Source organism: Kineococcus sp. G2 (genome assembly GCF_037154035.1).
Lineage (GTDB): Bacteria > Actinomycetota > Actinomycetes > Actinomycetales > Kineococcaceae > Kineococcus.
On record NZ_JBBBEM010000003.1, the window covers coordinates 1 to 55981 of the forward strand.

Genomic DNA, 55981 nt, shown 5'->3' on the forward strand with positions numbered 1-55981 from the left:
CTGCGCAGGACGGGCCGGCAGTTCCGGAACCGGCTCGTCCGCCGCTGACGGACCGCCCCGGCGCGAGCCCCTCCCCGGTGCGGGGAGCGGGCTCGCGCCGTCACCAGCGGTCGCCGGTGACCTCCTCGCCGGTCCACCCCAGGACGTTGCCCACCAGGGTGATGTCCTTGCCGTCCGGCAGGATCATCGCCCCGTAGCGGCTGTTGTCCTCGAACGTGTTGCCCCGGATCACCAGGCCGGTGATGTTCGCGTCGCCGCGCACGTTCACCGTGTACGAGCCGCCGCCGAGGCGGTTGCCCTCGACCAGCACGTTCAACAGCTTCCTCGTGCCCAGCTCAGTGCCGACCATGAGCGCCGCGTTCAGCGGGTCGCGGCCGTCGGACGGGTCCAGCACGTTGCCGCGGATGACGACGTTCGAACCCGAGGTGGTCTGCACGGCGTCGCTGTGCAGCCCGTCCTGACGGGTCATGTCGTGGATCCAGCTGTCCTCGATGACGACGTCGTGCCCGAAGCGGGCACCGTCGGCGGAACCGTGCAGGTTCACGCGGCGCAGCGTGTAGCGGCCCCAGCCGATGCCCACGTCGGCCCCGGTGGCGTCGATCTCGCTGTCCTCGATCAGCAGGTTCCGCCTGCCCTCGGCGACCTTCACCGCCACCTGGCGGCCCTTCTTCCGGCACACGACCTCGCTGTTGCGGATCACGACGTCGTCCGCGTCGACGACGACGCACCCCACGATGCGCACCCCGTCCAGCACGGTGCCGTCCCGGGTGATGGTCTGGTCGCCGGTGAGGGTGCGCTGCGTGCCCCGCCCGCGCAGGCCCGTGGTGAGGGGGCCGGGGCGGCCGTCGGTGACCTGCGCGCGCACCGCGCGGGTGGGGCGCTGCACGCTCACCGCGCCGCCGGACGCCGTGCCACCGGACGCCGTGCCGCCGGAGCCGAGGGACCCGGCCGGGTCCACCACGCGCAGCGTCTTCGCGACGCTGCTGCTGGTGGTGCCCCTGACCATCCGCGCGGTGAGGCTGATGCGCCCGGAGAAGGACGACAGGTCCACGTCCGCGGTGGCGGTCCAGTCGCCGTTCGCGGTGGCGGGAGGGGTGGCGGCCACGGTGGTGCTGACGGCCCTGCCCGCCACGACGTAGGTCAGGGTGTCGAACGCCTTCGGCGAGCGCGTGGTCAGGGCCACGGTGGTGGCGGGCACGCGGGCGTTGTTGACGCTGGTCCCCGAGTAGGCGATCCACGGCGCGTTGCTGGCCGCGTGAGCGGGGACGGCGCCGCCGGTGGCCAGCACGAGGGACGTGCCCACGGCGGCCAGGACGGCCTTCCAGGTGCGCTTCGTGCTGGGCACGGGGGGAGCCTCCGCTTTCCGGTGTCTGTCGGGACGAGGTGTCCCTCCAGACATCGGGTCGGCGCGGGTGTCAGCGCCATCCCCTCATCGTGTGAGGCGAACGGGGTCGTTCCCCGGCCGAACGGTCACGGTGCGTGTCCGCGGGGGAGGGGGTGGGCCGCGGCCACCCCCGGACGGGTGCCGTGCCGGGGCGGCCGGGTCAGACCTGCGGCGCCACGGAGGGGTGCTCGGTGCGCACGAGCCTGCCGTAGGGCCCCACGACGACGTCGCTGCGGATCACGCGGGCCGGGGAACCGGCCACGATCGAACCCGGCGGTACGTCCTTGGTGACCACTGCCCCGGCCGCCACGATCGAGCCGTCGCCGATCGTGACTCCAGGCAGCACGATGCTGCCGGCGCCGATGAAGCAGTGCCGGCCGATGCGGGTGTGGGTCTTCTTCGCCCGCGTCATGTCGTGCGCGAGGACGATCGCCTCCAGCGCCACGTAGCTGCGCTCGCCGATGTGGATGCCCTGCGGGTGGGTGCGGTCGAAGCGGGCGGACAGGCTGAACGTGGCCGTGGGGTGGATGTCCATGCCCCACACGCGCACGTTGACCGCCCGCTTGACCCCCACGATCCCCTTGCGCAGCCAGCGCAGCCGGTTGAGCGACCTCGGCATCGGGGGATCTCTCCTCGGGTGGTCGGCCGTCAGGCGGCGGGGGCGGTGCGGGAGGTGGTGTCGCGGTCCCAGGCGACCGGGGCGCCCGCGCTCAGGCGCCGCCGGGCCCGCAGCCGCGTCAGCAGCCCCACCGCGGCGTAGACGGGCAGCGACGGCCACAGCCCCGGCCGCCGGGCCAGCCGGCGCGCCGCGGAGGCCGGGCGCGGTCCGCCCCCGGCGACCGCGGGGGCCGCGGAGGCGACGTGCTCGGCGACGCTGAAGCGGGCGCGGGTCTTGATCGCCACCAGCGCCCCCAGGGTGCGCGGGGGGTGCACCGTGAAGGTGGTGCCGGGCACCGACACCCGCTCGCCCGGGGCGAACAGGGCGCGCACGAAGGTGTCGTCGCCCGTGGCGTCGGGGAAGCGGCCGAAGCGGTCCCGGCCCTCGCGGGACAGGGCGTACAGCCCCGAGCCGATCAGGTCGTCGGTGACGTACGGCAGCGCCGTCCACACCCGGTAGTAGGCGCGCACCGGCCAGGAGGAGCGGGAGACGTCCACCCGCAACCGCGGGGCGGCGGCCAGCGCCGGCCCCTCCCGCAGCACGTCGAGCACGCGCCGCAGGTCGTCGCCGTCCACGGACACGTCGGCGTCCAGGTAGGCGCGCGGGAACGCGGTGCACGCCTCGTCGCCCAGGTCCAGCGCGTTCGCCTTGCCCGGCACGGCGGTCTCGACCACCCGCGCGCCGTGCGCGCGGGCCCGCTCCGCGGTGTCGTCGGTGCAGGCGTTGGCGACCACCACGACCTCCAGGTCGCCCTCACCGGGGCGCAGCGCGCGCAGGCACCGGTCGATGACGGCGCCCTCGTCGTGCGCGGGGACGACCACGCTCCCCCTCAGCGTGTTCACGCAGCGCACCGTAGCAGTCACCCCTCGGCGTCCCGCCCGATCCTGCTCAGGGCTCCACGACGCGCACGGTCTCCCCGGAGCGCTTGGCCGTGTTGCTGTCCGCCACCCGCACCTTCCCGTCCGGGGCCAGCACCGGGCCGTAGCGGGCGCCGCCGCCGAAGACGTTGTCCCGCAGGACGACACCGGAGACGCCCTCGTCGCCGCGGACGTTCACGCTGTAGTTGCCGCCGTCGAGGTAGTTGCCCTCGATCAGCACGTCCGACAGCTCGCCGGAATCGTTCTCGGCGCCCAGCTGCACCGCGGCGTTCAGGACGTCGCCGGTGGAGGTGTCCGTCGGCACCAGGGTGTTCCCCCGCACGACGATGCCGCTGCCGCCGTTGGACTGCAGCGCGTCGCTGTGGGAGTCGCCGACGCGCACCATGTCGTGCACCCAGCTGTCCTCCACCGTCACGTCGCTGCCCAGCCGGGGCCCGTCGACCACGTCGTGCACCTCCACGCGGCGCAGCGTGTAGTCGCTCCAGCCGACCGCGACCAGCGTGCTCCCCAGGCCGTCGATCTCGGAGTCCTCCACGAGCAGGTTCCGGTCCGAGCCCTCGATCACGATCGCGCGCTGCTGCTGCCCGCAGCGGATGCGCACGTTGCGCAGGACCACGTCGTCGGCCTTGATCGACACGCACCCGTCGATGTCGAGGTTCTCGACGACCCGGCCGTCCTCGGTGATCGTGAGCGAGCCGGAGGGCTCCAGCTCCTCGCCGAGCGGGACGCCGGTGTCGTGGGGGCCGGGGAACCCGGTCGGGATGCCCAGGACCCGGGCCTGCTGCTCCAGGCGCTCGCGCTGCGCGGCGAAGCGGTCCGGGCGCTCCTCCTCGCCGCCGGCGCACGCACCGGTGAGCAGGAGCGCGGTGGTCAGGGCGGCGAGCGCGGCGGGGCGTGGCAGCCGGGGCACGGGTACCTCTCGGGGATCGTCCGGCGTGCTCGTCGTCGAGGACACCGCGGCCGGGCGGGGGGCGAGCGGACGTGTCGGCGCCAGCATACGGGCGCGGTCGGGGCCCCCGGGTGCGCGAGCGTCGCGGATGTGATCACCGAGGCGTTTTCTTGCTACCAGTGGTCACTGTGCAATGCTCTGCGTCGTCAGCCGAGGGCCGGACGGGTGTCGCCCGGCCTGACGAACCCCGAGGACGCGCCACCACCCCCCGGTGCGCGCGAGGGACGACGAGGCCGAGGAGAGGTCCATGACCGTCGGATCGCTGATGCGGGTGCTCGTGCACCGCTGGTACCTCACCGTCGTGGTCGTCGCCCTCGTGGCGTGGTTCACGCGCGCCGCCTGGAACCAGGCGGAGCCGCAGTACGAGACCACCGCGACGTTCCTGGTGACCCCCAGCGTGGCCCTGTCCACCCCGCAGGGCGAGACGCCCCCGGGGACCCAGCCGGGCCCGCGCAACCCCTTCTCGCTGTCCGGTGGCGCCAGCACGCTGGCCGCCACCGTGGCCACCGCCCTGAACACCGCCCCCGTGCAGGCGGCCGTGCTCGGCGCCTTCCCCGAGGCGTCCTTCGCCGCCGGGGACGCCACGAGCAACACCGGCAGCCGCACCTACTTCGACGTGGGGGTCACCACCTCCACCCCCGAGGCCGGCCCCGCCGTCATCGACGCCGCCCTGCAGGCGGCGAGCCAGCAGCTGCTGGAGGTGCAGCAGCGCGTGCAGGCACCGCCGGACGGGCTGTTCATCGTGGTCCAGTCCACCCCCACCGACGGCCCGCGCGAGCTGTACCCGGACCGGGCGCGCGCCGCCGGCGCCGTCGCGCTGGGCGGGCTGGCCGCCGGGACCGTCCTGATCGTGCTCGCCGACCTGGCGCTGTCCGCGCTGGGTGCGCGCCGCCGTCGTCGCCGGGTCACCCGCACCGGGACCGCCGAGCCGGTCGAGCCGACCGCACCCGCCGCCGGCGAGGTGCGGCCCGGTGGGGCGGAGCGGGGTGCGAGCGCCACCGGGCTCGACCTGCGCGACGGCGAGCCCGGCCGGCGGGAGGCCCGGGAGCGGGCGGGCAGCTCCGCCCGGTCCTCCTGAGCGCCTCGGCGGCGGCCGCGTCGATCGGGCGCGCGGTCGCCGACCCGCTGCACCGCGTCCCGTCCCGCCCGCGCCCGCTGCGGACCTCCTGGCTGCCCATCGCGGTCGTCGTGTGCGCGTTCACGCTGCCCGGGAACTTCGTGGTGCCCGGGCCGCTGCGCTCCAACGGCGCCCCCGCCCGGCTGTTCTCCCTGGCCTGCCTCGTGCTGGCCGTGCTCACCGTCCTCGCCGCGCACCGCCGCCGCGCCGACCGGCAGGAACCGCGGTGGTCCCTCGTCGGCGCCGTCCTCGTCCTGTCCCTGGCCGAGGCGCTGTGGAGCTACGGCGTGGCCCTGACGAACCCGCTGGACGCCGCGCAGTCCGCCGGTGCGCTGCGCTCCCTCCTGGGCGCCTTCGGCACCAGCGGTGTCGCGATCTACCTGTGGCTCGTGCTGCGCCGCCGCGACGACCGCGACCGGATCCTGGGCTGGATCGTCGGCCTCGCGGCCGTGTCCGCCGTCGTGGCCGCCGCCACCTGGGCGGGCCTGCCCGGCTGGGCCTCGCTCGTGCGCGCCACCGGGCTGGTGGAGAACACCCCCACCCTCGGCAGCGTCAGCCGCCTGGACTTCCTGCGCGCCCGCGGCACCGGCGAGCACCCCATCGAGTACTCCCTGGGCCTGACGGCCGCGCTGCCGATCGCCCTGCACCTGGCCCGCCACGCCGCCACCGTCCGCGCCCGCCGCTGGTCGGGCCTGGCCACGGCCCTGATCCTCGTGGGCGTGCCGCTGGCCGTCTCCCGCACCGCCGTCCTGGGCCTGGCCATCGCCGTCGTCGTCTCCGTCTCGGTGTGGCCGGCCGGGCAGAAGCTCGCCGCCCTGGTCGCCGGGACCGCCGGCGCGGTGCTGATGTTCGTGCTCGTGCCCGAGCTGACGCGCTCGCTGACGGAGATCTTCCTGCGGGCCGAGGAGGACGACAGCATCACCGGCCGGCTCAACGACTACGCGCTGGTCGAGGAGATGTTCCGGGAGAGGCCCTGGCTGGGCATGGGCGCCGGCGTGTACCGGCCCGAGACCGGTGGCGTGTACCTGGACAACACGTTCCTGGGGGCCCTCATCGGTGGCGGCGCCGTCGGCGTCCTCCTCTTCGCGGCGCTGTTCGTCGTCGGTGGCGCCGTCGCGTGGGACCGCAGCGTCCTGGCCGCCGACGCCGCCGAGCGCAGCCTGAACCGCGCCCTGCTGGGAGCCCTGGCGGTCGTGGCGATGGGCGGGGCGACCAGCGACGTGACGTCGTTCCAGCAGCCGACCGTGGTGCTCATGGTGGCGCTGGGCGTGCTGGCCTCCAGGGCCGGCGAGGTGCGCGGCGATCGACGAGACAGGCCCCCCGCCGTCGCGGGGGCGGAAGGAGCGGGGACGTGACGGACCGTTCGGTGGACCAGGAGCGCGAGAGCACCGGTGAGGGCACCGCCGCGCTCGGGGAGACCGTGCCCGCGCTGCGGCGGCGGTTGCTCTCCGACCTGCGCGAGGCGCTGCCCGAGCACCCGTCCTGGACCGCCCTCGACTTCCCCATGCACCTGAACTGCGGCGACTCCGCCCTGCACCTGGGGCTCGAGGCCGCCGCCGCCGAACGCGGCGTGCGGGTGCGCCGGGTCCTGGACCGCAGGTCCTACCGCCCGGAGCTGCTCGACCCCGACTCCCTGCCGGTGTCCATGGCGGGCGGCACGTGGGGCGGGCTGTACCCCACCCACCACGAGCTGCGGCTGCGGTTCCTGCGCGACACCCGGGGCCGCGACGCGGTGCAGCTGCCGCAGTCCATCGAGCACGTCGACGAGGAGCACCGCGAGCAGCTGCGCCGGGCCGTCGGCGAGCACGGCCGCTTCACCTTCCTCGTGCGCGACCGGCGCAGCTACGAGATCGCGGTGCGCGACTACGACTGCGAGGTCCGCCTCGTGCCCGACCTGGCGTTCGCGCTCGGCCCCCTGCCGCGCCGGCCCGCCACCCGCCCCCTGGCCGTGCAGGCGCGCACCGACCGCGAGGCCGGGAGGGTCGAGGGGTTCGAGGAGACCTTCGACTGGATCACCGCACCACCGCGCTCGCGCTCCGCGCTGCTGCTGCGCCTCGCCACCCGGCTGAACGCCCAGCAGCGGCGCAGCGCGGCACCCCCGGTCGCCCTGGCCGCGCGGACGGCGATGCGTGCGCTGGCGCGCGCGAACCTGGACCGGGCGTGCTCGATGCTGTCGGCGGGGGAGCGGGTCGTCACCGACCGCCTGCACGGCCACGTCATCAGCACCCTGCTGGGGATCCCCCACGTCGTCGTCAACGACAGGTTCGGCAAGGTCCGCGCCCTGTACGAGACGTGGACCGCGCCCGACCCCGTCAGCCGGTTCGCCGCCTCCTGGGCGCAGGTCCCCGCAGCGCTCGCCCAGCTCGAGCACCCCGCACCCGGCCCCGTCCCCCCCGGAGGGCCTCGGTGACGTCCTCGCTGCGCGCCCGGGCCGCCTCCGGCGTCCTCTGGAGCGCCGCGCAGATGTGGTTCGTGCGCGCCACCACGACCGGCGCGTTCATCGTCATCAGCCGCCAGCTGACGCCCACCGAGTTCGGCCTGGTCGCCCTGGCCATGTCGGTCATCGCCGTGCTGCAGCTGCTCAGCGACAGCGGCATGGCGACGTACCTGATCCGCGTCCCCGACATCCGCGAGCGCCACCGCAGCACCGCGTTCTGGACGAGCCTGCTGCTCGCCTGCGTCCTCGCCGGTGCGCTGGCGGCGCTCGCCGGGCCCGTGTCCGCCCTGTTCGGCGAACCGGGCCTGGCGCCGGTGCTGCGGTGGCTGAGCCTGGGCCTGGTCCTCACCGGCCTCGGCAGCGTCCCCACCGCGCTGATGCGCCGCGACATGCGGTTCAAGTCCCTCGCGGTGCGCGGAACCGTCGCCACCGTCATCGGTTCCGTCGTGGCCATCACCCTGGCGCTGCTCGGCGCCGGCGTGTGGGCGCTCGTCGCGCAGAACCTCGTGCGCGGCGTCGTCAACGTCGCCATCACCTGGTCGGTGGTGCGCTGGTGGCCGCGGTTCCTCCTCGACCGGGGCGAGGCGCGCACGATGCTGGCCTTCGGCGGCAAGCTCCTCAGCGTCGACCTGCTGGGGCAGGCCCGCGCGCGCGGTGAGGAGTTCGCCATCGCGGCGATCGCTTCCGCCACCACCCTGGGTTTCTGGTCGCTGGCGAACCGCCTCGTGCGGATCATCCGGGAGACCGGCAGCTCCGTGGTGAGCACCGTCGCCACCCCCGCGTTCGCCCAGCTCCAGGGCGACCGCCCGCGCCTGTTCCGCGCCTACGGCACCGCGATGTCCACCGCGGGGCTCGTCATGTTCCCCGCCCTGCTGTTCCTCGCCGTCACCAGCCCCGACCTGGTGCCGCTGCTGCTGGGCGAGCAGTGGGCCGTCACCGCGCAGGTCGCCCAGCTCGTCGCCCTCTCCGGGGTGCTCGGGGTGTTCAGCCAGTTCGACCGGGCCGTCTTCGTGGCCGTCGGCAAGCTGCGCCCCGAGATCGTCATGGTCTCCGTCATCGTCGCCGTCCACCTCGCGGTCGTCGTCGTGCTCCTGCCGCACGGGCTGCTGTGGGTGGCGGTGGGCCAGCTGGTGCGGCAGGTCCTGGTCGTCCCCGTGCGCCAGGTCGTGCTGCACCGCAGCGTGGGGCTGCCCCTGCGCAGCTCCGCCACGGCGTTCCGGGTGCTCGCCGCCGCCGTCGTCATGGCGGTGCTCATCGAGGTCTGCGTCCTCGCGCTGGACGACGCCGACGCGTGGGTCCGGGTGCTCGCGTCCCTCGCCGTGGCCGCCGCGACCTACCCCCTGGCGCTGTGGCTGCTGGCCCGCCCCGTCGTGCGCAGCGCGCTCGCCGACGTGCGCGGCCTGCGCCGCCGTCGTGGCCCCGTCCCGCCCGTCCAGGCGCCGTCCGAGGACGCCGTCGCCGTCGGCGCCGCCCCGGGCGCCGTCCCCGGTGCCGGCCCCGGTGCCGACGTCACCGCGACCCCCGGAGGTGGCACGACCCGTGAGCGCTGAGCCGACCACCGCCCCCGCGCCCGCCCCCCACCCGGGGCGGCCCGTGGACGTGTCCGTCGTCGTGCCCTGCTTCAACGTCGTCGGCGTCGTCGAGGAGCAGCTCGCCGCGCTGGCGGCGCAGGACCACGACGGCGCGTTCGAGGTGGTCCTCGCCGACAACGGCAGCACCGACGGCCTCGCCGACCGCGTGCCCGCCTGGGCCGAGCGGTACGGGCTGGACCTGCGGTGCGTGGACGCCTCCGCGGTGCGCGGCGTCAGCCACGCCCGCAACGCCGGGCTGCGCGCCGCGCGCGGCGAGCTCGTCGCCGTGTGCGACGCCGACGACGTCGTCGTCCCCGGCTGGCTGCGCGCCCTGGTCGAGGCCGCCCGCGACGCCGACCTCGTCGGCGGCACGATGGACGTGGTCACGCCCAACGACGCCGTGCGCCGGCAGTGGCGGCCCGGGCCCACCCCGGGGCGGCTGCAGACCCGCTTCGGGTTCCTGCCGTTCGCGATGGGCTGCAACCTGGCCGTGCGCCGCGACGTGGCGCTGGCGGTGGGCGGCTGGGACGAGTCGTACGTCGCCGGCGGCGACGACGTCGACTTCAGCTGGCGGGTGCAGCTCGCCGGGTACCGGATCGCCCTCGCGGAGGGCGCCGTGGTGCGCTACCGCTACCGCACGGACCTGAGGGGCACCGCGCGGCAGTTCCGCGACTACGCCCGCAACGAGGCGCGCCTGCTCGCGCAGTACCGCGAGCACGGTGCGGCGGCCCCCGAGGGGGTCTTCCGCGAGGACCTGACCTGGCTGCTGCGGCACTGCTACCACGTGCTGCAGGGCCCCGGCCGCCGCGGGCGCTGGGTGTGCCGGGCCGCGCGCCTGTACGGCCGCGAGCAGGGCCGGCGCCGCTACCTGCGCGGGGCCTGAACCGCCTCGCGCACGTCCGCCAGGTACCCCTCCCGGGCGGAAACCAGTGTTTCCGCCCCTGCGAGCAGCGCAGACGAGGCGGAAACACTGGTTTCCGCCCGGGGAGGGGCGACGCGGGCGCGCAGGGCGCGGACCAGCTCCCGCGCGCTGGCGGCGGTGCCGTCGGCGGCGCTGGTGTAGAGCACGGCGCCGTTGCGGCGGGCCTCGGTCAGCGCGTGCGGGGGGCGCACCGCGGTGGCGGTAGCGCCCAGCACCGCCCACGGCGAGCGCCCCGCCAGCGCGCGCAGCACCGCACCGGGCACGGGGGCTCCCAGGACGTCGCGCGCGCGGCCCAGCGCCATCGCCACGGCCAGCCCGGTGCCCGCCCGCGCGCAGCGCTCCACCAGCACGTCCCAGTCGCGCACCGCCGCCGCGCCCAGGCGCAGGTCGTAGGACCACAGCAGCCGCCAGGCGCCGCTGAGGCAGGCGTGCAGCGCCAGGTGGTGCAGCTGGTCGTCGGCGTCGAGCACCGGTGCCGGTGTCCCCAGCAGGCCGGCGGGCCGGGTGCGCCCCAGCAGCCCGGGCACGTCGACGCGGAAGCGGGCCCGGCGCCCGGGCCGGTTGACCAGGTGCCAGTGCAGGTCCAGGAACGTGCCGTGCGGCAGCGCCACGGCGATCTCCCCGGCGCGGGCGGCGCGCACACCCGCCCAGTCGGGGTCCATGGCGCGGGCCCCGCGGGCCTCCAGGGCGCGCAGCGCGTCGCCGAACGCGGCCGGGTGCACGAGCACGTCGAGGTCGTGGAACTCGCGCGGTGCGCCGCCGTGCAGGGTGGCGGCGACGGCGGGGCCCTTCAGGACCGCCCACGGCAGCCCGTCCAGGGCGTCGGCGACCACGCGCAGGTCCAGCTGCACGGTCAGCTGCCGGGCGCCCTGCACGAGCGCGGCGCGGCGGGTGGCGGCGCGCAGCGCGCGCTGCGCCGGGTCCGGTGCACCGGCCAGCAGGTGGTCCAGGGATGGGCCGACGCGGTGGTGCCGGGCCACGAGGGTGAGAGCGTCCGCGTCGACGCCCGACGGGTCCGCGGCCCCGCCGGCCAGCACCGCACGCGCGAAGGCTCCCGCCGCGCGCGCTGCGCGGCGGGAGCCCACGGGGACAACCGCGTCCGGGGCGTTCGGGGCCGGGACGCTCAGAGGGTGCCGGCGGAGCAGTCGCAGGAGACGGTGTAGAGCGGCTTGCCGGCGAGGAAGTCGCCGTCGCTGGTGACGCCGAAGTCCTTCGGGGTCTCCAGGGTCAGGTCCGCGAGGGACCCGAGGGTCGTCAGGGCGGGTGCTTCGTACGGTCGGGCCACGTCGTCCTCCTGGTACCGGGGTCGGGTCGGTGCGGGTCGTCGCCGGGGGCTCGCGCCCGTCAGGAGACGGTGTAGAGGTCCTGGCCGTCGGCGCACAGGAAGTCGCCGTCGCTCTTGAACCCGAAGTCCTTGTCGCGCAGCGTCAGCTCGGCGAGGGAGCCGAGGGTGGTCAAGCGCGGGGCGACGTAGTGCTCGGCCATCGGGGGTCCTCCTGAGCGTGCCGACGAGAAGTGAACAACTGTCAGTGAGTGCGAGGCTACTGCAAGTCCCCCCCCGGTGGCGGTTGCTTCCGCGACCGGTGCACCACGCGGCGTAGGGGCGGTGGTGCGTCCGGACCAGGGGGCTGGTTCGCTTCCCCCGTGCACCGGGACCCGGACGCCCCCGCCACCGCGGACCCCGCCACCGCGGCCGCGGCGCCCACCGCCTACGGCCTGGCCCTGCCCGACCTCGCCGGCGCCGCGCACCTGCTGCGGCCCGCCCGCGGCGGGGAGACCACCTGGCGGGTGCACCGCCGCGTCGCGGGCCCCGGCGAGCAGGACGGCGCACCGCCCACCGGGGGCCCGCCCCCCGACGGGCACGACGAGGCCGCCGGCCACACCGCCCACCTCGACGCCGAGCGCGCCCGCCTCGGCGTGCCCGGCGGCGGGAGCGTCCTCGTCGACCGCGCGAGCCGCACCACGACGTTCACCACCCCGCACCCGCTGAGCGACGCCGAGGTCGTCCACCCCCACCTGGCCTCCACCGCCGTCACCGTCGCCCACTGGCGGGGGCGCCTGGCCCTGCACGCCGCCGCGGTCGTGGCCGGGGGGCGGGCGTGGGCGCTGCTGGGGGAGCGCGGCGCCGGCAAGAGCACCGCCCTCTACTCGCTGGTGCGCGCCGGCCTGGTGCCCGTCACCGACGACGTCCTCGTCCTCGACGGCGCCCGGGTGCTGCCCGGCCCGCGCTGCGTGGACCTGCGCCTGCCCTCCGCCGAGCACTTCGGCGCCGGCGACGACCTCGGCGTCGTGGGCCGCCGGCGCCGCTGGCGGGTCGCGCTGGAGCAGGACGCCGGCGACCTGCCGGACGACGTCGAGCTCGGCGGGTTCGTGCACCTGGCGTGGGGGCAGAGCACCGCCGTGGACACCGTGCCCGCCCAGCACCGCCTGCCCGCCCTGCTCGACGCGCTCGCGCTGCGGCTGCCGCCGGCCGACCAGGTCGGGCTGCTGCGGCTGCTGGCGCTGCCGACGGTGCGGCTGACGCGGCCGCGCCGCCTGGAGGACGCCGAGCGCGTCGCCGACGCGCTCGCCGCCCACCTGACCCGGCTCAGCGCGTCGGCGCCCCCTCCTCGGCCAACCACGCCTGCTGCAGCAGGGTGAGCGAGTGCAGGTCCGGCAGCGGTGAGAGCCACTCGGCGCGCAGCGCGTCCGGGTCGACCAGGCCGGTGTCCACGCCGCCGCCGCGCCAGCGCCGCGCGAACCGCGCCCCCGGCCCCGCCCAGAACGCCCCGTCGAAACCCGCCTTGGTCTCGCGGGCGAACAGCTGCGCGGGCAGCAGGTCGCCGAAGTGCCGGGCCAGCTCCGGCCCGCGCCCGCGCGGTCCCGCCCACCCCCACGTCGCCGCGGCCGCCGTCAGCACCGGCGCCGCGGAGAACGGCGAGACCACGCGCACGTCGTGGGCCGTCGCCATCCGCTCCTTCGCCCGCGCGGCGACCTGCAGGATCCGCCCCGGCCACACCCAGGTGCGCGCCGAGGCGTCCCAGCGCAGCGGCTCGGACGCCCGGTCCCGGGCCAGCTCCGCGCGCAGGCGGCGCTCGGCGTCGGGGCGCAGCCAGCCGAACGCCACCGGCAGGTGCCGGCGGGTGCGCAGCGCCCGCACCCGCCCGGGGGCGGCCGCGGTGAACAGCAGCGACGGCACCCGCCGCGCGCGCAGCGGAGCGCGCCGGGCGGCCACCCGCACCACGGGGTAGCGGCGCACCGGCGCGAACAGCTCGTCGCCGCCGATGCCGGTGAGCACCGAGCCGCCGCGCGCGGCGGCCAGCACCGGCTCGTGCAGGTGCCCGTTGAAGGGCGGCAGCACGCCGTCGCGCAGCAGCACCGCCCGGGCCACCGGCCCCAGCACGTCCATCTCGTCCGACCACTGCGGCCGCTGCCACTCGCGCAGGCCCAGGGCGCCGACGACGAGCTCCTGCCAGGAGGTCTCGTCCGCGTCCGGCACGGCGGGGAAGCGGTGCGTGAACGGCACCGGGTCCGCCAGGCCCGCGCGGCGGGCCAGCGAGGTCGCCACGGCCAGCACCACGGAGGAGTCGCGGCCGCCGGAGAAGCTCACCAGGCACGGCGGGCGCCGCAGCGCCGGCAGCACCGCCGCCTCGAACGCCGCCCGCAGCGGCGAGCGCGTCCCGTCCCCGGCCGGCGGGGGCGTGCGCGGCAGCGGGGCGACGCCGAGCTGGCGGCCGTAGGGCATGCCCCACGCGGTCTCCAGCGGCGTCAGCCGGTCCACCGGTGCCGCGCTCGGCCTCACCGCCCGGCGGGTGCGGTCGCCGGCACCCGCGTCAGCTCCCGGTAGCGCTCGCTCTCGTCGGCGTCGTGCCCGTCCAGCCAGGCGTGGGCGGCGAAGCCGTCGGCGACCGAGGCCGCCACCACCACCTCGCGCGGCTCGCCGTGCGCGAGCAGCCACGCCTGCACCACCAGGCACCGCTGCAGGCAGGTGGCGCCGCGGCGCCGCAGCACCGCCTCCACCGCCGCCAGCGCCGGTGCGGGCAGGTCCGGCGGGGGAGCCACCCGGGTGCGCAGGCCGTCGCGGGGCAGGTCCGTCCGCACCCGGTGCAGCGACCGCTGCGCCCACCAGGCGGCGCGCAGCCCGCCCGCGGTGAGCAGGCGCGCGCGGCGGGCGGTGCGCCGCCGCGCACGCAGCACCCGCACGCGCAGCGGCGCCCCGGCCCGCGCGGGGCTGCCGGCGCTCACGTCAGCCCGCCCGCAGCAGCGGGGCGCAGGAGGTCAGGAAGGCGTCCAGGTCCGCCTCGGCGCGCTCGCGGGGCACCTCGAAACCGGTGGTGAGCCGCTCCAGCAGGTCCGCGCGGGTCGTGCCCTCCACCAGCAGCGGCCACAGCGCCACCCCGGCGCCGGAGACGGCGTGGTACGTGGAGGTGGTGGTGTCCAGGACGACGATCTGGTCGTCCACCTCGTTCCAGGCGAGCTCATCGGCCCGGACGGCGACGCGGTCCACGGTTCCTCCTCGGGGTACGGTGGGCACCCAGCGTAGGGCCGTGCTCACGCTCGCACCCGGGGGAGCGCCAGTCGTAAGATGGATGTATGACGGCGCAGATGTGGTCCTTCCGGCTCCCCGCCGAGGAGGCCGAGCAGACCACGGCCGACGCGGAGTACCTCGGGCTCGACCGGACCGAGACGGTGCGCCGGGCGCTGCGGCTGCTGCACCGCGAGGTGGAGGCCCAGCGGGCCGCCCAGGAGATCAGCGACTTCTACGGCGGGGACGAGGCTCCCCTGCCGGACGGCCTGCGCCGGTGAACCAGGCGTTCCGCGGAGAGGTCTGGGACGTCGCCTTCGACGAGGCCGGCGACCACCCCGCCGTCGTCGTCAGCAACCACGTCCTGCACGAGCGCCTGGGGCACCTGGCCGTCCTGCTGACGACGGGGACGGCGGGCCCCCGTGCCACGCACGTGCCGCTCGACGCGGACGCCGGGCTGACGGGGCACGACGTGTCGTTCGTCAACGTCACCGACATCCACAGCGTCCGCAAGCGTCAGCTCCTGCGCCTGCGCGGTCGGCTGTCCCCGCAGGAGGTGCGCACGGTCGAGTCCCGCCTGGGGCTGTACCTGTCGCTGGGCTGAACTCTCGCCCACCACCGGTGGTGAGCGGGGGCTCACCCCTCCCGGTACGCCTGCGCCTGCAGCGCGTACAGCTCCGCGTACAGCCCGCCGCGCGCCACCAGCTCCGCGTGGGTGCCGACGTCGTCGACGCCGCCCTCGCGCAGCACGACGATGCGGTCCGCCTCGCGCACGCTGGAGAAGCGGTGCGAGATCAGCAGCACCGTGCGCCCGGCCGCCAGCTCGCGCACCTGCGCGAACAGCTCCGCCTCGGCGCGCGCGTCCAGCGCCGCCGTCGGCTCGTCCAGCACCACCAGGTCGGCGCCGCGGTAGAACGCCCGCGCCAGCGCCACCCGCTGCCACTGCCCCAGCGACAGGTCCACCCCGCCGGCCAGCTCCGTGCTCAGCGGCGTGGCGTACCCCTGCGGCAGCCGGCGCAGCAGGGCGTCGGCGCCGGCCTGCCGCGCCGCCGCCGGCACCGCCTCCGACTCGTCCGGGCGGCCGGTGCGGCCCACGGCGATGTTGTCGTGCCCGCTCATGCGCCACTGCACGAAGTCCTGGAAGACGACGGCCACCTGCTCGCGCACCGCCGCGGCGCCCGGGCCGGTGACCACCTCGCCGTTCCAGCGCACGACGCCCGCGCTGGGGGAGTGCAGCCCGGCGACGATCTTCGCCAGCGTCGTCTTGCCCGAGCCGTTCTCCCCGACCAGCGCCACGACCTCCCCGCGCCGCACCTCCAGCGAGACGTCCCGCACCGCCGGGTGCGCCGCGCGCGGGTAGCTGAAGGAGACGCCCTCCAGGCGCAGGTGCTCGAACGTCCCGGCCGCCCGCACCGGGCCGGTCGCGGCGGCCGGGCCGCCCAGGGCCAGGAAGGCGCGCAGGTCGTCCAGGAACAGCCCCGACTCCAGCACGCTGCCCACCCCGGAGGTCAGCGCCTGCAGCCGCGAGGCCAGCAGCGGCGCCGCGGCCCCGGCGGCACCGGCGTCGGCCAGGGAGAGCCGGCCGCGGCCCACCAGCCACAGCAGCAGCACGGCGGTGACGACGAGGCTCACCCCCGTCAGGGCCTGCGCCGCCACCGCCAGCCGCACCCGCCGCGCCACCTGCCGGCGCAGGTCGCGCTCGTACGCACCGGCCAGCGCCTCGTAGCGCCCGCGCAGCGCACCGGCCAGCCCGTAGGCGCGCACCTCCTTCGCCTCGCGCCGGCCGGTGAGCGTCTCGCGCAGGTAGGCGCGGTGCCGGTACGCGGGCGTCTGCGCCACGGCGAAGTCGAACTCCAGGCGCCCACCGCGCCGCGACAGCAGGAACAGCGGCACCCCGGCCAGCAGCAGCACCGGCAGCAGCACCGGCTCGATGGACCACAGCGCCGCGAACAGCCCGACGCTGCCGACCAGGCCGCCGAGGATGCCGACCAGGCCCTGCGCCACCCCCACGGGCCGCGACACCGCGTTCGTCGTCACCCGCTGCAGCCGGTCGTAGAAGGCGGGGTCGTCGAAGCGCTCCAGCTCCACGCTCGAGGTGACGTCCAGCACCCGCCCCCACACGGCGCGCTGCACCGCCTCCGACAGCAGGCGCAGCCGCTGCCCGCGCACCGCCCCGGAGAACCCGGCGACCAGGCTGACGGCCGCCAGCGCCAGCAGCGGCCCGGTCAGGTCCGCCACAGCCGCGGCACCGGTGCCGGCGCCGCCCAGGGCGCGGGCCAGGGCCTCGCGCCCGACGAGGACCTGCACGCCCAGCAGCGCCGAGGCCAGCAGCTGCACGCCGAACACCAGCAGCAGGTCGCGGCGGCGCGCGTGCCAGCACAGCCGCAGCGCCTCCGCCACCAGCGCGGGCAGCGCCCGCACCTCGCGCCGGCGCTCGCGGCCCTCCTGCGCCAGGGCGACGTCGTCGACCCGGCCCGGCGGTGGCGCGGGCTGCTCGGGCTGCGCGGGCTGCTCGTGCTCGGGCTGCTCGTGCGCCGGCGGCTGCCGGTGGGGCCCGCGCGCAGCCCGGTGCCGGCCCGGCCCGGTCCCGGGGCCGCTCAGCGGTACTTCACCGCCGCGGCCGCCCGCCCGTAGCGCATGTAGAAGGCGCCCACGACGTACGCGGCCCGGCTGCGCGGGCCGTTCAGCTCCCGGGCGCGCACCGCGCGGGCCAGCGCACCGACCGGCGGCGCGAACGCCCGCACCGACAGCGCCCCGGGAGGCTGCTCGCCGTCGCGCACGCGCCGCTGCCGGCCCTCCTGCACGCGGCACAGCTTCTTCCACGCCTCGGCGTAGGACTCGCGCGCGGGGTGGCGGACCACGGCGTCGGGCACGTACGTCAGCGGGTACCCGGCGGCCACGGCGCGGGCGCACCACTGGGCGTCCCCGCCGGAGAGCAGGCGGTCGTCGAAGGGCCCCACCGCGTCGAACACCTCGCGCGGCACCACGAGGTTCGCGGTGACGGCGAAACCCCGCGGCACGGTGCGGTCCTGCCGGAACGCGTTGACCACCTCGAACGCCTCCACCGGGTGCGGGCGGCGGGGGTCGCGCGGGTACACCCGCACCCGGCCGGCGACGACGCGCGCCCCGGCGTCCAGGGCCCGCACGGCCGCCGACACCCACGAGGGGTCCGGCAGGGTGTCGGAGTCGGTGAACGCCAGCACGTCCCCGCTCGCGCGCGCGACGGCGGCGTTGCGGGCCGCGTAGGAACCCGGACGCGGCTCGCTGAGGAACTCGACGCGCGGGTCCAGGTCGGCGAGGTCGGTGCGCGGGTGCCGCGAGCCGTTGTCCGCGACGATGATCCGCAGCTTGTCCGCCGGGTGGTCCTGCGCCAGCAGGGCGCGCACGCAGGCCTCCAGGCGCGGGTCGTCCTTGACGGGGACGACGACGTCGACGGCGGGGGCGCTGGTCGGCTCAGGGGCCGGCTCGGGGATCGGCGCGGCGCTCGGCATGGGGCGGGCGTCCCTCCGGGGGCGGGGTGGTCGGGGCGCATCGTCGCACACCCGTCGTTGCACCCCGGCGACCCGGCGTAGCAGGATGCCGCCACGTGACCGCCCTGAGGGAGACCGCCGAGCGGGAGGCCGCGACGCCCGCCGCACCCCCCACCGCGACCGTCGTCGTGCCCGTGCACGACGGCGTCGACGACCTGCGCCGGTGCCTGGCGGCGCTGCGGGCGCAGGACTACCCGGCCGGGCGGTTCCGCGTCCTCGTCGTGGACAACGCCTCCCGCGAGGACGTCTCCACCGCCCTGCCGGACGACGAGCGGTTCGTGCTGCTGTCCGAGCCGGTGCCCGGTTCCTACCGGGCGCGCAACCGCGCGCTGGAGGTCGCCGACGGCGAGGTGCTGGCGTTCACCGACGCGGACTGCACCCCCGAACCGGACTGGCTGCGCCGCGGCGTGGAGGCGCTGCGGCGCACCGGGGAGCACCTGGCGATGGTCGGCGGCGCCGTGGAGCTGACGTTCCCCGCCGGTCGCCCGCGCACCGCGTGGGAGCTGTACGAGGCGGCGCACGCCTTCCCGCAGAGCGAGTACCTGGCCAAGCAGCGCTTCGCGGTCACCGCGAACCTGTTCACCTGGCGCTCGGCGGTGGCGGAGATCGGCCCGTTCGACGCCTCGCTGGCCTCGCGCGGGGACGCGGAGTGGGGGCAGCGCCTGGCCTCGCGCGGCGGCGCGCAGGGGTACGCCCCCGACGCCGTCGTGCACCACCCGGCCCGCTCCACGTGGTCGCAGATGTGCGCGAAGACGCTGCGGGTGGCGCGCGGGCGCCGCGACGTGGACCTCGCGCGCGGGCGGGGCCGGCGGCACTTCGCCGGTGTCGCCGCCTCGCACGCGCGGCTGGCCCTGGCGGCCCTGGCGCACCCGCCGGTGCGCCCCGGCGTGCTGAACACGCCCGCGGACCGGGCCCGCTACCTCGCCGCGCACACGACCGCCCGTGCGCTGTTCGTCGCCGTCTACGCGCCCTGCGCGCTGCGCAGCGGGTCGGTGACGCCCGGTACCCGCACCCCTACACTCCCCGCATGACCGACCCCCGGCCCGACCTGGACCTCATCCACGGACTGGCGGACCGCTGGTGGAACGCCGTGCGGACGGCCGTCGGCGGACCGCGGGCCGCCCTGCTCGACTTCCCCGGGTACCGCAACGTCGGTGACTCGCTGATCTGGGCGGGGACGCGGCGCCTCCTGCCGCGCGCCGGCGTGGAGGTCACCTACGTCTGCGAGAAGCACGGGCTGCGCGGCTCGGCCCTGCGCCGGTGCAACGGCGACGCCCCCATCATGCTGAGCGGAGGGGGGAACTTCGGCGACGTCTGGCCCGACTTCCAGAGGTTCCGGGAGGAGGTGGCCGCGCAGTTCCCGCGGCAGCGGATCGTCCAGCTGCCGCAGTCGTTGTGGTACGACCACCCCGAGCGCGCCGTCCCCGGTGCGCTGGCCGCCCACCCGGACCTCGAACTGATGGTGCGCGACCGCCGCAGCCGGGAACTGGCCTCCTCGATGTTCCCCGCGGCCCGGGTGTCCCTCGTCCCCGACGCGGCGTTCGGCCTGGGGCCCCTGCGGCGCACCGCCCCGGTCGACACCGACATCCTCTGCCTGGTGCGCGCCGACCGGGAGAGCCGCGGGTACGCGGACGAGTTCCGGCGCGCGGGCCTGCCCGTGACCGACTGGGGGACCCACCGGTTCTCGCGCCGCGCGTGGAAGGCCAAGCGCCGCGGCGTCGGGGCGGTGCGCCGCGCCGAGTCGGGGGCGACCGCCCCGCTCACGCAACCCGTCCTGAGGTCCCTGTACTCCTCGATGGCGCGCCAGAACCTCGACGCGGGGGTCCGCACGTTCAGCGCTGCGCGGGTGGTCGTCACCGACCGCCTGCACGGGCACGTCCTGTGCCTGCTGCTCGGCATCCCGCACGTCGTGCTCGACAACTCCTACGGGAAGATCCGCGACTTCCGCGAGGCGTGGACCTCCGGCAGCGAGCTCACCCGCACCGCCGCCACCGCCGACGAGGCCGTGGACCTGGCGCGCGAACTGCTCGGCTCGCCCCTGGCGGCCGCGCCGTGAGCACGCCCGGACCCGGAGCGGCCGGGGTCGCGACCACCACGCCCGGGGGCACCCCGGTGCAGGTGGCGGTCGCCTCCGCGCACACCGCGGGCTGGCCGCAGCGGCACGCCGCCGGCCTGGTCCCCGACCGCTTCCCCTACGGCCTGGACCGCCTGGCCGAGCACGGCCTCGCTCCGGAGCTGCTCGGCGTGGGCCCCGCGAACCCCGTGGAGCGCGTCAGCGGCAGGCTGCTGGACGGGATGCGCTTCGGCGGCCGCTCCTGGGCCGGCGCCTGCCCGCTGCTGACCTGGGAGGAGCGCATCGGGGTTCCCGCCCTCGCCTCCGCCGGCCGCCGGCGCCCCGTGGTCTCCGGCGTCGTCTGGTGCACCGACGACGGCCCGCGCGCCGCGCGCGCCCTCGCCCGCCGGTTCCTGCCGCGCGCCGCCGGCCTGTTCGTGCTCTCGCGCGCGCAACTGCCCGTGCTGGGCTCCTGGGGGCTGGACGGACCGCACGTGCGGTACGTGCCGCAGGGCGTGGACACGGGGTTCTGGGCCCCGCGCACCGCCGACCCCCTCCCGGGGGCCGTGGTCTCCGTCGGCAACGACCGCCACCGCGACTACGCCACCCTCGCCGCGGCGTGGGCCCCGGTGCGCGCCGCCCACCCGGGCGCCACCCTCACCGTCGCCACCCACCGGCCCGTGGATGCCGGGGAGGGCTCCCGCACCGTCCAGCTCGACCACGTCGCGCTGCGCGACGAGCTGTACGCCACCGCCTCGGTCGCGGTGGTCCCGCTGGTGCCGAACCTGCACTGCTCCGGGCTGACCGCCACCCTGGAGGCGATGGCGGTCGGCCTGCCCGTGGTGACCACCCGCACGCCCGGCATGGACGACTACGTCGCCGACGGCGAGACCGGGCTGCTGGTGCCGCCGGGCGACGCCGCGGCGCTGGCCGCGGCCGTGCGCGGGCTGCTGGAGGACCCGCAGCGCGCGGCGGAGATGGGCCGTCGCGGCAGCGCGCGGGTCCGGGAGCGGTTCTCCACCGCCCGGATGGCCGCGGACCTGGCCGGCCTGCTGCGGGAGGTCGCGTGAACCCCGGACCCGGCACCGGGCGCCGGCCGCTGGTGGCCGTGGTCTCCAGCACGGCGTTCGAGGGCCACCGGCTGTACGAGCAGCGCCTGGCCGCCGAGCTCGCCCGCGAGAACGACGTGCTGTTCGTGCAGCCGCCCACCGCCGTGTGGACGAAGCGCGACGGGCTGCGCCTGGGGCGCGGGCCGGTGCCCGCCCCCGCCGGCACGCGCGTCGTCACCCCGTGGGTGCCGCCGGCCAGCCGCCGCCGCGGCCTGCACCACCTCAACGGCCCGGCCATCGCGCTGACCCTGCTGGCGGCGTGCCTGCGGGACGGGCGCCGCCCCCGCGCGGTGGTCTCGGCGCAGCACGTCACCCGCCCGCTCGCGCGCGTCGCCCGTGCGCTGGGCGCGCGCACCGCGTTCCTCGTCAAGGACGACTACGTCGCCGGCGCGGAGCTCGTGGGCGTCCCCGCCGGGCGGCTGCGCGCCGGGCGCGGGCGCAGCATCGACCTGGCCGACGAGGTGGTCGTGGTCTCCCCGCGCTTGCAGCGGCTGGCCGCCGAGCGCGGCCGCACCGCGCACCTGGTGCCCGCCGGCGCCCCGGAGCCCGTCGCGGCCCCGGCCCCGGCGCAGGCGCCGGAACTGCCCGCAGGCCCGTTCGCGGTGTTCCTGGGCATGGTCTCGGACCGCATCGACCTCGACTGGCTGGAGGAGCTGGTCGCCGCCGGCACCGAGCTGGTCGTCGTCGGCCCTCGCCAGCCCACGTTCACCCAGGACGCCACCTGGCAGCGCCTGGTGGCGCACGAGCGGGTGCACTGGCTCGGCCCGCGCGACGCCGCGCAGGTCGCCGCGGTGCTGGCCCGCGCCGCGGTCGGCGTCATGCCGTACACCCTCTCGGAGTTCAACCGGGCCAGCTTCCCGCTGAAGGTCCTGGAGTACCTGGCGGCGGGCCTGCCGGTCGTCTCCAGCCGGCTGGACGCCGTGGAGTGGCTCGGTGCGCCGGGCGTGCGGATCGCCGACGACGCGGCGGGTTTCGCCCGCGCCGTCGCCGAGCTCGCCGGGGACCCGGCGGCCGGTGCGGACGAGCGCCGCGCGTTCGCCGCCCGGCACACCTGGCGCGAGCGGGGGCGCCGCTGGCGTCAGCTGCTGGGCCTGCTGCCGGCACCCGGGCCCGCGTCCGGCGAGGAGGACCCGCGCCCGGCGCCCGAGGCGGCCCCGGCCCGCTGACGGCGGTGCGGCAGCGGCCGGCGGCGGGCGGTGCCCGCGGCCGCGCTCCTCAGGGGAGGCGGAACACCTGGGAAGGAGCTCAGGTCGCGGCCGAGGCCCGCAACCCGGCGGTGAACCGCTGGACCTCCTCGAACACCGGCAGCGCCCCCGCCTCGCGCGCCCGCGCCAGCGTCGGGGCCTGCTCGTCCTTGCCGGACAGCGTGAACTCCAGCTCCCGCCCGTCGCGCCCGGTGCGCGGCCAGTCGATGGCCAGGTCCGCGTCCAGCGGGTGCACGCCGTGCTCGCGCTCGGGGGCGTACCCGGCCGAGCACAGGTAGACGACGGTGGAACCGTCGGCCAGGGAGAGGAACGCGTGCCCCAGCCCCTCCGACAGGTACACGGCGCGGCGGTCCACGTCGTCGAGGAGCACGGAGTCCCAGCGGCCGAACGTCGGCGAGCCCACCCGCAGGTCCACCACCACGTCCAGGACGGCGCCCGCGGCGCAGAACACGTACTTCGCCTGCCCCGGCGGCACGTCGGCGTAGTGCACCCCGCGCAGCACGCCGGCCGCCGAGACCGAGCAGTTCGCCTGCGCCAGCGCCAGGCCGTGCCCGGCGGTGCCGGTGAAGTCCGGCTCCCTGAACCACTCCAGGAACGTGCCGCGGTCGTCGCCGAACTGCCGGGGGGTGAACTCCCAGGCTCCGGGCACGCTCAACTCGCGCGTCTGCACGGTGCTGTTCCTCTCCGCCGGCGGTGGCCCCGGTCGGGGCCCTGCGGGCGCGACCCTACCGAGCGAACCCGCCGGCGGTGCAGGCTGTCGGTGAGGAACCGGTCACCGTAGGCTGCGGCGCGTCGTGCCGGAGGAGGACGAGGGGGACGTGTGCGCTGGGTCGTGACCGGGGCCGCCGGGATGCTGGGGACGGACGTCGTGGCGGCGCTGCGCGAGCGCGGGGAGGACGTCACGCCCCTCGGGCGCGCGGACCTCGACGTCACCGACCTCGCCGCCTGCCGGCGCGCGGCGACCGGTGCGGACGTCGTCGTGAACTGCGCCGCGCACACCGCGGTGGACGCCGCCGAGACCGAGGAGGCCGCCGCGTTCGCCGTGAACGCCGTCGGTGCCCGCAACCTCGCGCTCGCCGCCGCGGCCGCCGGGGCGCGACTGGTGCACGTGTCCACCGACTACGTGTTCGACGGCGAGGCCACCGAGCCCTACGCGCCGCAGGCCCCGCAGGCGCCGCGCGGGGCCTACGGGCGCACCAAGGCCGCGGGGGAGTGGGCGGTCGCGGCCAGCGGCGCCGACGCGCTCGTGCTGCGCACCGCCTGGCTGTACGGCGAGCACGGTGCGTGCTTCCCGAAGACGATGGCCCGCGTCGGCGCCGAGCGCGGAGCGCTGTCCGTCGTCGACGACCAGGTCGGCCAGCCCACCTGGACGCGGGACGTGGCGCGCCTCGCGCTGGACCTCGTGGCCGCCGGCGCCCCGGCGGGCACCTACCACGCGGTCTCCGCGGGCCGCTGCTCCTGGTTCGAGTTCGCCGCCGCGGTGCTGGCCTCGGCCGGGCTGGAGCGGGTGTCGCTGGAACCCGTCACCAGCGCGGAGTTCGTGCGTCCCGCGCCGCGGCCGGCGTTCTCCGTGCTGGACACCTCGAACCTGGCGCCGGTGGGCGTGGAACCCGTGGGCGACTGGCGCGAGCGCTGGGAGGTGGCGGCCGCCGCCGTCCTGGGCTGACGGCTGCGCTCAGCGGACCCCGCGCGCGAGCAGTTCCAGCAGGTAGGCCCCGTAGCCGCTCTTGGCCAGGCGCTGCCCGCGCTCGCGCAGGGCGTCGTCGTCCAGCCAGCCGTTGCGCCAGGCGATCTCCTCCGGGCAGCCGATCTTCAGGCCCTGCCGCGCTTCCAGGGTGCTGACGTAGTTGCCGGCGGCGAGCATCTGGTCGAACGTGCCGGTGTCCAGCCACGCCGTGCCGCGCGGCAGCACCTCCACCCGCAGCGCGCCGCGTTCCAGGTAGGTGCGGTTCACGTCGGTGATCTCGAGTTCCCCGCGGGCGGAGGGGCGCAGCGCCTTGGCGATGCCCACGACGTCGTTGTCGTAGAAGTACAGGCCGGGCACGGCGTAGTTGCTGGCCGGGTTCGCGGGCTTCTCCTCCAGCGACAGGGCGTTGCCCCGCTCGTCGAAGGAGACCACGCCGTAGGCGCCGGGGTCGCCGACCCAGTACGCGAAGACGGCCCCGCCGCTCAGCCCGTCGAAGCGGCGCAGCTGGGTGCCCAGGCCGGGGCCGTAGAAGATGTTGTCCCCCAGCACCAGGGCGACGGACTCGCCGCCGATGAACTCCTCGCCGATGACGAACGCCTGCGCCAGGCCGTCGGGGGAGGGCTGCACCGCCCAGCTGATCGAGATGCCGAACTGCGAGCCGTCGCCGAGCAGGCGGCGGAAACCGTCGGCGTCGTGCGGGGTGGTGATGACCAGGACGTCGCGGATGCCGGCCAGCATGAGCGTGGACAGCGGGTAGTAGACCATCGGCTTGTCGTAGACGGGCACGAGCTGCTTGCTGATCCCCTGGGTGATGGGGTGCAGCCGGGTGCCGGATCCGCCGGCGAGGATGATTCCGCGCATGGCACCGTAGTATGACGCTCATGAGACTCCTGGTCACCGGCGGTGCAGGTTTCATCGGGAGCCACTACGTGCGCTCTGCCCTGACCGGGGTGCACGGCGCGCAGGACGTGGAGTCCCTGGTGGTGCTGGACAAGCTCACCTACGCGGGCAACCTCGCGAACCTCGACCCGGTGGCGGACGACCGTCGCCTGGAGGTCGTCGAGGGCGACATCACCGACGCCGCCACCGTGGACGCGCTCATCGCCCGCGCCGACGCCGTGGTGCACTTCGCCGCCGAGAGCCACGTGGACCGCTCCATCACGGGTGCGGCGGGTTTCGTGCACACCAACGTGGTGGGCACCCAGACGCTGCTGGACGCGGCGCTGCGCCACGGCGTGGAGAAGTTCGTGCACGTGTCCACCGACGAGGTCTACGGCAGCATCGAGTCCGGTTCCTGGTCCGAGGACCACGCGCTGGAGCCGAACAGCCCGTACTCGGCCTCGAAGGCGTCCAGCGACCTGCTGGCGCGCGCCTACCACCGCACGCACGGCGTTCCCGCGGTGGTCACCCGCTGCTCGAACAACTACGGGCCGTACCAGTTCCCGGAGAAGGTGATCCCGCTGTTCATCACCTCGCTGATGCGCGGCGGCACGGTGCCGCTGTACGGCGACGGGCTGAACGTGCGCGACTGGCTGCACGTGGACGACCACTGCCGCGGCATCCAGCTCGTCCTGGACGCCGGGCGCCCGGGCGAGGTGTACAACATCGGCGGCGGCACGGAGCTGACCAACCGGGAGCTGACCGAGCGGATCCTGGCCGCCTTCGGCGCCGGCTGGGACCGGGTGCGCGAGGTCGACGACCGCAAGGGGCACGACCGGCGCTACTCGGTGGACATCTCCAAGATCCGCACCGAGCTGGGGTACGAGCCCCGCCACGGCTTCGACGAGGGCCTGGCCGCGACGATCGCCTGGTACCGCGAGAACGAGCAGTGGTGGCAGCCGCTGCTGAAGCACCTGTCCGTGGTGCGCTGACCCCGGGTGCGCTGACCCCGGGCCCACCGGCCCGGCCGGGTGCGCGCCGCTGCGGGGGCACGCACCCGGGGCGGGCGGGACGACCGCCCGCGCCGCCTCAGAGCGCCAGGGGCTGGGCGTCGCCGCGCAGGTCCACGGCGCTGGAGGCGGCGGTGAGGAAGTCGTCGTGGCCGAGGGCGTCGGCCTCGCGGACCACGGCCAGGCCGCGCGCGCGGAGCATCCCGGCGATCTGCTCCTGGTGGTCGTCGACGTGCTCGCCGAACTCCGCGCGCCGCGGCACGAGGATCGGCAGCTTGCCGGCCTGCAGCGCCTCCAGCGCCACACCCGTGCCGGCGTGCGCGATCACCAGGTCGGCCTCGCGCATGGCCGCGCCGAGCTCGGCGGCGGGCACGGCGGGACGGGCGTCGACCACGGGCAGCCCGCTGGTGTCGGTCGTGCCGGTCTGCCACAGCACCTCCGCTCCCGCCTCCTGCAGCATGGGCGCCAGGTGCTCCAGGAGCCGGCGGAAGCCGTAGGTGCGGGAGGTGCCCAGGGACACCACCACCCTGGAGACCTTCTGGGCCTGCTCGACCGGCCGCACCTGCCACCCGTCGAAGACGGAGCCGGCGTACTTCCAGCGCCGCGAGGCCCAGGAGGAGTTCTGGGTGTACAGCTCAACGCCGGGCACCCGGGACAGGAGCCGGCCGCTCAGGGACGGCCCGTCCGTGCGGGTGGCGCTCTCGATGTAGTAGGCGGGCGCGCCGTGCAGGCGCGCCTGCGGCAGGACGGAGACGGCGAGGCTGGAGCCGGTGCTCACCACGGCGGAGACCTTCCGCCGCTTGAACAGCGGCGAGGCGAGCAGCGCGTTGTGCACGGCGGCCCTGACGTCACGGGTGGGCCCGGGCTTGACCCAGGTGACCTCCTCGCCCTCCAGCAGCGACAGCGACTGGGGGGTCGGGACCGTCACCCAGTGGAAGGTGTCGTGGAGGGGGAGCCTCCTCGCGAGGGTCTTCAGTTGCATGAGGTGTCCGCCGTCGTTGGCGACGAGCAGTGCTGTCATGAGCGAGACCTCGTCCGGATCGCGGCCACCCGGTCGGAGCAGCCTGTGACAGCGCGCACTGTAACCATCTCCCAATGTGACTGTCACATGATGATCACCACACGCGCACCTCCCGGTGCCGGGCGCTCACACCCAACTCGGCAGCCACATGCGGTCCTGCCACGCCCCGTAGGGGACGACCTCGGCCGTGTGGACGGGCCAGAAGTAGGCGAAGCACGCCACGCACGCCACCACCACGGTCCCCGCGGCCACCGCTCCCAGGCGCCGGCGCCGCAGCGCGGCCTCCACGCCCACACCGCCGCGCAGCACCGCCGCGCCCGGGTCCGGCCCGAGCAGCAGGCCCAGCGCGAAGACCACGCCGAGCACCACGAACGGCACGAGGGCCACCGCGTAGAAGGTGAAGATCGTGCGCTGCTGGTACTGGAACCACGGCAGGTACGTCGCGGCGTAGCCGGCCAGCACGGCCCCGGCGCGCCAGTCGCGGCGCAGCGCCCACCACCACAGCAGCACCAGCAGGGCCACCACCCCGGCCCACCACAGCACCGGCGTGCCCAGCGAGGTGATCGCCTTCGAGCACTCCGCCACCTCGCAGCCCTGCTGGCCCAGCTTCGGCGCCTCGTAGAAGAAGGACGTGGGACGGCCCTGGACGAGCCAGGACCACGGGTTCGCCGAGTACGGGTGCGGGCTGTCCAGGCCGACGTGGAACTCGTACGCCTGCTGGTGGTAGTGCCACAGCGAGCGCAGCGCGTCCGGCACCAGGTCGCCGATCCCCGCGGAGGGGTGCTGCGCCCCCCACCGTCGGTCCCAGCCCGCCTCGGAGGCGAACCAGCCCGCCCAGGTGGCCACGTAGACGACCACCGCCACCGGCACCATCGCCAGGAAGGCGGGCACGCCGTCGCGCCAGGCGGCCGCCGGCAGCCACGCGCGCACCCCCACCGCCCGCCGCGCGCCGGCGTCCCACAGCACCGTCATCAGGCCGAAGACGGCCAGCACGTAGATCCCGGACCACTTCACCCCGCACGCCAGGCCCAGGCTCACCCCGGCCGCCAGCCGCCACGGCCGCCACCCCAGCCGCGGGCCCGGCCCGCCCGCGCCGCGCTCGGCGACCGCCCGGGCCAGGCGCTCCCGGGCGCGGTCGCGGTCCACCAGCAGGCAGGCGAACGCCACCAGCACCCACCAGGACAGGAAGACGTCCAGCAGGCTGGTGCGGCTCTGGACGAAGTGCAGGCCGTCGGTGGCCAGCAGCACCGCCGCGGTCACCCCCAGCAGGGTGGAGCGGAACAGGCGCCGCGCCACCCGGCCGATCAGCAGGATCGACAGCGTGCCGACCAGGGCCGCCGAGAAGCGCCAGCCGAAGGAGGAGTCCACCCCGAACAGCCACTGCCCGAGGCCGATCATCCACTTGCCCACCGGGGGGTGGACGACGAAGTCGCCCTCGGTGCCGAACACGTCCGGCGTGCCGGCGGTGAACAGGGCGTCGGGGGTGGGGATCGACTCGTCGTTGCGCAGCTCCACGCCGTGCTGCAGCAGCGACCAGCCCTGCTTGACGTAGTACGTCTCGTCGAAGACCAGCTGGTGCGGCTCGCCCAGGCGCCAGAAGCGCAGGAACCCGCCGATCGCCGTCACCAGCAGCAGCGGCAGCGGCAGCCAGGCGCGCCGCCACGACTCGCCGGTGATCTCCGAGGGGCCGCCGAGCAGGCGCTCGCGGGCCGCCTCCACGCTCCACCGGGCGGTGCGCTCCGTCGTCACCGCGCTCACCGCCCCCTCCTCGGCAGCGGCCTCACGCGTGGTCCTCGCAGCGCTCGATCACGCGGTTCATCGTAGGTGCGGGCCGTGCTGCGCCGGGGGCGGTGCCGCGCCCGGCGGGGCGTGCGCGACCATCGGGGGGTGGAGGACCAGGTGACCCCGGCCGGGCCCGGCGAGGGCCGCCTCGTGCTGGCCGCGACGCCCATCGGTGACCCCGGCGACGCCTCGCTGCGCCTGCGCGAGCACCTCGCCGGCGCCGACGTCGTCGCGGCGGAGGACACCCGCCGGCTGCACCGGCTGTGCGCCGCGCTGGGTGTGAGCACCGGCGGCCGGGTCCTCAGCTACCACGAGCACAACGAGGCGGCCCGCACCCCGCAGCTGGTGCAGGAGGTCGCCGCCGGCTCCACCGTCCTGCTCGTCACCGACGCCGGGATGCCCTCGGTCTCCGACCCCGGCTACCGCCTGGTGCGCGCCTGCGCCGACGCCGGCCTGCTCGTCACCGCGCTGCCGGGCCCCTCGGCGGCGCTCACCGCCCTGGCCCTGTCCGGCCTGCCCAGCGACCGGTTCGCCTTCGAGGGTTTCCCGCCCCGCCGGCCCGGGCAGCGCGAGCGAGCCCTGCGGGAGCTGGCCGCCGAGGAGCGGACGCTGATCTTCTTCGAGTCCCCGCACCGCACCGCCGCCACGTTGTCCGCCATGGCCGCCGCCTTCGGCGCCGGGCGCCCCGCCGCCGTGTGCCGGGAGCTGACCAAGACCTACGAGGAGGTCGTGCGCGCACCGCTGGGGGAGCTGGCCGACTGGGCGGGCGCGCGCGAGGTGCGCGGTGAGGTGTGCCTGGTCGTCGCCGGCGCCGAGCCCGGTGCCGGTGCCCTCGGCGAGGCCGAGCTGGTGGAGCGGGTGCTGGAGCGCGTCGGCGCGGGCGAGCGGCTCAAGGACGCGGTGCGCGAGGTGGCGAAGGCCCACGGCGCCACCTCGCGGGAGCTCTACGACGCCGCCGCGGCCGCGCAGCGGGCCGCTCGAGGGTGATTCCCTACCCCTCGGCGAGGCGGGTGTAACCGGGACTCACCCGTTCGCCAGCACCCCGAGGGCGGAGAGAGTAGGCGCGCGGGACCCCCGATGCAGAGAGGGCAGCAGAAACCCTCGAACCACCGGAGCCAACGATGCGCACCAGCACCGCCCCCCGCCCCGCCCGCCGTCGCGCCCGCGCCCTGCTGGCCGCCGCCGCGATCGTCGCGGCGCTCGGCGCCGGGACCGGCGTCGCGCCGGTGGCGCAGGCCGCGATCTCACCCGTGATGTCCTACGACGGCGCCAGCGTGAACAACGCCCGCATCCCCGCCGAGGCCATCGGCATCGAGACCGCCACCGCGGTGGAGTTCGACCGCGGCACCTACTGGATCGGTTCCGCGCAGGTCGGCACCATCGACTCGGTGACCGGCGACGGCACCGTGTTCCGCGGCACCGGCACCGTGGACCTGGCCGGGCGCAGCGGATCGGTCACCCTGGTCGCCAAGCTCTACAAGGGCAAGTACATGGTGCAGAAGGTGTACAAGGTGCTGCGCCTGGTCCCGCCGGTCCCGCTGGGCATCCCGGCCGGCTGGCCGAACGCCGACACCACCGGGGTTCCCGCGGGGAAGGTCCTGCAGCCGGTCGGCGACCTCGAGGTCACCACCCCCGGCACGGTCCTCGACGGCCTGGACATCGGCTGCCTGACCGTGCGCGCGACCGGTGTCGTGGTGCGCAACTCCCGTGTGACCTGCGCCGACGGGCGCATGCTGGCCGTGTCCCTGCAGGGCGCCAAGGGGTTCGTCATGGAGGACTCCGAGATCGACGGCGGGAACGGTGCCGCCGAGGTCGCCATCGGCTGGGGCGGGTACACCCTGCGCCGGGTGGAGGTGCGCGGCACCCAGGACGGTCCCCGCCTGGGTTACGACGTGACCATCGTCGACAGCTGGGTGCACGGCCTGGTCCGCGACCCCGACGTGCACACCGACGCGATGCAGTCCACCACCGGCGCCCGCATCACCGTCCGGCACAACACCCTGGACCCGCGCACCCCGGGCGTCGGCGACTTCCTCAACGCGGCCGTCCAGCTCGGCACCGAGACCGGCAACCACGAGCTGCGCAGCGTGCTGTTCGAGAACAACTACTTCAACGGCGGCACCTACTCGGTCAACGTCAGCTGCACCGCGCGGCTGACCGGCAGCGTGGTGTTCCGCGGCAACAGGTTCGGCCACGGGGGCAAGTACGGTCCGGTCATCGCGCCCGCCGGTGTGACGTTCACCGGCAACACCTGGATCGACACCGGCGCCGTGGTCCCGGTCGAGTCGGCCTGCTGACCTCCCGGTCCCTCGAAAGGGGGGTGGGAGAATCCGGGGTGGGCACGCTGCGCAACCGCTCGATCGCTCTAGAGTGCCCACCGTGCCGACTCCCACCGCACGAGCCGACGCCCCGACCAGAGCCGTCCGCCTGGTCTTCGCGCTCGCCGTGCTGGCCCTGCCCGCCCAGGTGGCGATCCGGCACGTCGCCTCCGAGCCGTACCCGGGGCTCTACCAGCCCTCCTTCGGCGGTGTTCCGCTGGCCGGGCGCGAGGCGGTGACCACCGAGGCGTCGGTGACCGTCGAGTTCGCCGGCGGCGCGACGCGCGCCGTCGGCGTGGAGGAGGTCCTGCCGCCCACGAAGGTCCTGCCGCGCTTCGTGTTCACCCGCGGCTTCGGCACCCAGGAGCGCGCCGACGACCCGCGCACGGTGGCGTGGCTGCGGGAGCGGGTCGCCACCCTCGACGAGCGCACCGCCACCGCGGTGGACGTGCGCTGGCAGCGCGTGGGGTACTCGCTCGACGACGGTTCCCGGCGCGTGGTGGAGGAGACCTCGCACGTGCGCGTGGACCTGGGGGCGGCGCCGTGAGCGGCGCGTGGGGCGCGTTCGACCGCTGGGTGGCGCGCGGGCCGTTCACCGCCACTGACCTGGGGCGCTACCGGGTGCTGTTCGCCGTGCTGCTGCTCCTGACGCCCTCCCGCTTCACCTGGGTCGCGCCGTTCCCCGACTCCTTCGTCAAGGGCCCGCCGGGGCCGTTCATGCTGCTGCGGGCCGTCCCGCCGCGCGAGGTGCTGGTGGCGCTCGACCTGCTCGTCCTCCTCGCCGCCGGCTTCCTGCTGCTGGGCCTCTTCACCCGGACGGCGTCCGTGGTCGTGGGCCTCACCCTGCTGACGGGCAACGGGATCTCCTACAGCTTCGGGAAGATCGACCACAGCATCTTCCTCGTGCTCGTACCGCTGGTGCTGGTCTTCGCCCGGTGGGGCGACGCCGTATCGGTGGACGCCCTGCGCCGGCGGTACCGGCAGGACGCTCCCGCGACCGGACCGGCGCCGGCACCCCCCCAGTGGCCCCTGCGGCTCCTCGCCCTGCTGGTGGGGCTGGGCTTCCTCACCGCCGCGGCGCCCAAGCTGCTCAGCGGCTGGCTGTCGCCGGCCACGCAGGCCGTGCAGGGCGTCATGCACACCCAGTACCACGTCAACGGACGCACCGAGTTCCTGGCAGGGACCTTCCTCGACGTGCGCAGCGTCCTCTTCTGGGAGTCCGTCGACGTCGCCACCGTCCTGCTCGAGGGGTTGCTCGTCCTGGCGGTCCTGAACTGGCGGGCGTGGCGGATCGGCATCGCCGTCGCCACGCTCTTCCACTTCGGCGTGCTGCTCATGATGAACATCGGTTTCGCGGCGAACGTCTTCACCGACGCCGCGTTCGTGGCGTGGGGATCGCTGCGGTTGCCCGCGGTGCGGGCGCTGCCGCGCCGCTGGCTCGCCCGGTACGGCTGGGCCGTCGCCGTCGCCGTCGGGGCGTTCGCGGCGTTCCGCCCCGAGGAGTGGGTCGTTCCGCGGCAGGGGCAGCTGATCGTCCTCCTCGGTGCGCTCGTGAGCGCCTGGTACCTGCTGCGGCAGGCGCGGGCGCTGCTGCGGCGCGGCCGTCCCGGCAGCCGGGCCCCGCAGCCGGTGCACGACGAGGCGGCGGCCGCCCGGTGAGACGGGCGGCGGTGCGGTGATCGGCCGCGCCACGGTGGTGGGGGCCGGGCCCAACGGGCTGTCGGCCGCGGTCGTGCTCGCCCGCGCCGGTCTGGAGGTGACCGTCCTCGAGGCCCGCGACGGGATCGGCGGGGGCGCCGCCAGCAGCGACCTGCTCGGGACCGGCGTGATCACCGACGTGGGTTCCGCGGTCCACCCCTTCGGCGTGGCCAGCCCGCTGTTCACCGCGCTGCCGCTGGAGCGCCACGGCCTGCGCTGGCGCCACGGGCCGGTGGCGCTCGGGCACCCCCTCGACGACGGCCCGGCCGCGCTGCTCACCACCGACCTGGCGGAGACCGCCGCCGGGCTGGGACGCGACGAGGCGGCCTGGCGGGCGGTCTTCGCAGGACCGGTACGCCGCTGGGAGGCCCTCGTGCCGGACCTGCTCGGCCCCCTGCTGCGCGTACCGGCCTCGCCGCTGGCGCTGGCGTCGTTCGGCCTGCGCGCGGCGTGGCCCGCGAGCGCCCTCTCCCGCGCCGCCTTCCGCGGGGAACCGGCCCGGGCCCTGTTCGCCGGGCTCGCCGCGCACGCGCTGCAGCCGCAGCACCACCCCCTCACCGCGGCGTTCGGGGTGCTGTTCGGGGCCGCGGCCCACGCCACCGGCTGGCCCGTCCCGGCCGGCGGCGCCGGCGCCGTGACCCGCGCCCTCGCCGCGGAGCTGGAGCAGCACGGCGGGCGGGTGCTGACCGGGCACACCGTCCGGGACCTTCGCGACCTCGCGGTGGCGGGGGAGGCGGACGTGACCCTGCTGGACCTCACGCCGCGGCAGCTGCTGGCCGTCGCCGGTGACGCGCTGCCCCCGAAGTACGCGAGCGCCCTGCGGCGCTGGCGCTACGGCCCCGCCGCCCACAAGGTCGACTACCTCCTGGACGGTCCCGTCCCCTGGCGGGACGAGCGCCTCGCCGGGGCGGTGACGGTCCACCTGGGCGGAACGGCGGCCGAGATCGCCGCGGCGGAGGACGCCGTGGTGCGCGGGCGGCACCCCGAGCGCCCCTTCGTGCTGCTCGCCCAGCAGGACGTCGCCGACCCCGGTCGTGCACCGGGCGGGCAGCGCGTCGTGTGGGCCTACGCGCACACCCCGAACTCCTCGGACGACACCTCGACCGCCGACCGGGTCGACGCGCAGGTCGAGCGGTTCGCGCCGGGTTTCCGCGACCGCGTCCTGCGCCGCGTCACCACGCCGCCGGCCGCCCTGGAGGCCGGCAACGCCAACCTCGTGGGCGGGGACGTCGGCGGCGGGGCGCTCACGGTCCGCCAGCAGGTGTTCCGGCCCGTCGTCTCCACGAACCCCTACGCCACTCCGCTGGAGGGCGTGTTCCTGTGCTCGGCCGCGACACCCCCGGGGGGCGGGGTGCACGGGATGTGCGGTTACCACGCAGCTCGAGCCGCACTGGTCGACCTGTCCCGGCGGCGCCGGCAACGTCCCTCCGGCTGACGCCGACCCCGACGGTGCCCGGAACCACCACTGCCCGGAACCAGCGCCACCCGTGACCGGGGCTCACCCGTTCGCGGTGACCGCTCGGTCGAAGCAGTAGGCGCCGCGGGCCGCCGAAACCCTCAGCAGACGTCCCACGCTGCTGGAGGATCACCGTGTCCACACCCCGTCCAGGGCGACGCACCGCCGCCGCCCGCCCGCACCGCCCGGCGCTCACCGCGGTCCTCGCCGTGCTGGTGACCGCGCTCTCGCTGCCGGCCCTCGCCGTGGCCCCCGCCCGCGCGGCCACCGGTCCCGTGATGACGTACCGGGGTGCCAGCGTGAACATGGCGAACATCCCCGCCACCACCGTGCCCATCACGACCACCACCCCGGTGGTGTTCGACCGCGGCACCTACTTCCTCGACTCCGTGGCCGTCGGGTCCGTCGGACCGGTGGTCCTCGCCGGTGGTTCGCGCAGCGGCACCGGGACGGTGGACCTCACCGGCCGCTCCGGGGCCGTCGCCCTCGTCGCCAAGCTCTACAGCGGCAAGTACCAGGTCCAGACGGTCACCAAGTGGCTGCGGGTCGTCCCGCTGGATGTCTGGAGCGTTCCCACCGGGTACCCGGACGCCTCCAGCACCGGTGTTCCCGACGGCGTGCGGCTCACCCCCTCGACCGACCTGGACGTCTGGGAGGCCGGTGCCGTCCTCGACGGCCTGGACGTGCAGGGGTGCCTCACCGTCCACGCCCCGGACGTCACGGTCCGGAACTCGCGCATCACCTGCGACAGCGAGGTGCTGCGCGCGGTCAGCCTCGTCGGCGCCCCCGGCTTCGTCATGGAGGACTCCGAGATCGACGGCGGCGGCAAGGCCGAGGTGGCCATCGGCTGGAGCGGGTACACGCTGCGCCGAGTCGACGTGCACGGCACCGCCGACGGCCCGCGCCTGGGCAGCGCAGTCACCGTCGAGGACAGCTGGGTGCACGACCTGGTCCGCCGCGACGGCGTCCACACCGACGCGGTGCAGTCCACCTCCGGCACCGGGATCGTCCTGCGGCACAACACGCTCGACCCGCGGCAGGCGGGTTCGGGCGACTTCCTCAACGCCGCCGTCCAGCTCGGCTCGGAGACCGGCCCCCAGGAGCTGCGCGACGTGCTCGTCGAGGACAACTTCCTCAACGGGGGCACCTTCTCGGTCAACGTCAGCTGCGTGGCGACCTTCTCGGACGTCGTGTTCTCCCGGAACCGCTACGGGCACGGCAACCGCTACGGCGCCGTCATCGCTCCCCGCGGCACCGGCTTCCCCACGGACACGTGGGCCGACACCGGCCTGCCCGTCCCCGTGCAGCCGGCCTGCACCTGACGGCGCCGCGCACGCGAACGCAGGGGCCGCGACCCCGGGGTGACCCGGGATCCGCGGCCCCTGCGCGCGGGAGGTGTGCGGGTCAGTGCTGCACGGCCTTCTCCGCACCCGCGCCCGTCAGGGAACGCACCTCCATCTCGGCGGCGCGCTTCTCGTTGCCGCTCTCGCGGCCGGTGACCGAGCCCAGCCAGCCCAGGAAGAACGCCAGCGGGATCGTCACCAGGCCGGGGTTCTCCAGCGGGAACCAGGAGAAGTCCACGCCCGTGTCGCGGATCATCGACAGGCTCGCCCCGGTCGCCGGGTCCACCTTGCCCGAGACGACGGGGGAGAACGCGATGAGCACCAGGCAGGAGATCAGGCCGCCGTAGGTGCTCCACAGCGCACCGCGGGTGGTGAAGCGGCGCCAGAACAGCGAGTACAGGATCGTCGGCAGGTTCGCGCTGGCCGCCACGGCGAACGCCAGCGCCACCAGGAACGCGACGTTCTGCCCGTTGGCGAAGATGCCGCCGACGATCGCGACGGCGCCGATGACGACGACCGTGGTGCGGGCCACGCGGACCTCGCCCTCGGGCGTGACGTCGCCCTTCTTGATGACGCTGGCGTAGATGTCGTGGGCGAAGGACGCGCTGGCGGTGATGGCCAGGCCCGCGACGACCGCGAGGATCGTGGCGAACGCGACGGCCGCGATGATGCCCAGCAGGATCGTCCCGCCCAGCTCGTACGCCAGCAGCGGGGCCGCGGAGTTCGCCCGCCCGGGGGCCGCCCTGATGACGTCCGGACCGACGAGCGCGCCGGCGCCGTAGCCGATGACGAGCGTGAACAGGTAGAAGATCCCGATGATCCAGATCGCCCACACGACGCTCTTGCGGGCCTCCTTCGAACTGGGGACCGTGTAGAAGCGCATCAGCACGTGCGGCAGGCCGGCGGTGCCCAGCACCAGGGCCAGCGACAGCGAGATGAAGTTCAGCGTCGTGGTGCCGCTGACGCCGTACTGCGCGCCCGGCCCCAGCAGCGGCTCACCCAGCGAACCCGGTGCGGACACCGCGGCACCGAGCAGGTCGGAGAGGTTGAACCCGTAGCGGGCCAGCACCCACACCGTCATCACGGCGGCGCCGACCACGAGCAGGCACGCCTTGATGATCTGCACCCAGGTGGTGCCCTTCATGCCGCCGACGAGCACGTACAGGATCATCAGCGCACCGACGACGGCGATGACGAGGTTCTGCCCGGCGCGCGAGTCGATGCCCAGCAGCAGCGCCACCAGGCCGCCCGCCCCGGCCATCTGGGCGAGCAGGTAGAAGAACGACACGGCCAGCGTCGAGATGGCCGCGGCCGTGCGCACCGGCCGCTCGCGCAGCCGGAAGCTGAGGACGTCCGCCATCGTGAACCGGCCGGTGTTGCGCAGCAGTTCCGCCACCAGCAGCAGCGCCACCAGCCAGGCGACGAGGAAGCCGATAGAGTACAGGAACCCGTCGTAGCCGTACAGGGCGATGGCCCCGGCGATGCCGAGGAAGCTGGCCGCCGAGAGGTAGTCACCGGCGATCGCGACGCCGTTCTGGCCGCCGGTGAAGGACCGGCCGCCGGCGTAGAAGTCGGCCGCGGTGCGGTTGTTGCGGCTGGCCCTCAGGACCACCGCCAGGGTCACCACCACGAACGCGACGAAGATCGCGATGTTGACGACGGGGTTGCCGATCTCGGTGCCGGCCGCCGCCGCGGCGGGCAGCAGGGTGGGCAGGGCGGCGTTCACCGGCCGCTCCTCTCGACGCGGTGGCGCAGCTCCTCCGCCGCGGGGTCGAAGTGCCGGTTCGCCCAGCGCACGTACGCCGTGGTGATGGCGAACGTGGAGACGAACTGACCCAGCCCGAACAGCAGGCCGACGGTGATGTTGCTGTCCCCGATGCGGGTGCTCATGAACTCCGGTGCGTAGGCCGCCAGCAGCACGTACGTGGCGTACCACACCAGGAAGAAGGCGGACAGGGGCAGGACGAAGCGGCGGAACCTCCGTCGCAGCGCCTGGAACTCGGGGGAGTCGCGCACGTCCTCGTAGGGCGTGCGGCTCGGCCCCGCACCGGCCGGCGGGCCGCTCGATCCGTGGTCCGTCGTGCTCACCAGAACCTCCTCGTCCTCCCGGGGACCGTTCCCCGGATCGTGAGGACGGTCACGCTAGCCGTCCGGGGTGGCGCAGCGCTCGCGCAACGCCGGACTCGTTACCGGAAGGACCGGACCCCTTTCCGGAAGCCGTCCGGTGCCGGGGAGGGGCCGGGGCTGGCCCTTCGCTGGTTGAACGGTCACCATGGCGCCGTGCGAACGGGGAACACCGGGTGGCCCTACCTCCTGAAGCGGGTGGCCGGCCACCACGTGCGGGACCGGGTGCGCGAGCGGTGGGAGCGGGCCGGCGGTCGGCGCGTCGAGCACCCGTCGACGACCACCGCCGAGCTCGCCGCCGAGGGCGCCGCCCGGCGGCTCGTCCTGCACCGGGCCACCGTGGCGCCCCTGCACCGCCCCGCGGACGTCCCGGGCGCCGTCTGGCGGCAGTGGCGGGCGACGCACACCGGGCACGTCGCCGAGCAGGTCGTCCTCGACCTCGCCGGCGCCACCGTCGTCAGCGGCTTCGGCTGGGTCTTCGCCTCCGGCCGCCTCGTCGCGGACCTGTGGCAGGAGCGGGAGCACTCCGCCGCGCGCATGGCGGCGCACGTGCGCCCGACCGGTCCCGCGGTGCACCTGACGGGGACCACCGCCTCCCTCCTGGCGCCGTGGGTGCGCAACTACTACCACTGGACGGTGCAGGGGGTGCCGCGCGTGAGCATGCTCGCCGCCGCGGTCGACCTGTCGCTGGTGGACCACTGGCTCGTCCCGCGGCTCGACCGCGGCTACCTCGGCGAGTGGCTCGACCACCTGGGCGTCCCGCGCGAGGCCCGCGTCGAGGTCTCCGGCGCCGAGAGCCGCGTCACCACCGAGCGGCTGCTCGTCAGCTCCGTGCCGTCGGCGGGCTACGACGTCCCGCGCTGGGTCGTGCGCGACGTGCGCGAGCGGGCGCGGTCGCTGCGGCGCGCGGACGGCCCCGAGCTGCTGTTCGTCGACCGGCCCGACACCGGCCGGCGACGGCTGCTCAACCGCGAGGAGGTGCTGCACGCGGTGCGCCGCCGCGGGTTCACCGTCGTCGACCTCGACGAGGCGCACCTGGCCGACGAGGTCGCCCTGTTCTCCTGCGCCCGCGTCGTCGTCGGCGTCCACGGCGCCGGCCTCACCAACGCCGTCCACTGCCCGCCCGGCTCCCACCTGGTGGAGATCGCACCGGGGGGCCTGACGTACCCCACGTTCCACAAGCTGGCGGCGGTCGCCGGCCTGCACCACCACGTCCTGCGCGGCACCGAGCCGGCCCTGCCGCCCCCGCTGGCCTTCCTCGACAACGAGGCCGACGTGATCGCCGACCTCCCCGCGCTCGAGCGGCTGCTGGACCGGCTGGTCCCCGCGCGCACCCGGGTCGACCGGGCGGGGGGAGCCGTGCTGTGAGGTTCCCCCGAGCGGGGGGGCACGGGGCACGCCGGGCGCCCGCCCCGCGTTGCACCGGCCGTGGGAGAGCAGCAGCTGGAGCAGCCCGGCGGGGTCCTCGCCGTCGTCAACGCCGCCGCGGGGACCGCGTGCGCACCCGCGGTCGAGGCCGCCGTCGGGGAGATGGGCCGTGCCGCCGACGTCGAGCTGCGCCACACGCGCGACCTCGACGACCTGCGGGCGGCGCTGCTGAGCGCGCAGGGCCGCCGCCTCGTGCTGCTCGGCGGGGACGGCAGCCTGCACGCCGCCCTGCAGCTGCTGTGGGACGCCGGCGCCACCCGCGAGGTCGGCCCCCTCGGCGTGGTGCCCCTCGGCACCGGCAACGACCTCGCCCGCTCCCTGCACCTGCCGCTGGACCCGGTGGCCGCCGCCCACGTGGCCGTGCACGGCCGCCCGCGCGACCTGGAGCTGCTCGTCGACAGCGGCGGGCGCATCACCGTCAACACCGTGCACGCCGGCATCGGCGCCTCGGCCACCGAGAAGGCCCACCGGCTCAAGCGGCGCCTGGGAGCCGGCGCCTACCCGGTCGGGGCCGTGTGGGCGGGCATCAGCGCCGGCCGGGGCTTCCGGCTGCGCGTGGAGGTGGACGGCGAGGTCGTCACCGCCGGGGACCGGCCGGTGCTCGTCGTCGGCATCGGCATCGGCGGCACCATCGGCGGCGGCGCCCCGCTGGTACCGGGTGCCGACCCCCACGACGGCGTCGCCGACGTCGTCGTCTCCACCTCCACCGGCCCGCTGGCCCGCATCGGCTTCGCCGCCGGGCTGCGCCGCGGCGTGCACGTGCAGCGCCAGGACGTCGTCACCACCACCGGCAAGGTCGTCGAGATCGCGGCCCTGGAGGGCACCTTCCGGCTCAACTCGGACGGGGAGGTCAGCGACCCGCAGCGCTACGAGCGCTTCGAGATGCTGCCGGACGTGTGGCGGGTCGTCTGCCCCTGAGCGCCGCGCCCCTCGCTCACCCGCCCACCGCGCCCGCGCGCGCGTCCAGCAGCTCCAGGTGGCCGCGCACCGCGTCGGCCAGCGCGTCGGCGCGCGCCACCGGTGAGCCCGGGGACCAGCGGTGGGCGTCGTGGTCGGCGCTGGTGCGGCGCACCGCGGCCAGGCTCGCGGCCAGCTCCCGCTCCAGCCGCTGCGCCAGCTCGCCCGGCGCGGGGGGCGGCGGGCGCAGGGCCTCGCCCTGCCCGGCGCGCACGGCCGCCAGCACGGCCTCGTCCGGCCCGTCGTCCACGCTCCAGAACCGCACCGGCCGCACGACGGCGTGGTTCCACACCGGCTGCCCCGCGGGGCGGAAGACCAGCCGCACCGGCCGCCTGGCCAGGCCCGAGGCGGCCAGCCACTGCCCGGCGCCGGGCGGTGCGGTGCCCCAGGCGCAGTCCTCGGCCGCCGCGTCGCACACCAGCGCCGCGCCCACCCCGCCGACGTCGGGCACCTCGTCCGCGCCCGGGCCCAGCAGCGGCCCCCACAGCCACGCCTCCGACACCCGCAGCCGCACGATGCCCGGCGGCTGGGCCGCCACGTGCGCGCAGCGCTCCGCCACCTGCTCCGCGGTCCGCACCGCCGTCGCCCACCTCACCGGGTCAGTCTCGCGGGCCCGTCGGCGCCCGCGCCGCTGGGGCGGTGCGCCGGTCGCCGCACGGGTGTCGGCCCTCGTCGCGCCGGGGCCTTAAGGTGCCCCGGTGGACGCGACCGAGCTGAGGGCCCTGCAGAAGCCGCTGAAGGACAAGTACCGCGAGGACCCCGCCGCCGCGGCCGTGCCGGCGCGGGCCGTGGCCGTGCTGGACGGGCAGTCCATCGGCGTCTCCGTCGACGGCTTCGCCGGCACCACCCGCGCCGGGCTGCACCCGGCCGCCGGCGGCGACGGCACCGAAGCGTGCTCCGCCGACATGCTCTGCGAGGCGGTGGCGGCCTGCGCCGGCGTGACGCTGCGCAGCGTGGCCACCGCGATGGGCGTGCAGCTGCGCGGCGCCAGCGTGACCGCCGAGGCCACCTGGGACGCCCGCGGCACCCTCGGGGTGGACCGCTCGGTGCCCGTCGGGATCACCGACGTCACCATCACCTTCGACTTCACCTCCGACGCCGACGAGGCCACCGAGGCGAAGATGATCTCCCTCGCCGAGCGCTACTGCGTCATCGCCCAGACGCTGCGGGTGCCGCCGACGGTCACCGTCCGCCGCGCCTGAGCGCGCCGCGCCCGGCCCTGCGCCGGGGCCGGGCGCGCCGGCCTCACGCGCCGAACGCGAACGTCGTGGCCGTGGTGAACTCCTCACCCGGGCGCAGCACGGCCTCGCCCAGCCCGCCGCCGGTGAACCCCGGCCGGTTGACCGCGTCCGGCAGCAGCTGCGTCTCCAGGCACAGCGCGTCGCCCTGGCGCACCGGGCGGCCCTCGCGGGTGCGCCACGCGCCGTCGAGGAAGTTGCCGGTGTACAGCTGCACGCCCGGCGCGTCGGTGCGCACCCGCAGGCGGCGGCCGCTGCGCGGCCCGGTCAGCTCCGCCACGTCGCGCTCGCCGGTGCCCGCCCCGTCCAGCACCAGGCAGTGGTCGTAGCCCAGCGCGCGCAGCAGCTGCTCGTCGGGCTCGCGCAGCCGCTCGCCCAGGCGGGTGGGGGAGCGGAAGTCGAACGGCGTCCCCTCCACCTCGCGCAGCTCGCCGGTGGGGATCAGCCGCTCGTCCACCGGCACGTACCGGGAGGCCGCCAGCCGCAGCACGTGCTCCTCCACGGTGCCGGGGCCGTCGAGGTTCAGGTAGGCGTGGTTGGTGAGGTTCACCGGCGTCGGCGCGGTCGTCGTGGCCCGGTAGTCCACGCGCAGCCGCACCTCGCCGTCGCCCTCCGCCAGGGTGTACGTGACCTGCGCCGTCAGCTCACCGGGGAAGCCCATGTCGCCGTCGGGGCTGACCAGCACCAGCCGCACCGCCGGTCCCTCGCCGCCGGTGACCTCCTGCGCCGCCCACACGCGCTGGTCGAAGCCCTCCGCGCCGCCGTGCAGGGCGTTCGGGCCGTCGTTGACCGGCACCCGGTGCTCGACGCCGTCGACGCTGAAGCGCCCGTCGCCGATCCGGTTGGCGACGCGGCCGACGACCGCGCCGGGGTAGCCCTCGGCCGCCTCGTAGGAGGCGACGTCCGGCAGGGCCACCACGACGTCGCCGAGCGTGCCGGCGGCGTCGGGCACCACGACGCGGTGCAGCGCCGCGCCCCGGGTCAGGACGTGCGCGCTCGCCCCGGAGGGCAGGCGCAGCTCCCAGCGCTCGACGGGCTCGCCGCGGCGGGTGCGGCCGAAGGGGGAGCGGGTGACGGTGCCGGTGGCGCTCATGGGCCGCATCGTGCCGTGCCCGCGGGCCGGTCCGGCCACCGGGGCGCGGGGTGCCGGGCTCGTGGGTCCGGCTACGGGTCCAGGCGCCAGTCGATCCCCTCACCGCCGGCCTCGCGCAGCAGCGCGTCGACGCGGCTGAAGGGGCGCGAGCCGAAGAACCCGCGCCGGGCCGACAGCGGGCTGGGGTGCACGCCCGCCACGACGGGCACGTCGCCCAGCAGGGGCGTCACCGACTGCGCGTCGCGCCCCCACAGCAGCGCCACCAGCGGCCCGCCGCGCTCGGCGAGGGCGCGCACCGCGGCGTCGGTGACCGCCTGCCAGCCCAGGCGCCGGTGCGAGCCCGCGTCCCCGGCCCGCACGGTCAGCGCCCGGTTCAGCAGCAGCACGCCCGAGCGGGTCCACGCCGTCAGGTCGCCGTGCTCGGGCGGCTGCACGCCGGTGTCCTCGTGCAGCTCGCGGTAGACGTTCACCAGGCTGCGCGGCAGGGGCCGCACGTGCGGCTCGACGGCGAACGCCAGGCCGATCGGGTGCCCGGGGGTGGGGTAGGGGTCCTGCCCGACGAGGAGCACCCGCACGTCGGCGAAGGGCTGGCGGAAGGCGCGCAGCACGTCGCCCGCCTCCGGCAGCCAGGGTGCGGGCTCCTCGGCCAGGCGCTGCGAGAGGGCCGACAGCTGCGGGCGCACCGGTGCCAGCGCGCGCGCCCAGCCGGCCTCGAGGTCGTCGACGCCCAGACCGGCCGGGTCGGGCAACGGCTCGTCGGCGGGCTCGGTCGCGGCTGGCTCCTCGGGCACCCGCCGGACGCTAGCGCGCGCCGCCGCGCCCCGCGCGCCGCGAGGGGCCGGTGTCGGAGGCGCCTCCTACAGTGGGTGGCGTCGTGAGAGAGGGGCAGGTCGTGGACGGGTCGCAGGTGCAGGTCGGCGCGACGGCGCGCGAGGAGGGCGCCGGGCAGCCCGGGACCGGCGGCGGGCTCAGCCGCCGCGACGCCGAGGTCCTCGCGTTCGAGCGGCGCTGGTGGAAGTACGCCGGCGCCAAGGAGCAGGCGGTGCGCGAGCTGTTCGACCTGACGCCCACGCGCTACTACCAGGTGCTCAACGCCCTCATCGACACCCCCGAGGCGCTCGAGCACGACCCCATGCTGGTCAAGCGGCTGCGGCGGATGCGCTCCAGCCGCCAGCGCGCGCGCTCCGCGCGCCGCCTGGGCGCGCAGCCCTGAGCCGCGGGGAGCAGCGCCGCCCGCGCCAGCTGGCGGCGCGCCGGGGTGCGCACCGCACCCGTCGCGGTCCGGCCGGGCTGCTGCTGGTGGTGCTTGCCTGGGTGCTGGTGGCGGCGGTGGTGGTGGGCGGGGCCGTGGTGGCGGTGCGCCGCCTGCTCGACGGGCTGCTGGGCGGGGTGAGCGGGCTGCTGTGAGCCGCCCCGCGCGTCACGTCGATCAGGGTGGGTGAACCCTGCCCCGACCGCCCCTGCGCGCACTACCCTGAGCAGCGGTCGATCAGTTCGATGAGCACGTCCTCTCCGGGGCCGGCACGTCGGGCGTCGCCCACGGCCTCACCGCCGCGGGCAGCGTGAGACCCGTCCCCGGGCGATGCCGGGGGCGTCCCGCTCGCTGCACCACCAGGAGAAGGCAATGGCTCAGGGCACCGTGAAGTGGTTCAACGCCGAGAAGGGGTACGGCTTCATCACCGTCGACGACGGTGGCGCCGACGTCTTCGTGCACTACTCGTCGATCGCCGCCGACGGCTACCGCTCCCTCGAGGAGGGGCAGCGCGTCGAGTTCGAGATCGGGCAGGGCCAGAAGGGCCCGCAGGCCGAGGACGTCCGCGCGATCTGACCCTTCCCGCGCCGGTGACCTCCCCGCGGGGCGGTCGCCGGCGCTCAGGCGGTGGGGGCCGGGACCGCGGACACCTCGAACTCGAGCAGGACGGTCTCGGACAGGAGCACCCCGCCGGTCTCCAGGGGGGCGTTCCAGACCACGCCCCAGTCGCGGCGGTCGATCCTCGTGGAGCCCTCGAAGCCCACGCGCGTGGTGCCGAAGTGGTCCTTGGCGGCGCCGGTGTGCTCGAAGTCGATGGTGACGGGGCGGGTCCTGCCCTTGATGGTCAGGTCCCCGGTAACGCGGTAGTCGCTGTCGCCCAGCGGCTGCACGTGCGTGGAGCGGAAGCCGATGTGCGGGTGCGCGGGGGCGTCGAAGAAGTCGTTGGTGCGCAGGTGCTCGTCGCGGTGCGGCTCGCGGGTGTCGATGCTCGCCACCTCGATGAGGACCTGCGCGCTCGAGGCCTCCGGCCGGGCGAAGTCCAGGTGGGCGCGGCCCTCGAAGCGGGTGAACTGCCCGCGCACCTTGGTGACCATGGCGTGCCGGGCGACGAAGCCGATGCGGCTGTGGGTGGGGTCCAGCACGTACTCGCCCGACAGGTCGTCGGCGCGGCGCGTCTTCAGCGCCTGGATCCGCAGCGGCAGCTCGGACACGTCTCTCCTCATCCGGGGGCCGGCCCTCGGGTGGGCCGGGGTGGTCCTTCGACGGTCCCACCGGTTCGCCGGGGACACCAGACGCCGTCCGGGTGAGCTCGCGCCGGTGCGGCGCGGGGGCCCGGGGCGTGCCGGGGGGTTTGCACTCGGAGGGGGAGAGTGCCAACATTGGCGCTGGCACTCTCGAGTCGAGAGTGACAGCACCAGCAGCACCTCGACCCGGGAGCGAAAGCTCCGGGCCGGACCGGTGAGGCCGGTCGCGCGGGGGACGTGACCCCGTCGCCGCCGGTCGTCCGTCGCGGGCACCGCTCCGGCCACCCACCGCCCGTCTTCTGGGAGGAACACCAGGCATGAGCAAGATCATCGCCTTCGACGAAGAGGCCCGTCGCGGTCTCGAGCGCGGGATGAACCAGCTCGCCGACGCTGTCAAGGTGACGCTCGGCCCCAAGGGCCGCAACGTCGTCCTGGAGAAGAAGTGGGGCGCCCCCACGATCACCAACGACGGTGTGAGCATCGCCAAGGAGATCGAGCTCGAGGACCCCTACGAGAAGATCGGGGCCGAGCTCGTCAAGGAGGTCGCGAAGAAGACGGACGACGTCGCCGGTGACGGCACGACGACCGCGACCGTCCTGGCCCAGGCGCTCGTGCGCGAGGGCCTGCGCAACGTGGCCGCGGGTGCGAACCCGATGGGCCTCAAGCGCGGCATCGAGAAGGCCGTCGAGGCCGTGACCGAGCAGCTCGTGGCCGCCGCCAAGGAGGTCACCACCAAGGAGCAGATCGCCGCGACCGCCGGCATCTCCGCCGGTGACGCCTCCATCGGCGAGCTCATCGCCGAGGCCCTCGACAAGGTGGGCAAGGAAGGCGTCATCACCGTCGAGGAGAGCAACACCTTCGGCCTGGAGCTCGAGCTCACCGAGGGCATGCGCTTCGACAAGGGCTACATCTCGCCCTACTTCGTCACCGACGCGGAGCGTCAGGAGACGGAGCTCGAGGACCCGTACATCCTCATCCTGAACTCCAAGATCTCCACGGTGAAGGACCTGCTCCCGCTGCTGGAGAAGGTCATGCAGTCCGGCAAGCCGCTGGTGATCGTGGCCGAGGACGTCGAGGGCGAGGCCCTGGCGACCCTGGTCGTCAACAAGATCCGCGGCACCTTCAAGTCGGTCGCCGTCAAGGCCCCCGGCTTCGGCGACCGCCGCAAGGCCATGCTGGGCGACATCGCCATCCTCACCGGTGGCCAGGTCATCTCCGAGGAGGTCGGCCTCAAGCTCGACACCGCGGACCTCGACCTGCTGGGCCGCGCCCGCAAGGTCGTCGTCACCAAGGACGAGACCACGATCGTCGAGGGTGCCGGCGACGCCGACGCCATCGCCGGCCGCGTGGGCCAGATCCGCGCCGAGATCGAGCGCAGCGACTCCGACTACGACCGCGAGAAGCTCCAGGAGCGTCTCGCCAAGCTGGCCGGCGGCGTGGCCGTCATCAAGGCCGGCGCGGCGACCGAGGTCGAGCTCAAGGAGCGCAAGCACCGCATCGAGGACGCCGTGCGCAACGCGAAGGCGGCCGTCGAGGAGGGCATCGTCGCCGGTGGTGGCGTGGCCCTCATCCAGGCCGGCGTGCTGGCCTTCGACAAGCTCGAGCTGGCCGGGGACGAGGCGACCGGCGCGAACATCGTCAAGGTCGCCATCCAGGCCCCGCTGAAGCAGATCGCCGTCAACGCCGGCCTCGAGGGCGGCGTCGTGGCGGAGAAGGTCAGCAACCTGCCCACCGGTCACGGCCTGAACGCCGCCACCGGCGAGTACGTGGACCTGCTCGAGGCGGGCATCAACGACCCGGTCAAGGTGACGCGCTCCGCGCTGCAGAACGCCGCCTCCATCGCGGGCCTGTTCCTGACCACCGAGGCCGTCATCGCCGACAAGCCGGAGAAGGCGGCCCCGGCCGCCGCCGGCGGCGACGGCGGCATGGGCGGCATGGACTTCTGAGTCCCCCCGCACCACCAGCACCACCCGCGAGGGCGGTCCTCCACCAGGGGGGCCGCCCTCGCGGCGTTCCCGGCCGGCGCCGCTCTTGCATCGATTACCGTGCCCGCGTGAGCACCCCGACGTCGTCCGCCCCCGCCCTCGACCCCGGCTCGAACTGGGCGGGCAACCTCCGGTACACCGCCGCCCGCCTGCACGCCCCGCGCAGCGTCGAGCAGCTCCAGGAGCTCGTCGCCGGCTCGCGGCGCCTGCGGGCACTGGGCACCCGGCACTGCTTCAACGACGTCGCCGACTCCCCGGGCGACCTCGTCAGCCTGGCGGGCCTGCCGGCCGGCGTGGAGGTCGACGGCGAGCGCGCGGTGGTGCGGGTCGGGGCCGGCACCAGCTACGGCGTGCTCGCGCAGCGGCTGCACGAGGCCGGCTGGGCCCTGCGCACCATGGCGTCCCTGCCGCACATCAGCGTCGCCGGCGCGGTGGCCACCGCCACCCACGGCTCCGGCGACCGCACGCAGAACCTCGCCGCCGACGTGCGGGCGCTGGAGGTCGTCGGCGCCGACGGCGGGCTGCGGCGCGTCGAGCGCGGCGAGGAGGAGTTCGCCGGGAGCGTCGTGGCCGTCGGTGCGCTCGGCGTCGTCACGGCCCTCGAGCTGGACGTGGTGCCCGCGTACGAGGTGCGCCAGGACGTCTACTCCGGGCTGTCGTTCGCCGCGTTCACGGAGAACTTCGACGCCGTCACCTCCGCCGCGTACAGCGTCAGCGTCTACACCACGTGGGTCGGCGAGGACACCGCCCAGGTGTGGCTGAAGACGCGACTGGCGGACTCCGCCGACGCTCCCGCGGAGCTGTTCGGCGCCCGGCCCGCCGGCGAACCGCTGCACCCGCTGCCGGAGGTGGACGTGCTCAACGCCACCGAGCAGCTCGGCGTCCCCGGTCCCTGGCACGAGCGCCTGCCGCACTTCCGGTTCAGCTTCCAGCCCAGCAACGGCGAGGAGCTGCAGGCGGAGTACCTCGTGGAGCGCGCGCACGCCCTCGCCGCGATCGAGGCGCTGCGCGGCCTGGGACCGTCGATCGCCCCGCTGCTGCACATGTGCGAGGTGCGCACCGTGGCCGCCGACGACCTGTGGCTGTCCTCGTCGTACGAGCGCGACGCGGTGGCGTTCCACTTCACCTTCAAGCAGCGCCAGAGCGAGGTCCTCGCGGCCCTGGCCCGGATCGAGGCGGAGCTGCTGCCCCTGGGGGCGCGCCCGCACTGGGGCAAGCTGTTCGCCGCCGGCGCCGACGCGCTGGCCGGGCTCTACCCGCGCTTCGCCGACGCCCGCGCGCTCGTCGCCCGCCGCGACCCGGACGGCACGTTCGCCAACGCGTTCACCGACCGGATCGGGCTGACCGGCTGAGGCCGCGGCCCGGTCCGGCGCCGGCTCGCCCTCAGCCCGGGCCGACGGGCGGGCGGGCCGGGTCGGCCACGGCGATCTCCGCCGCCGCGAACCGGTCCTCCAGCGCCCCCAGACCGTGCTCGTCGAGGAACACCCGCTCCGCCTCGTGGATCGGCACCGCCTGCAGCCAGCGCACCTGCACCGCCTCGTCGAGCCGGTAGCGCGCCAGCCGGGGGAACAGGCCCGGTGCGGTGAGCAGCAGGTGCTCGGCGCCCGGGCCGAACAGCTCCCCGGCGACGCCGGGGAACACGGTGCCCGCCTGCACCGGCCACCCCTCGGCGGCCGCGGTGAACGCCGAGGCGACCAGCAGCGCGGCGGCGTCGTCGGCCTCCACGCCCGCCAGCACCGTCACCAGCTCGACCCGCTCGTCGTGGCGGTCGGCGCCGGAACCGACGAGGTTCACCCAGCGGTGCATCGACAGCGTGGAGACCGACACGTGCCCCGGGCGCGGGGCCTCGCGGACCGTCAGCACGTCCAGCCCGCGCCGGCCGGTGCTGTCGGAGAACTCGGAGAACTCCGGGGACGCGCCCCGGCCCAGCTGCGCCGCCGCGAACCGCGCCATGCGCACCTCCGCGTCCGAGGGCTCGGCGTGCTCCGCCCTCACCGCGCCACCCCCGTCCCCACCGGGCGGGCGGACTCCACGGCCAGGCCCGTGACGGGGTCGGCCAGCGCCGCCAGCGGCGCGTGCAGCCCCTCGTCGATCCACTCACCGCTGCCGCCCAGGGCGTCGAGCACGAACCGCGGGTGCGCCGTCAACCGCTCCGCCAGGCGGAACCCCGCACCGCGCGTGGTGGCCGCCAGGTCGTCCAGCTGCGGCCAGGGCCGTTCGGGGTTCACGTGGTCCGGGGTGAGCGGGGAGACCCCGCCCCAGTCGTCCACGCCCGCGGCCAGCAGCTGCTCGCGCTGGCCGGGGTCCGACAGGTTCGGCGGGGCCTGCAGCGAGACCCCCGGCCCCAGCAGCAACCGCGCGACCGCGATCGACGCCAGGTACTCCTCGTGGTCCAGGTCGTCGGCGCCGCGCATCGCGGTGTCGTCCTTCGCGCGGAAGTTCTGCACGATCACCTCCTGCACGCCGCCGTGCTCGGCGGCGACGTCCCGGATCGCCAGCAGCGAGTCGACCCGCTCGGCGGCGTCCTCGCCGATGCCCACGAGGATCCCCGTGGTGAACGGCACCCGGGCCCGGCCGGCGTCGTGCAGGACGCGCAGGCGCAGCGCCGGGTCCTTGTCCGGGGAACCGAAGTGCACCTGGCCCGGTTCGCTCCACAACCTGCTCGCGGTGGTCTCCAGCATCATCCCCATCGAGGGCGCCACCGCCCGCGAGGAGCGCAGCGCGTCGAGCGTCATCACACCCGGGTTCAGGTGGGGCAGCAGGCCCGTCTCCTCCAGCACCCGGCGCGCCAGGTGCTGCACGTACTCCAGCGTCGTGGCGAAGCCCCGCTCGTCCAGCCAGCGGCGCGCCGCCGCCCAGCGGTCCTCGGGGGCGTCGCCCAGGGTGAACAGGGCCTCCTTGCACCCGGCGGCGGCGCCGGAGCGGGCGATCGCCAGCACCTCTTCCGCCTCCAGGTACGCCGCCGGCAACCGCCCCGGGACGGTGGCGAACGTGCAGTAGTGGCAGCGGTCGCGGCACAGCCGCGTCACCGGCACGAACACCTTGCGCGAGTAGGTCACCACCCCGGGCCGGCCGGCCCGCTCCATCGCCGCGTCCCGCACGGGCGCCGCCAGCGCGCACAGGGCGGCGAGGTCCGCGCCGCGCGCGTGCAGCAGCACCTCGGCGGCCGTGCGGTCGAGCTCCCCGGCGCGGGCGGCGGCCAGCGCGGCGCGCACGCGCCCCGGCTCGGGCGCGGGGGAGCGCCCGGGGGAGTGCGCCGGCGCGCGGCGGCGCGGGGCGGGCAGCGAGGTGCTGGTCACGGGGTCCTCCGCGTCTTCGGGGGCAGGGCAGGGGCGGGGGGTCACGGGGTGCAGGGCGCCGCGAGCGCGGCCCGGCCGAGCGCCGCGGCCGTGCGCGGTCCCACCCCCAGGGCGGTGGCCCGGCGCAACGCGTCCAGGGTGTCGACGTCCCGGCGCAGGCCCGGCAGGGGGCCCGTCAGCTCCCGCGCCCCGGCGGCGCGGTGGGCGGCGGCCGAACCGGTGCCGAAGCGGTGCGGCGGCGGCCCGTCCCGGTCCGCCACGAGGACGCTGCCGTCGCCGTCGGCGTCGGCCACCAGCACCGGGCCGCGGTGGCGCGCGGCCTCGGCCAGGGCAGCGCCGAGGTCCTCCGGGCGCAGGGCGGGCAGGTCGGCGACGAGCACGGCGGTGGGACCGGGCGGCAGGGCCGCCAGCCCGGCGTCCACGGCGCGGCCCAGGCCCGGACCGCCCGCGGGCACCGCCCGCGCCCCCAGCGCGCCGGCCGCCGCCCGCACCGCCCCGTCGTCGCTGACGCACAGCACCCGCCCGACCGCGGTGCAGCGCAGCACGGCGTCCAGGCAGTCCAGCGCCATCGCCGTCGCCAGGGCCAGGCGCGGCCCCGGCGGCAGGTCCAGCCGCGTCTTGGCGTCGCCGCCGCCCTTGACGGGCACGACCACCCGCCAGGTCCCGGAGTCCACCACGCGGCGAGTCTCCCCCACGGTGCGGCGCGGCGCGCCCGCGGCCCCGCGCCTACGCTGGCCCGGTGGCGACCGCACCCGACACCTCCCGGCTCGACGCCCCCGCCCGGCGGGTGGCCCGGGCCGTGGTCACCGAGGACGTCCTCGACGTCGCCGAGCACGCCGCCCTCGTGGAGGTGGCCGCCGCCGGTGCCGTGGTGACGTTCGCCGGGGTCGTGCGCGACCACGACGGCGGCCGCGGTGTGGGCGACCTGCGCTACGTGGGCCACCCCAGCGCCGGCGACGTGCTGGCCCGGGTCGTCGCGCAGGTGGCCGACGGCTCGGAGGTGGACGCGGTGGCCGTCAGCCACCGCCTGGGCGACCTCGCGGTCGGGGAGGTCGCGCTGGCCGTGGCGGTCTCCGCCGCGCACCGCGCGGAAGCGTTCACCGCCTGCGCCCGGCTGGTGGACGAGGTGAAGGCGCAGCTGCCGGTGTGGAAGCACCAGCGCTTCAGCGACGGCACCTCCGAGTGGGTCGACTGCCCCTGACCGCGGCCCCGGGGTGCCACCGGCGCCCGGCGGGTTAGCCTCGCGCCGTGCCCCCCGCCGACCTCCGCGCCGCGCTGCGCACCGCGGCCCGTGACCCCGACCGGCTGAGCGACGCGCAGGCCGAGGCGCTGCTGGGCGCCGACGGCGGCGCGCTGGAGGAGCTGTGCGCCACCGCCGACGCGCTGCGCGCCCGGCGGGCCGGGGACGAGATCACCCACGTCGTCAACCGCAACCTCGACGTCGAGCGGGTGGGGGCCGGCACCCCGGCGGCCCGCGCGCGGGTGCGGGAGCTGGCCGCCGAGGCGCAGCGGCTGGGGGCCACCGAGGTGTGCGCGCAGGGCCCCCTGCCGCCCGGTGCGCCCGCCGACGGCTACCTGGACCTGGTGCGCGACGTCGCCGCCGGCGCCCCGGGCGTCCACCTGCACGCGTTCCGGCCGCCCGAGGTCGCCGACGCCGCCGCCCGCCGCGGCAGCAGCCCGCGCGAGTTCCTCGAGGCCGCGCGCGCGGCGGGCCTGGGCTCGGTGCCCGGCACCGCCGCGCGGATCCTGGACGACGACGTGCGCGCCCGCCTGGCCGGCGGCCCGGACCTGCCGGTGGCGCGGTGGGTGGAGCTGGTCACCACCGCCCACGAGGTGGGCCTGACGTCGACGGCCACGATGGTCCACGGGCACGTGGAGAGCCCGGCCCACCAGGTGGCCCACCTGCGGCTGCTGGCCTCGATCGCCGAGCGCACCGGCGGGTTCACCGAGTTCATCCCCATGCCGTTCGTGCCGCCGCCGGGCGCGGCGCTGCCGGCGGGCTGCCGGCCCGGCCCGGACGCGCGGGAGGTGCGGGCCGTCACCGCGGTGGCGCGGCTGCTGCTGGCCGGGCGGATCGACCACGTGCAGGCGCCCTGGCCGAAGCTGGACGAGGCGCTCGTCCTGCAGCTGCTGGCCGGGGGAGCGGACGACCTCGGCGGCCTGCTGCTGGACGGTGAGCTGGACCCCTCCGCCGGGCAGGAGCGGGGGCTGACGCTGACCCGGTCCGACGTCGAGCGCCTCGCCGCGTCGCTGGGGCGCGGGGTGCGCCGCCGCACCACCCGCTACGGCGAGGTGGCCGACCCGGCGCCAGCCCCGGCGTGAGCGGGGGGCCGGTGCCGGTGGGGGGCGCCGAGGAGGTCGACGTCGTCGTGGTGGGGGCCGGGTTCGCCGGCATCGGGGCCGCGGTGCACCTGGCGCGGCGGGGCCGGGAGTCGTTCGTGGTCCTGGAGCGCGCCGGCGACGTCGGCGGGACGTGGCGGGAGAACACCTACCCGGGGGTGGCGTGCGACGTGCCCGCCCACCTGTACTCGTTCTCCTTCGCGCCGAACCCGTCGTGGTCGCGGGTGTTCGCGCCCGGCGCGGAGATCCACGCCTACCTGCGCGCCGTGGCCGCGGAGGTCGCCGACCGGGTGCGGTTGCGCACCGAGGTCCGCTCGGCGCGCTGGGACGAGACCACCGGCCGGTGGGAGGTGGGCACGAGCGCGGGCCGGTTCCGCGCCCGGGTGCTGGTGCTCGCCGCCGGCCGGCTCACCGAGCCGCGCCTGCCCGACGTGGCGGGGCTGGACTCCTTCGACGGGCCGGTGGTGCACTCCGCGCGCTGGCGCGAGGACGCCGGGTGGGACGGTGCGCGCGTCGGCGTGGTCGGCGCCGGGGCCAGCGCCGTGCAGGTCGTGCCCGAGCTGGCGCGGCGGGCCGCGAGCGTGACCGTGTTCGCGCGCAGCGCCCCGTGGGTGGTGCCGCGCGGGGACCGGCCGTACTCGCCGGACGAGCGGGCCGCCTTCGCCGCCGACCCGGACGCGGTGCGGCGGCTGCGCGAGGAGGTCTTCGCGGCGATGGAGACCGGCATCGCGGCCCGCCTGCGGGTGCCGGCGGAGCTGGCGCGGCTGCGCGAGCGCGCGCTGGCGCACCTGGCGGCGCAGGTGCCCGACCCGGCGCTGCGCGCCGCGCTCACCCCGGACTACGAGGTGGGCTGCAAGCGGGTGCTGCTCTCGGACGGGTTCTACCCGGCGCTGCAGCGGCCCGGGGTGCGCTGGGTGCCCTCGGCGCTGCACCGGCTCCAGGGCCGCACGGCCGTGGCCGCGGACGGCACCCGGGCCGAGCTGGACGCCCTGGTGCTGGCCACCGGGTTCGTCACGACCGCGCAGCCGTACGCCGAGCTCGTCACCGGCCGCACCGGCACGCTGGCGCGCGCCTGGGCGCGGGGGATGGTCTCGCACGCCTCCACGGTCGTGCACGGCTTCCCGAACATGTTCGTGCTGGACGGCCCGAACGCCACGCTGGGGCACAACTCCGCCGTGCACGTCATCGAGAGCCAGCTCGGCTACCTGGTCGGTGCGCTGGAGCACCTGGCCCGGGTGCCAGGGCCGCTGGAGGTCGGCGAGCGGGCGCAGCGGGAGTACACCCGGCGGCTGGACGAGGCCGCGGCGGGCACGGTGTGGCTGCGCGGCGGCTGCTCCAACTGGTACGTGGACCCGCGCAGCGGCCGGCTGACGCTGCTGTGGCCGGACACCGCCACGGCGTTCCGCGAGCGCAACGGCACCTTCGACCCGGCGCCGTTCGCGACCTGAGACCGGCGCGCCGCAGTGACGCGGTGACGCGGTGCGTGGTGCCGCGGTCGGGTCTCAGCCGCCGGCGAAGGGCGGCAGCACGTCGAGGACGGCGCCGGCGGGCAGGACGTCGGCGCGGTCGGCGGCCACGCCGTCGAGCAGGAAGCTGCAGGCGGCCAGCACGCGGGTCAGGTCGGCGCCGCGGGCGGCGCCCACCGCCGCGACGAGGTCGCCGACGGTCGCGCCGGCAGGCAGGGCGACGCGCTCCTCCTCCACGCCGGCCGCGGCGGCGGCCCCGGCGAAGTAGCGCACGCCGACGGTGTCGCCGGCGCCGGTGCTGGTGGGGGTGCTGCCGGCCGTCCGCTGGGTCACCGCTCAGCCTCCGATCGAGCTCATGGGGCGGGTGGGGTGCAGGAACGACGGGTCGTCGATGTCGTGGCCGGGCAGCTTGCCCCACATCGCGGCCCGCCAGGTGGCGGCGAGCTCGTCGTCGCTCGCCCCGGCGCGCATCGCGTCGCGCAGGTCGGTCTCGGTGGTGGAGAACAGGCAGGTGCGCACCTGCCCGTCGGCGGTCAGGCGGGTGCGGTCGCAGTCCCCGCAGAAGGGGCGGGTGACCGAGGCGATGACGCCGACGTCGCCGGTGCGCCCGTCGCCGTCGGTGACGTCCCAGGTCTCGGCGGGGGCGGACCCCCGGGCGGAGCCGGGACGGGGGGTCAGGTCGAAGCCGGCGCGCAGGGAGGCGAGGATCTCGTCGGCCGTCACCATGTCGCTGCGCTGCCAGGTGCCGTGCGGGTCCAGCGGCATCTGCTCGATGAACCGCAGGCGGTACCCCTCGCGCAGGGCCCAGCGCAGCAGGGGCACGGCCTCGTCGTCGTTGGTGCCGCGCAGCAGGACGGCGTTGACCTTCACGGGGGCCAGGCCGGCGTCGGCGGCCGCGCGCGCACCGGCCAGCACGTCGGCGTGGCGGTCGCGCCGGGTGATCGAGGCGAAGCGCGCGGGGTCGAGGGTGTCCAGCGAGACGTTGACGCGGTCCAGGCCGGCGGCGGCCAGGGCGCGGGCGCGCCGCGCCAGCCCGATGCCGTTGGTGGTCAGGGAGGTGCGCACGCGCTCGCCGCCGGGGGTGCGCAGCGCGGCGGTGGCGGCGACGACGTCCTCCAGGCCCCTGCGCAGCAGGGGCTCGCCGCCGGTGAAGCGGACCTCGCGCACCCCCAGCTCGCGCACGGCCAGGCCGACGAGCCGGACCACCTCGGTGTCGTCGAGCAGCGCCGGGCGCTCCAGCCAGGGCAGACCCTCGGGCGGCATGCAGTAGTGGCAGCGCAGGTTGCAGCGGTCCGTCAGCGACACGCGCAGGTCGCGGGCGGTGCGCCCGTGCCGGTCGCGCAGCGGGCCGCTGCGGAAGCGCGCGTCCGCGGTGTCGACGGGCCCCTGGCCCGCCGGGCGCACGGAGGGCAGCCCCAGGTCCACGCTCGTCACGCCCCCACCCTAGGCGGCCGTCCCGGGAGGCCGCGCGGGCTCACCCGCGCGAAAGCCCTCTGTAACACAATGGTCACGATCTGCTCCGCGGCGCGATTTCGACTCGATCGTGACTGGCTTTCGACCGATCAGAGGCGTACGGTCAAGGTGAACGAAAGATGAACGGGAGGTGCCACATGAACGACATCCAGGCCAAGAAGGTGGGAGCTTCCCGCGGCCCGAAGGCTCAGTGGGTGACGGTGCGCGACGCGAAGGGGCGCCCCCACCTCGAGATGCGGTGGAACGTGCCGAGCGCGACGTCGCGCCCGGTGCCCGTGCACCGCGCCGCCTGAGGATCACCGCCGCCGGATGATCCCCGAGGAGGGGCCGGTCCGCCACTCAGGCGTGGTGGACCGGCCCCTCCTCGCGTCCTGAACCGCGCCAGAACCGCGTCAGCCGGCGAACATGCGCGCGTTGGCCGCCTCCACGTCCGCGTACTGGCGGCCCGCCTGCGCCAGGGCCCGCTGGATCTCCTCCAGGGAGGCCCGCACCCGGTCCTGCGTGCCGCGCCACTGCGCGCTCAGCGCCTGGAACCCCGCCGCCGCCTGCCCCTTCCAGCACGACTCCAGGT

General features: G+C 76.2%; 59 protein-coding genes and 1 pseudogene (1 of these 60 cut by a window edge). 32 read left to right on the top strand and 28 right to left on the bottom strand.

The genetic code is table 11. The features are described from left to right. Positions 1 to 100 precede the first annotated feature (100 nt). From V9U69_RS00095 to V9U69_RS00110, 4 genes are all read right to left on the bottom strand, one after another. Positions 101 to 1345, bottom strand: coding sequence for a right-handed parallel beta-helix repeat-containing protein (locus tag V9U69_RS00095; RefSeq protein ID WP_337059247.1), 1245 nt, complete (start codon positions 1343 to 1345; stop codon positions 101 to 103). Positions 1346 to 1544: 199 nt separating this feature from the next. Continuing rightward, positions 1545 to 2003, bottom strand: a complete 459-nt coding sequence (locus V9U69_RS00100) for an acyltransferase (RefSeq protein ID WP_337059248.1) — start codon at positions 2001 to 2003, stop codon at positions 1545 to 1547. Between the two features lie 29 nt (positions 2004 to 2032). Next, positions 2033 to 2884 carry a glycosyltransferase gene (locus tag V9U69_RS00105; protein WP_337059249.1) on the bottom strand — a complete coding sequence of 284 codons (852 nt, stop codon included), beginning with the start codon at positions 2882 to 2884 and terminating at the stop codon, positions 2033 to 2035. 46 nt (positions 2885 to 2930) lie between these two features. Next, entirely contained in the window at positions 2931 to 3830 is a 900-nt protein-coding gene (locus V9U69_RS00110; protein WP_337059250.1) for a hypothetical protein, read from the bottom strand. Positions 3831 to 4116: 286 nt separating this feature from the next. On the opposite strand from V9U69_RS00110, the gene V9U69_RS00115 reads away from it, so the two are divergent. The 5 genes from V9U69_RS00115 to V9U69_RS00135 all read left to right on the top strand — a co-directional run bounded on the left by V9U69_RS00115 (position 4117) and on the right by V9U69_RS00135 (position 9877). Continuing rightward, on the top strand, positions 4117 to 4947 hold the full coding sequence (locus tag V9U69_RS00115; protein ID WP_337059251.1) for a hypothetical protein: 831 nt from the start codon (positions 4117 to 4119) through the stop codon (positions 4945 to 4947). Positions 4948 to 5057: 110 nt separating this feature from the next. After that, positions 5058 to 6341 carry an O-antigen ligase family protein gene (locus V9U69_RS00120; protein WP_337059252.1) on the top strand — a complete coding sequence of 428 codons (1284 nt, stop codon included), beginning with the start codon at positions 5058 to 5060 and terminating at the stop codon, positions 6339 to 6341. Further along, positions 6338 to 7396 (top strand): polysaccharide pyruvyl transferase family protein, encoded by a 1059-nt coding sequence (locus V9U69_RS00125; protein ID WP_337059253.1) that lies wholly within the window; start codon positions 6338 to 6340, stop codon positions 7394 to 7396. The genes V9U69_RS00120 and V9U69_RS00125 overlap by 4 nt, the downstream gene beginning before the upstream one ends. Then, entirely contained in the window at positions 7393 to 8973 is a 1581-nt protein-coding gene (locus tag V9U69_RS00130) for a lipopolysaccharide biosynthesis protein (protein WP_337059254.1), read from the top strand. The genes V9U69_RS00125 and V9U69_RS00130 overlap by 4 nt, the downstream gene beginning before the upstream one ends. After that, positions 8963 to 9877 carry a glycosyltransferase gene (locus V9U69_RS00135; protein ID WP_337059255.1) on the top strand — a complete coding sequence of 305 codons (915 nt, stop codon included), beginning with the start codon at positions 8963 to 8965 and terminating at the stop codon, positions 9875 to 9877. The genes V9U69_RS00130 and V9U69_RS00135 overlap by 11 nt, the downstream gene beginning before the upstream one ends. On the opposite strand, the gene V9U69_RS00140 is transcribed toward V9U69_RS00135, so the two are convergent. From V9U69_RS00140 to V9U69_RS00150, 3 genes are read right to left on the bottom strand one after another with little or no spacing between them, the layout of a single operon-like run. Beyond that, positions 9859 to 11001 (bottom strand): nucleotidyltransferase family protein, encoded by a 1143-nt coding sequence (locus V9U69_RS00140; protein ID WP_337059256.1) that lies wholly within the window; start codon positions 10999 to 11001, stop codon positions 9859 to 9861. The two genes, V9U69_RS00135 and V9U69_RS00140, sit on opposite strands and share 19 nt — an antisense overlap. A gap of 38 nt (positions 11002 to 11039) precedes the next feature. After that, positions 11040 to 11201 (bottom strand): lasso RiPP family leader peptide-containing protein, encoded by a 162-nt coding sequence (locus V9U69_RS00145; protein WP_337059257.1) that lies wholly within the window; start codon positions 11199 to 11201, stop codon positions 11040 to 11042. 59 nt (positions 11202 to 11260) lie between these two features. Next, on the bottom strand, positions 11261 to 11401 hold the full coding sequence (locus V9U69_RS00150; protein WP_337059258.1) for a lasso RiPP family leader peptide-containing protein: 141 nt from the start codon (positions 11399 to 11401) through the stop codon (positions 11261 to 11263). 159 nt (positions 11402 to 11560) lie between these two features. Between V9U69_RS00150 and V9U69_RS00155 the strand changes: the two genes are divergently transcribed. Next, complete coding sequence (locus tag V9U69_RS00155) at positions 11561 to 12556, top strand: hypothetical protein (protein WP_337059259.1); 996 nt, start codon at positions 11561 to 11563, stop codon at positions 12554 to 12556. On the opposite strand, the gene V9U69_RS00160 is transcribed toward V9U69_RS00155, so the two are convergent. Genes V9U69_RS00160 through V9U69_RS00170 form a run of 3 tightly spaced genes read right to left on the bottom strand, consistent with a single transcriptional unit; the run spans position 12504 to position 14402 of the window. Further along, on the bottom strand, positions 12504 to 13697 hold the full coding sequence (locus V9U69_RS00160) for an asparagine synthase-related protein (protein WP_337059260.1): 1194 nt from the start codon (positions 13695 to 13697) through the stop codon (positions 12504 to 12506). The two genes, V9U69_RS00155 and V9U69_RS00160, sit on opposite strands and share 53 nt — an antisense overlap. Further along, positions 13694 to 14140 (bottom strand): lasso peptide biosynthesis protein, encoded by a 447-nt coding sequence (locus tag V9U69_RS00165; protein ID WP_337059261.1) that lies wholly within the window; start codon positions 14138 to 14140, stop codon positions 13694 to 13696. The genes V9U69_RS00160 and V9U69_RS00165 overlap by 4 nt, the downstream gene beginning before the upstream one ends. A 1-nt stretch (position 14141) precedes the next feature. Continuing rightward, positions 14142 to 14402, bottom strand: a complete 261-nt coding sequence (locus tag V9U69_RS00170; RefSeq protein ID WP_337059262.1) for a PqqD family protein — start codon at positions 14400 to 14402, stop codon at positions 14142 to 14144. A gap of 86 nt (positions 14403 to 14488) precedes the next feature. On the opposite strand from V9U69_RS00170, the gene V9U69_RS00175 reads away from it, so the two are divergent. Together V9U69_RS00175 and V9U69_RS00180 are read left to right on the top strand one after the other, a co-directional pair. Further along, positions 14489 to 14701: a hypothetical protein gene (locus V9U69_RS00175; RefSeq protein ID WP_337059263.1), complete on the top strand. Its 213-nt coding sequence runs from the start codon at positions 14489 to 14491 to the stop codon at positions 14699 to 14701. Further along, entirely contained in the window at positions 14698 to 15024 is a 327-nt protein-coding gene (locus tag V9U69_RS00180) for a type II toxin-antitoxin system PemK/MazF family toxin (RefSeq protein WP_337059264.1), read from the top strand. The genes V9U69_RS00175 and V9U69_RS00180 overlap by 4 nt, the downstream gene beginning before the upstream one ends. Positions 15025 to 15056: 32 nt before the next feature. On the opposite strand, the gene V9U69_RS00185 is transcribed toward V9U69_RS00180, so the two are convergent. Beyond that, positions 15057 to 16820, bottom strand: a complete 1764-nt coding sequence (locus V9U69_RS00185) for an ABC transporter ATP-binding protein (protein WP_337059265.1) — start codon at positions 16818 to 16820, stop codon at positions 15057 to 15059. On the opposite strand from V9U69_RS00185, the gene V9U69_RS00190 reads away from it, so the two are divergent. Further along, positions 16791 to 17054, top strand: a complete 264-nt coding sequence (locus tag V9U69_RS00190; RefSeq protein WP_337059266.1) for a hypothetical protein — start codon at positions 16791 to 16793, stop codon at positions 17052 to 17054. The genes V9U69_RS00185 and V9U69_RS00190 overlap by 30 nt on opposite strands. Here V9U69_RS00190 and V9U69_RS00195 read toward each other — a convergent pair. Further along, complete coding sequence (locus tag V9U69_RS00195; protein ID WP_337059267.1) at positions 17018 to 17911, bottom strand: glycosyltransferase; 894 nt, start codon at positions 17909 to 17911, stop codon at positions 17018 to 17020. The genes V9U69_RS00190 and V9U69_RS00195 overlap by 37 nt on opposite strands. Positions 17912 to 18006: 95 nt before the next feature. On the opposite strand from V9U69_RS00195, the gene V9U69_RS00200 reads away from it, so the two are divergent. The 4 genes from V9U69_RS00200 to V9U69_RS00215 are packed head-to-tail and all read left to right on the top strand — an operon-like array spanning position 18007 to position 22278. Then, positions 18007 to 18981, top strand: a complete 975-nt coding sequence (locus V9U69_RS00200) for a glycosyltransferase (protein ID WP_337059268.1) — start codon at positions 18007 to 18009, stop codon at positions 18979 to 18981. Continuing rightward, entirely contained in the window at positions 18978 to 20006 is a 1029-nt protein-coding gene (locus V9U69_RS00205) for a polysaccharide pyruvyl transferase family protein (RefSeq protein ID WP_337059269.1), read from the top strand. The genes V9U69_RS00200 and V9U69_RS00205 overlap by 4 nt, the downstream gene beginning before the upstream one ends. Next, entirely contained in the window at positions 20003 to 21073 is a 1071-nt protein-coding gene (locus tag V9U69_RS00210; protein WP_337059270.1) for a glycosyltransferase family 4 protein, read from the top strand. The genes V9U69_RS00205 and V9U69_RS00210 overlap by 4 nt, the downstream gene beginning before the upstream one ends. Continuing rightward, entirely contained in the window at positions 21070 to 22278 is a 1209-nt protein-coding gene (locus V9U69_RS00215) for a glycosyltransferase (protein WP_337059271.1), read from the top strand. The genes V9U69_RS00210 and V9U69_RS00215 overlap by 4 nt, the downstream gene beginning before the upstream one ends. A 79-nt stretch (positions 22279 to 22357) precedes the next feature. Here the strand turns inward: V9U69_RS00215 and V9U69_RS00220 are convergent, their stop codons facing one another. After that, positions 22358 to 22987 carry a dTDP-4-dehydrorhamnose 3,5-epimerase family protein gene (locus tag V9U69_RS00220; RefSeq protein WP_337059272.1) on the bottom strand — a complete coding sequence of 210 codons (630 nt, stop codon included), beginning with the start codon at positions 22985 to 22987 and terminating at the stop codon, positions 22358 to 22360. A gap of 150 nt (positions 22988 to 23137) precedes the next feature. On the opposite strand from V9U69_RS00220, the gene rfbD reads away from it, so the two are divergent. Continuing rightward, positions 23138 to 23983, top strand: a complete 846-nt coding sequence (gene rfbD, locus V9U69_RS00225; RefSeq protein ID WP_337059273.1) for a dTDP-4-dehydrorhamnose reductase — start codon at positions 23138 to 23140, stop codon at positions 23981 to 23983. A 9-nt stretch (positions 23984 to 23992) separates the two neighbouring features. On the opposite strand, the gene rfbA is transcribed toward rfbD, so the two are convergent. Beyond that, a complete protein-coding gene (rfbA, locus tag V9U69_RS00230) occupies positions 23993 to 24865 on the bottom strand; it encodes a glucose-1-phosphate thymidylyltransferase RfbA (protein ID WP_337059274.1) in 873 nt (290 codons plus the stop codon). Between the two features lie 20 nt (positions 24866 to 24885). Here rfbA and rfbB point away from each other — a divergent pair, with 20 nt between their 5' ends. Continuing rightward, positions 24886 to 25875: a dTDP-glucose 4,6-dehydratase gene (gene rfbB, locus V9U69_RS00235; protein WP_337059275.1), complete on the top strand. Its 990-nt coding sequence runs from the start codon at positions 24886 to 24888 to the stop codon at positions 25873 to 25875. Positions 25876 to 25972: 97 nt separating this feature from the next. Here rfbB and V9U69_RS00240 read toward each other — a convergent pair whose 3' ends face one another. After that, positions 25973 to 26914 (bottom strand): glycosyltransferase, encoded by a 942-nt coding sequence (locus V9U69_RS00240; RefSeq protein WP_337059276.1) that lies wholly within the window; start codon positions 26912 to 26914, stop codon positions 25973 to 25975. A 126-nt stretch (positions 26915 to 27040) separates the two neighbouring features. After that, positions 27041 to 28672 carry a dolichyl-phosphate-mannose--protein mannosyltransferase gene (locus V9U69_RS00245; protein ID WP_337059277.1) on the bottom strand — a complete coding sequence of 544 codons (1632 nt, stop codon included), beginning with the start codon at positions 28670 to 28672 and terminating at the stop codon, positions 27041 to 27043. 129 nt (positions 28673 to 28801) lie between these two features. On the opposite strand from V9U69_RS00245, the gene rsmI reads away from it, so the two are divergent. The 6 genes from rsmI (at position 28802) to V9U69_RS00275 (ending at position 35490) form a co-directional block, all read left to right on the top strand. Beyond that, positions 28802 to 29683, top strand: a complete 882-nt coding sequence (gene rsmI / locus V9U69_RS00250) for a 16S rRNA (cytidine(1402)-2'-O)-methyltransferase (protein ID WP_337059278.1) — start codon at positions 28802 to 28804, stop codon at positions 29681 to 29683. Positions 29684 to 29817: 134 nt separating this feature from the next. Then, positions 29818 to 30993 carry a hypothetical protein gene (locus V9U69_RS00255; RefSeq protein ID WP_337059279.1) on the top strand — a complete coding sequence of 392 codons (1176 nt, stop codon included), beginning with the start codon at positions 29818 to 29820 and terminating at the stop codon, positions 30991 to 30993. A gap of 82 nt (positions 30994 to 31075) precedes the next feature. Next, positions 31076 to 31561, top strand: coding sequence for a hypothetical protein (locus V9U69_RS00260; RefSeq protein WP_337059280.1), 486 nt, complete (start codon positions 31076 to 31078; stop codon positions 31559 to 31561). Continuing rightward, positions 31558 to 32673, top strand: coding sequence for an HTTM domain-containing protein (locus V9U69_RS00265; RefSeq protein ID WP_337059281.1), 1116 nt, complete (start codon positions 31558 to 31560; stop codon positions 32671 to 32673). Before V9U69_RS00260 ends, V9U69_RS00265 begins: the two co-directional genes overlap by 4 nt. Positions 32674 to 32689: 16 nt before the next feature. Then, positions 32690 to 34147: a phytoene desaturase family protein gene (locus V9U69_RS00270; RefSeq protein WP_337059282.1), complete on the top strand. Its 1458-nt coding sequence runs from the start codon at positions 32690 to 32692 to the stop codon at positions 34145 to 34147. A 155-nt stretch (positions 34148 to 34302) separates the two neighbouring features. Beyond that, positions 34303 to 35490 carry a hypothetical protein gene (locus V9U69_RS00275; protein ID WP_337059283.1) on the top strand — a complete coding sequence of 396 codons (1188 nt, stop codon included), beginning with the start codon at positions 34303 to 34305 and terminating at the stop codon, positions 35488 to 35490. An 82-nt stretch (positions 35491 to 35572) separates the two neighbouring features. On the opposite strand, the gene V9U69_RS00280 is transcribed toward V9U69_RS00275, so the two are convergent. Both V9U69_RS00280 and V9U69_RS00285 read right to left on the bottom strand, forming a co-directional pair. After that, a complete protein-coding gene (locus tag V9U69_RS00280) occupies positions 35573 to 37237 on the bottom strand; it encodes a solute symporter family protein (RefSeq protein ID WP_337059284.1) in 1665 nt (554 codons plus the stop codon). Further along, positions 37234 to 37599, bottom strand: a complete 366-nt coding sequence (locus tag V9U69_RS00285) for a DUF485 domain-containing protein (protein WP_337059285.1) — start codon at positions 37597 to 37599, stop codon at positions 37234 to 37236. The genes V9U69_RS00280 and V9U69_RS00285 overlap by 4 nt, the downstream gene beginning before the upstream one ends. Positions 37600 to 37791: 192 nt before the next feature. Here V9U69_RS00285 and V9U69_RS00290 point away from each other — a divergent pair, with 192 nt between their 5' ends. Then, positions 37792 to 39003, top strand: coding sequence for a glycosyltransferase family 61 protein (locus V9U69_RS00290; protein WP_337059286.1), 1212 nt, complete (start codon positions 37792 to 37794; stop codon positions 39001 to 39003). Positions 39004 to 39063: 60 nt separating this feature from the next. After that, the gene (locus tag V9U69_RS00295) at positions 39064 to 39981 is read left to right on the top strand and encodes a diacylglycerol/lipid kinase family protein (RefSeq protein WP_337059287.1); all 918 of its coding nucleotides are present in this window, start codon (positions 39064 to 39066) and stop codon (positions 39979 to 39981) included. Between the two features lie 16 nt (positions 39982 to 39997). On the opposite strand, the gene V9U69_RS00300 is transcribed toward V9U69_RS00295, so the two are convergent. Continuing rightward, positions 39998 to 40615, bottom strand: coding sequence for a DUF7711 family protein (locus V9U69_RS00300; RefSeq protein WP_337059288.1), 618 nt, complete (start codon positions 40613 to 40615; stop codon positions 39998 to 40000). Between the two features lie 103 nt (positions 40616 to 40718). Here V9U69_RS00300 and V9U69_RS00305 point away from each other — a divergent pair, with 103 nt between their 5' ends. Then, on the top strand, positions 40719 to 41222 hold the full coding sequence (locus V9U69_RS00305; protein ID WP_337059289.1) for an OsmC family protein: 504 nt from the start codon (positions 40719 to 40721) through the stop codon (positions 41220 to 41222). A gap of 43 nt (positions 41223 to 41265) precedes the next feature. On the opposite strand, the gene V9U69_RS00310 is transcribed toward V9U69_RS00305, so the two are convergent. After that, entirely contained in the window at positions 41266 to 42351 is a 1086-nt protein-coding gene (locus V9U69_RS00310) for an aldose epimerase family protein (RefSeq protein WP_337059290.1), read from the bottom strand. Between the two features lie 71 nt (positions 42352 to 42422). Further along, positions 42423 to 43100, bottom strand: a complete 678-nt coding sequence (locus tag V9U69_RS00315; RefSeq protein ID WP_442907507.1) for a uracil-DNA glycosylase — start codon at positions 43098 to 43100, stop codon at positions 42423 to 42425. A gap of 158 nt (positions 43101 to 43258) precedes the next feature. Between V9U69_RS00315 and V9U69_RS00320 the strand changes: the two genes are divergently transcribed. Both V9U69_RS00320 and V9U69_RS00325 read left to right on the top strand, forming a co-directional pair. Continuing rightward, positions 43259 to 43564, top strand: a complete 306-nt coding sequence (locus tag V9U69_RS00320) for a DUF3263 domain-containing protein (protein ID WP_442907508.1) — start codon at positions 43259 to 43261, stop codon at positions 43562 to 43564. Between the two features lie 411 nt (positions 43565 to 43975). Then, positions 43976 to 44179, top strand: a complete 204-nt coding sequence (locus V9U69_RS00325; RefSeq protein WP_337059293.1) for a cold-shock protein — start codon at positions 43976 to 43978, stop codon at positions 44177 to 44179. Between the two features lie 44 nt (positions 44180 to 44223). Here the strand turns inward: V9U69_RS00325 and V9U69_RS00330 are convergent, their stop codons facing one another. Next, positions 44224 to 44814 carry a YceI family protein gene (locus V9U69_RS00330; RefSeq protein ID WP_337059294.1) on the bottom strand — a complete coding sequence of 197 codons (591 nt, stop codon included), beginning with the start codon at positions 44812 to 44814 and terminating at the stop codon, positions 44224 to 44226. Between the two features lie 350 nt (positions 44815 to 45164). Here V9U69_RS00330 and groL point away from each other — a divergent pair, with 350 nt between their 5' ends. Both groL and V9U69_RS00340 read left to right on the top strand, forming a co-directional pair. Continuing rightward, on the top strand, positions 45165 to 46793 hold the full coding sequence (gene groL, locus V9U69_RS00335) for a chaperonin GroEL (RefSeq protein ID WP_337059295.1): 1629 nt from the start codon (positions 45165 to 45167) through the stop codon (positions 46791 to 46793). Between the two features lie 107 nt (positions 46794 to 46900). Then, positions 46901 to 48184: a D-arabinono-1,4-lactone oxidase gene (locus V9U69_RS00340; RefSeq protein WP_337059296.1), complete on the top strand. Its 1284-nt coding sequence runs from the start codon at positions 46901 to 46903 to the stop codon at positions 48182 to 48184. Between the two features lie 31 nt (positions 48185 to 48215). Here V9U69_RS00340 and V9U69_RS00345 read toward each other — a convergent pair whose 3' ends face one another. The 3 genes and pseudogenes from V9U69_RS00345 to cofC all read right to left on the bottom strand — a co-directional run bounded on the left by V9U69_RS00345 (position 48216) and on the right by cofC (position 50808). Continuing rightward, positions 48216 to 48827: a suppressor of fused domain protein gene (locus V9U69_RS00345; RefSeq protein ID WP_337059297.1), complete on the bottom strand. Its 612-nt coding sequence runs from the start codon at positions 48825 to 48827 to the stop codon at positions 48216 to 48218. A 14-nt stretch (positions 48828 to 48841) separates the two neighbouring features. Further along, a pseudogene (gene cofG / locus V9U69_RS00350) lies at positions 48842 to 50116 on the bottom strand (7,8-didemethyl-8-hydroxy-5-deazariboflavin synthase CofG); the annotation flags it as partial. 56 nt (positions 50117 to 50172) lie between these two features. Beyond that, positions 50173 to 50808, bottom strand: coding sequence for a 2-phospho-L-lactate guanylyltransferase (gene cofC / locus V9U69_RS00355; RefSeq protein WP_337059299.1), 636 nt, complete (start codon positions 50806 to 50808; stop codon positions 50173 to 50175). 62 nt (positions 50809 to 50870) lie between these two features. On the opposite strand from cofC, the gene V9U69_RS00360 reads away from it, so the two are divergent. Genes V9U69_RS00360 through V9U69_RS00370 form a run of 3 tightly spaced genes read left to right on the top strand, consistent with a single transcriptional unit; the run spans position 50871 to position 53919 of the window. After that, positions 50871 to 51332, top strand: a complete 462-nt coding sequence (locus tag V9U69_RS00360; protein WP_337059300.1) for a molybdenum cofactor biosynthesis protein MoaE — start codon at positions 50871 to 50873, stop codon at positions 51330 to 51332. Positions 51333 to 51379: 47 nt separating this feature from the next. After that, positions 51380 to 52453, top strand: a complete 1074-nt coding sequence (locus tag V9U69_RS00365; RefSeq protein ID WP_337059301.1) for an FO synthase — start codon at positions 51380 to 51382, stop codon at positions 52451 to 52453. Next, complete coding sequence (locus tag V9U69_RS00370; protein WP_337059302.1) at positions 52450 to 53919, top strand: flavin-containing monooxygenase; 1470 nt, start codon at positions 52450 to 52452, stop codon at positions 53917 to 53919. The genes V9U69_RS00365 and V9U69_RS00370 overlap by 4 nt, the downstream gene beginning before the upstream one ends. A gap of 54 nt (positions 53920 to 53973) precedes the next feature. Here V9U69_RS00370 and V9U69_RS00375 read toward each other — a convergent pair whose 3' ends face one another. Together V9U69_RS00375 and moaA are read right to left on the bottom strand one after the other, a co-directional pair. Continuing rightward, the gene (locus tag V9U69_RS00375; protein ID WP_337059303.1) at positions 53974 to 54270 is read right to left on the bottom strand and encodes a MoaD/ThiS family protein; all 297 of its coding nucleotides are present in this window, start codon (positions 54268 to 54270) and stop codon (positions 53974 to 53976) included. 3 nt (positions 54271 to 54273) lie between these two features. Then, positions 54274 to 55341, bottom strand: coding sequence for a GTP 3',8-cyclase MoaA (gene moaA / locus V9U69_RS00380; RefSeq protein ID WP_442907509.1), 1068 nt, complete (start codon positions 55339 to 55341; stop codon positions 54274 to 54276). A gap of 206 nt (positions 55342 to 55547) precedes the next feature. Here moaA and V9U69_RS00385 point away from each other — a divergent pair, with 206 nt between their 5' ends. Continuing rightward, a complete protein-coding gene (locus V9U69_RS00385) occupies positions 55548 to 55703 on the top strand; it encodes a hypothetical protein (RefSeq protein ID WP_337059305.1) in 156 nt (51 codons plus the stop codon). Between the two features lie 99 nt (positions 55704 to 55802). Here the strand turns inward: V9U69_RS00385 and V9U69_RS00390 are convergent, their stop codons facing one another. Next, positions 55803 to 55981, bottom strand: the 3' portion of a protein-coding gene (locus V9U69_RS00390; protein WP_337059306.1) for a WXG100 family type VII secretion target. 112 nt of this gene lie beyond the right edge of the window; 179 of the gene's 291 nt are visible here — the last part of the coding sequence; the start codon falls outside the window, past its right edge — the gene reads right to left on this strand; the stop codon is at positions 55803 to 55805.

Coding starts and splice junctions, on each gene's coding strand:
- V9U69_RS00100 (WP_337059248.1), bottom strand. CDS start 2,003: ATGCCGAGGTCGCTCAACCGGCTGCGCTGGCTGCGCAAGGGGATCGTG.
- V9U69_RS00115 (WP_337059251.1), top strand. CDS start 4,117: ATGACCGTCGGATCGCTGATGCGGGTGCTCGTGCACCGCTGGTACCTC.
- V9U69_RS00150 (WP_337059258.1), bottom strand. CDS start 11,401: ATGGCCGAGCACTACGTCGCCCCGCGCTTGACCACCCTCGGCTCCCTC.
- V9U69_RS00175 (WP_337059263.1), top strand. CDS start 14,489: ATGACGGCGCAGATGTGGTCCTTCCGGCTCCCCGCCGAGGAGGCCGAG.
- V9U69_RS00195 (WP_337059267.1), bottom strand. CDS start 17,911: ATGCCGAGCGCCGCGCCGATCCCCGAGCCGGCCCCTGAGCCGACCAGC.
- V9U69_RS00205 (WP_337059269.1), top strand. CDS start 18,978: ATGACCGACCCCCGGCCCGACCTGGACCTCATCCACGGACTGGCGGAC.
- rfbA (WP_337059274.1), bottom strand. CDS start 24,865: ATGCGCGGAATCATCCTCGCCGGCGGATCCGGCACCCGGCTGCACCCC.
- rfbB (WP_337059275.1), top strand. CDS start 24,886: ATGAGACTCCTGGTCACCGGCGGTGCAGGTTTCATCGGGAGCCACTAC.
- V9U69_RS00240 (WP_337059276.1), bottom strand. CDS start 26,914: ATGACAGCACTGCTCGTCGCCAACGACGGCGGACACCTCATGCAACTG.
- V9U69_RS00255 (WP_337059279.1), top strand. CDS start 29,818: ATGCGCACCAGCACCGCCCCCCGCCCCGCCCGCCGTCGCGCCCGCGCC.
- V9U69_RS00310 (WP_337059290.1), bottom strand. CDS start 42,351: ATGAGCGCCACCGGCACCGTCACCCGCTCCCCCTTCGGCCGCACCCGC.
- V9U69_RS00325 (WP_337059293.1), top strand. CDS start 43,976: ATGGCTCAGGGCACCGTGAAGTGGTTCAACGCCGAGAAGGGGTACGGC.
- groL (WP_337059295.1), top strand. CDS start 45,165: ATGAGCAAGATCATCGCCTTCGACGAAGAGGCCCGTCGCGGTCTCGAG.
- V9U69_RS00385 (WP_337059305.1), top strand. CDS start 55,548: ATGAACGACATCCAGGCCAAGAAGGTGGGAGCTTCCCGCGGCCCGAAG.